Source organism: Caldicellulosiruptor obsidiansis OB47 (genome assembly GCF_000145215.1).
Taxonomy (GTDB): Bacteria; Bacillota; Thermoanaerobacteria; order Caldicellulosiruptorales; family Caldicellulosiruptoraceae; genus Caldicellulosiruptor; species Caldicellulosiruptor obsidiansis.
In genome coordinates, this window is the sequence record NC_014392.1 from 658,185 (window position 1) to 715,855 (window position 57,671).

Annotated in this window: 50 protein-coding genes (2 of these 50 cut by a window edge); 45 read left to right on the plus strand and 5 right to left on the minus strand. The window is 35.8% G+C overall.

Annotated features, from left to right (window positions below):
* The 6 genes from COB47_RS02770 to COB47_RS02795 all read left to right on the plus strand — a co-directional run.
* Positions 1-1,318 carry the 3' end of a glycosyl hydrolase 53 family protein gene (locus COB47_RS02770; protein ID WP_013289884.1) on the plus strand. 1,937 nt of this gene lie to the left of the window's left edge, so 1,318 of the gene's 3,255 nt are visible here — the last part of the coding sequence; the start codon falls outside the window, past its left edge; it ends in the stop codon at positions 1,316-1,318.
* Between the two features lie 92 nt (positions 1,319-1,410).
* Positions 1,411-3,054 (plus strand): S-layer homology domain-containing protein, encoded by a 1,644-nt coding sequence (locus tag COB47_RS02775; RefSeq protein WP_013289885.1) that lies wholly within the window; start codon positions 1,411-1,413, stop codon positions 3,052-3,054.
* 254 nt (positions 3,055-3,308) lie between these two features.
* The gene (gene pulA, locus COB47_RS02780; RefSeq protein ID WP_013289886.1) at positions 3,309-6,719 is read left to right on the plus strand and encodes a type I pullulanase; all 3,411 of its coding nucleotides are present in this window, start codon (positions 3,309-3,311) and stop codon (positions 6,717-6,719) included.
* A gap of 96 nt (positions 6,720-6,815) precedes the next feature.
* Positions 6,816-10,109 (plus strand): S-layer homology domain-containing protein, encoded by a 3,294-nt coding sequence (locus COB47_RS02785; RefSeq protein WP_013289887.1) that lies wholly within the window; start codon positions 6,816-6,818, stop codon positions 10,107-10,109.
* A 131-nt stretch (positions 10,110-10,240) separates the two neighbouring features.
* The gene (locus tag COB47_RS02790) at positions 10,241-12,196 is read left to right on the plus strand and encodes a coiled-coil domain-containing protein (protein WP_013289888.1); all 1,956 of its coding nucleotides are present in this window, start codon (positions 10,241-10,243) and stop codon (positions 12,194-12,196) included.
* Positions 12,197-12,198: 2 nt separating this feature from the next.
* Entirely contained in the window at positions 12,199-14,103 is a 1,905-nt protein-coding gene (locus COB47_RS02795) for a methyl-accepting chemotaxis protein (protein ID WP_013289889.1), read from the plus strand.
* Between the two features lie 48 nt (positions 14,104-14,151).
* Here COB47_RS02795 and COB47_RS02800 read toward each other — a convergent pair whose 3' ends face one another.
* Both COB47_RS02800 and COB47_RS02805 read right to left on the minus strand, forming a co-directional pair.
* Positions 14,152-14,856, minus strand: coding sequence for an endonuclease III domain-containing protein (locus tag COB47_RS02800; RefSeq protein ID WP_013289890.1), 705 nt, complete (start codon positions 14,854-14,856; stop codon positions 14,152-14,154).
* Between the two features lie 9 nt (positions 14,857-14,865).
* Entirely contained in the window at positions 14,866-15,558 is a 693-nt protein-coding gene (locus COB47_RS02805) for a hypothetical protein (RefSeq protein ID WP_013289891.1), read from the minus strand.
* 292 nt (positions 15,559-15,850) lie between these two features.
* Here COB47_RS02805 and COB47_RS02810 point away from each other — a divergent pair, with 292 nt between their 5' ends.
* From COB47_RS02810 to COB47_RS02880, 16 genes are all read left to right on the plus strand, one after another.
* On the plus strand, positions 15,851-17,158 hold the full coding sequence (locus tag COB47_RS02810; protein ID WP_013289892.1) for an extracellular solute-binding protein: 1,308 nt from the start codon (positions 15,851-15,853) through the stop codon (positions 17,156-17,158).
* A gap of 111 nt (positions 17,159-17,269) precedes the next feature.
* Positions 17,270-18,160, plus strand: a complete 891-nt coding sequence (locus tag COB47_RS02815; protein WP_013289893.1) for a carbohydrate ABC transporter permease — start codon at positions 17,270-17,272, stop codon at positions 18,158-18,160.
* Between the two features lie 39 nt (positions 18,161-18,199).
* Complete coding sequence (locus COB47_RS02820; protein WP_013289894.1) at positions 18,200-19,027, plus strand: carbohydrate ABC transporter permease; 828 nt, start codon at positions 18,200-18,202, stop codon at positions 19,025-19,027.
* Positions 19,028-19,121: 94 nt separating this feature from the next.
* Positions 19,122-20,321 carry an ROK family transcriptional regulator gene (locus tag COB47_RS02825; RefSeq protein WP_013289895.1) on the plus strand — a complete coding sequence of 400 codons (1,200 nt, stop codon included), beginning with the start codon at positions 19,122-19,124 and terminating at the stop codon, positions 20,319-20,321.
* Between the two features lie 14 nt (positions 20,322-20,335).
* Complete coding sequence (locus COB47_RS02830; RefSeq protein ID WP_013289896.1) at positions 20,336-22,402, plus strand: endo-1,4-beta-xylanase; 2,067 nt, start codon at positions 20,336-20,338, stop codon at positions 22,400-22,402.
* A 155-nt stretch (positions 22,403-22,557) separates the two neighbouring features.
* The gene (locus tag COB47_RS02835) at positions 22,558-23,622 is read left to right on the plus strand and encodes a bifunctional phosphoglucose/phosphomannose isomerase (protein WP_013289897.1); all 1,065 of its coding nucleotides are present in this window, start codon (positions 22,558-22,560) and stop codon (positions 23,620-23,622) included.
* Positions 23,623-23,667: 45 nt separating this feature from the next.
* Positions 23,668-24,390 carry a phosphatase gene (locus COB47_RS02840; protein WP_013289898.1) on the plus strand — a complete coding sequence of 241 codons (723 nt, stop codon included), beginning with the start codon at positions 23,668-23,670 and terminating at the stop codon, positions 24,388-24,390.
* Positions 24,391-24,418: 28 nt separating this feature from the next.
* Positions 24,419-25,390, plus strand: a complete 972-nt coding sequence (gene fba / locus COB47_RS02845; RefSeq protein WP_013289899.1) for a class II fructose-1,6-bisphosphate aldolase — start codon at positions 24,419-24,421, stop codon at positions 25,388-25,390.
* A gap of 188 nt (positions 25,391-25,578) precedes the next feature.
* The gene (locus COB47_RS02850) at positions 25,579-26,805 is read left to right on the plus strand and encodes an RNA-guided endonuclease InsQ/TnpB family protein (RefSeq protein ID WP_013289900.1); all 1,227 of its coding nucleotides are present in this window, start codon (positions 25,579-25,581) and stop codon (positions 26,803-26,805) included.
* Between the two features lie 132 nt (positions 26,806-26,937).
* Positions 26,938-27,081, plus strand: a complete 144-nt coding sequence (gene scfA, locus COB47_RS11915; RefSeq protein WP_013289901.1) for a six-cysteine ranthipeptide SCIFF — start codon at positions 26,938-26,940, stop codon at positions 27,079-27,081.
* Between the two features lie 103 nt (positions 27,082-27,184).
* Complete coding sequence (scfB, locus tag COB47_RS02855) at positions 27,185-28,546, plus strand: thioether cross-link-forming SCIFF peptide maturase (RefSeq protein WP_013289902.1); 1,362 nt, start codon at positions 27,185-27,187, stop codon at positions 28,544-28,546.
* 1 nt (position 28,547) lies between these two features.
* Positions 28,548-29,063 carry a gamma carbonic anhydrase family protein gene (locus COB47_RS02860; RefSeq protein WP_013289903.1) on the plus strand — a complete coding sequence of 172 codons (516 nt, stop codon included), beginning with the start codon at positions 28,548-28,550 and terminating at the stop codon, positions 29,061-29,063.
* A gap of 125 nt (positions 29,064-29,188) precedes the next feature.
* Positions 29,189-30,436 (plus strand): protein translocase subunit SecD, encoded by a 1,248-nt coding sequence (secD, locus tag COB47_RS02865; RefSeq protein WP_013289904.1) that lies wholly within the window; start codon positions 29,189-29,191, stop codon positions 30,434-30,436.
* Positions 30,437-31,369, plus strand: a complete 933-nt coding sequence (secF, locus tag COB47_RS02870) for a protein translocase subunit SecF (RefSeq protein ID WP_013289905.1) — start codon at positions 30,437-30,439, stop codon at positions 31,367-31,369. It abuts the gene before it with no gap.
* Between the two features lie 119 nt (positions 31,370-31,488).
* Positions 31,489-33,156 (plus strand): ribonuclease J, encoded by a 1,668-nt coding sequence (locus COB47_RS02875; protein WP_013289906.1) that lies wholly within the window; start codon positions 31,489-31,491, stop codon positions 33,154-33,156.
* A gap of 141 nt (positions 33,157-33,297) precedes the next feature.
* Entirely contained in the window at positions 33,298-33,528 is a 231-nt protein-coding gene (locus COB47_RS02880; RefSeq protein ID WP_013289907.1) for a YlmC/YmxH family sporulation protein, read from the plus strand.
* Positions 33,529-33,531: 3 nt separating this feature from the next.
* On the opposite strand, the gene COB47_RS02885 is transcribed toward COB47_RS02880, so the two are convergent.
* Entirely contained in the window at positions 33,532-34,248 is a 717-nt protein-coding gene (locus COB47_RS02885) for a carbon-nitrogen hydrolase family protein (RefSeq protein WP_013289908.1), read from the minus strand.
* Between the two features lie 205 nt (positions 34,249-34,453).
* Between COB47_RS02885 and COB47_RS02890 the strand changes: the two genes are divergently transcribed.
* The 14 genes from COB47_RS02890 (at position 34,454) to glnA (ending at position 51,228) form a co-directional block, all read left to right on the plus strand.
* Entirely contained in the window at positions 34,454-35,713 is a 1,260-nt protein-coding gene (locus COB47_RS02890; protein WP_013289909.1) for a UDP-N-acetylglucosamine 1-carboxyvinyltransferase, read from the plus strand.
* 22 nt (positions 35,714-35,735) lie between these two features.
* Positions 35,736-36,533 (plus strand): MBL fold metallo-hydrolase, encoded by a 798-nt coding sequence (locus tag COB47_RS02895; protein WP_013289910.1) that lies wholly within the window; start codon positions 35,736-35,738, stop codon positions 36,531-36,533.
* A 37-nt stretch (positions 36,534-36,570) separates the two neighbouring features.
* Complete coding sequence (rpiB, locus tag COB47_RS02900) at positions 36,571-37,017, plus strand: ribose 5-phosphate isomerase B (RefSeq protein WP_041742683.1); 447 nt, start codon at positions 36,571-36,573, stop codon at positions 37,015-37,017.
* A 40-nt stretch (positions 37,018-37,057) separates the two neighbouring features.
* Positions 37,058-37,699, plus strand: coding sequence for a uracil phosphoribosyltransferase (gene upp, locus COB47_RS02905; RefSeq protein WP_013289912.1), 642 nt, complete (start codon positions 37,058-37,060; stop codon positions 37,697-37,699).
* A 54-nt stretch (positions 37,700-37,753) separates the two neighbouring features.
* A complete protein-coding gene (locus tag COB47_RS02910) occupies positions 37,754-38,218 on the plus strand; it encodes a deoxycytidylate deaminase (protein ID WP_013289913.1) in 465 nt (154 codons plus the stop codon).
* Positions 38,215-39,609, plus strand: a complete 1,395-nt coding sequence (gene glmU, locus COB47_RS02915) for a bifunctional UDP-N-acetylglucosamine diphosphorylase/glucosamine-1-phosphate N-acetyltransferase GlmU (RefSeq protein ID WP_013289914.1) — start codon at positions 38,215-38,217, stop codon at positions 39,607-39,609. Before COB47_RS02910 ends, glmU begins: the two co-directional genes overlap by 4 nt.
* A gap of 117 nt (positions 39,610-39,726) precedes the next feature.
* On the plus strand, positions 39,727-40,704 hold the full coding sequence (locus COB47_RS02920) for a ribose-phosphate diphosphokinase (protein ID WP_013289915.1): 978 nt from the start codon (positions 39,727-39,729) through the stop codon (positions 40,702-40,704).
* Positions 40,705-40,798: 94 nt separating this feature from the next.
* Positions 40,799-41,368 (plus strand): aminoacyl-tRNA hydrolase, encoded by a 570-nt coding sequence (pth, locus tag COB47_RS02925; protein WP_041742686.1) that lies wholly within the window; start codon positions 40,799-40,801, stop codon positions 41,366-41,368.
* Between the two features lie 3 nt (positions 41,369-41,371).
* Positions 41,372-44,803 (plus strand): transcription-repair coupling factor, encoded by a 3,432-nt coding sequence (gene mfd, locus COB47_RS02930; protein ID WP_013289917.1) that lies wholly within the window; start codon positions 41,372-41,374, stop codon positions 44,801-44,803.
* Between the two features lie 82 nt (positions 44,804-44,885).
* Positions 44,886-45,893, plus strand: a complete 1,008-nt coding sequence (locus tag COB47_RS02935; protein WP_013289918.1) for a peptidylprolyl isomerase — start codon at positions 44,886-44,888, stop codon at positions 45,891-45,893.
* Between the two features lie 38 nt (positions 45,894-45,931).
* Positions 45,932-47,302 (plus strand): tRNA lysidine(34) synthetase TilS, encoded by a 1,371-nt coding sequence (gene tilS, locus COB47_RS02940; RefSeq protein WP_013289919.1) that lies wholly within the window; start codon positions 45,932-45,934, stop codon positions 47,300-47,302.
* Positions 47,299-47,838: a hypoxanthine phosphoribosyltransferase gene (hpt, locus tag COB47_RS02945; protein WP_013289920.1), complete on the plus strand. Its 540-nt coding sequence runs from the start codon at positions 47,299-47,301 to the stop codon at positions 47,836-47,838. The genes tilS and hpt overlap by 4 nt, the downstream gene beginning before the upstream one ends.
* A gap of 46 nt (positions 47,839-47,884) precedes the next feature.
* Positions 47,885-49,735, plus strand: a complete 1,851-nt coding sequence (ftsH, locus tag COB47_RS02950; protein WP_013289921.1) for an ATP-dependent zinc metalloprotease FtsH — start codon at positions 47,885-47,887, stop codon at positions 49,733-49,735.
* Between the two features lie 155 nt (positions 49,736-49,890).
* Entirely contained in the window at positions 49,891-51,228 is a 1,338-nt protein-coding gene (glnA, locus tag COB47_RS02955) for a type I glutamate--ammonia ligase (protein ID WP_013289922.1), read from the plus strand.
* Positions 51,229-51,302: 74 nt separating this feature from the next.
* On the opposite strand, the gene gltA is transcribed toward glnA, so the two are convergent.
* Both gltA and COB47_RS02965 read right to left on the minus strand, forming a co-directional pair.
* Entirely contained in the window at positions 51,303-52,718 is a 1,416-nt protein-coding gene (gene gltA, locus COB47_RS02960) for an NADPH-dependent glutamate synthase (RefSeq protein WP_049770045.1), read from the minus strand.
* On the minus strand, positions 52,694-53,536 hold the full coding sequence (locus COB47_RS02965; protein WP_013289924.1) for a sulfide/dihydroorotate dehydrogenase-like FAD/NAD-binding protein: 843 nt from the start codon (positions 53,534-53,536) through the stop codon (positions 52,694-52,696). Before COB47_RS02965 ends, gltA begins: the two co-directional genes overlap by 25 nt.
* Positions 53,537-53,705: 169 nt before the next feature.
* Here COB47_RS02965 and COB47_RS02970 point away from each other — a divergent pair, with 169 nt between their 5' ends.
* The 9 genes from COB47_RS02970 to COB47_RS03010 form a co-directional block, all read left to right on the plus strand.
* Positions 53,706-53,990 carry a sporulation transcriptional regulator SpoIIID gene (locus COB47_RS02970; RefSeq protein WP_013289925.1) on the plus strand — a complete coding sequence of 95 codons (285 nt, stop codon included), beginning with the start codon at positions 53,706-53,708 and terminating at the stop codon, positions 53,988-53,990.
* Between the two features lie 34 nt (positions 53,991-54,024).
* On the plus strand, positions 54,025-54,795 hold the full coding sequence (gene mazG / locus COB47_RS02975) for a nucleoside triphosphate pyrophosphohydrolase (protein ID WP_013289926.1): 771 nt from the start codon (positions 54,025-54,027) through the stop codon (positions 54,793-54,795).
* Between the two features lie 88 nt (positions 54,796-54,883).
* Positions 54,884-55,159 (plus strand): HU family DNA-binding protein, encoded by a 276-nt coding sequence (locus tag COB47_RS02980; protein WP_011916753.1) that lies wholly within the window; start codon positions 54,884-54,886, stop codon positions 55,157-55,159.
* A 151-nt stretch (positions 55,160-55,310) separates the two neighbouring features.
* Positions 55,311-55,553 carry an RNA-binding S4 domain-containing protein gene (locus tag COB47_RS02985; RefSeq protein WP_013289927.1) on the plus strand — a complete coding sequence of 81 codons (243 nt, stop codon included), beginning with the start codon at positions 55,311-55,313 and terminating at the stop codon, positions 55,551-55,553.
* A gap of 93 nt (positions 55,554-55,646) precedes the next feature.
* Positions 55,647-55,922: a YabP/YqfC family sporulation protein gene (locus COB47_RS02990; protein ID WP_013289928.1), complete on the plus strand. Its 276-nt coding sequence runs from the start codon at positions 55,647-55,649 to the stop codon at positions 55,920-55,922.
* Positions 55,876-56,256, plus strand: coding sequence for a spore cortex biosynthesis protein YabQ (yabQ, locus tag COB47_RS12870; RefSeq protein ID WP_333782396.1), 381 nt, complete (start codon positions 55,876-55,878; stop codon positions 56,254-56,256). The genes COB47_RS02990 and yabQ overlap by 47 nt, the downstream gene beginning before the upstream one ends.
* A 54-nt stretch (positions 56,257-56,310) precedes the next feature.
* Positions 56,311-56,610: an FtsB family cell division protein gene (locus tag COB47_RS03000; RefSeq protein WP_013289930.1), complete on the plus strand. Its 300-nt coding sequence runs from the start codon at positions 56,311-56,313 to the stop codon at positions 56,608-56,610.
* Positions 56,611-56,623: 13 nt separating this feature from the next.
* Complete coding sequence (locus tag COB47_RS03005; RefSeq protein ID WP_013289931.1) at positions 56,624-56,986, plus strand: S1 RNA-binding domain-containing protein; 363 nt, start codon at positions 56,624-56,626, stop codon at positions 56,984-56,986.
* A gap of 84 nt (positions 56,987-57,070) precedes the next feature.
* A protein-coding gene (locus tag COB47_RS03010; RefSeq protein WP_013289932.1) for a redox-sensing transcriptional repressor Rex crosses the window boundary here: on the plus strand, positions 57,071-57,671 show its 5' portion. It continues 53 nt past the right edge of the window; only the first 601 of its 654 coding nucleotides appear in the window; it begins with the start codon at positions 57,071-57,073; its stop codon lies beyond the right edge, outside the window.

A 57,671-nucleotide genomic window follows, 5' to 3' on the forward strand; every position in this document is an offset into this window, starting at 1 on the left:
TTCTGGAAACAAGAAATTAAATATTTGGTATGGATCGCCATACAATCTTGTAATATCTCAAACAATTACAGGCTTAGGGCAAGGCAAGTATACATTTAAAGCATGGTTTGTTAACACTGGTAGTGCTCAAAAACGTGATATTGTAATAAAAGATTATGGTGGGCAGGAAATAAAAATACAAATTCCACAATCAGCTGCATGGGATGCTTGGACACCTGCTGAAATAAATGATATTAATGTGACAACAGGAAAGTGCACAATTTCATTTGAAATTGCTGCTGATTCAGGTTTTTGGTGTGCAATAGACGATGTTCTATTCTATCGCCAGGACCCAGATATCGAAAAGAATATAGTGAGTGTTCAAAGATTAGATATTACAACAGAGGTAGGGCAAAAGCCTCAGCTTCCGCCAACTGTCATGGTGGTTTATGATGATGATACATCCTCTGAGGCAAATGTTACATGGGAAGCTATTGATGAGAGTAAATACTCAGCGATTGGTGAATTTACTGTTACAGGTGTTGTAGAAGGCACAACTCTAAAAGCATATGCCAAAGTAAAGGTTATCAATAGCAAAAATCTTGTAAAAAATTATAGTTTTGAAGAGGGACTAAAGTATTGGATAAGCGAAGGAAATACTAATGCTGTCAAAACTGAAAGTGGAGGGCATTCTGGAGGAACGCAGCTTACTCACTGGAGTGACAAACCTTACAAGGCGGTCACATATCAAACAATCGAAAATATACCAAATGGTATATACATCTTCAGAGCCTTTGCAAATGGAGGCGGCGGCCAGAATGCTAACTACCTGTTTGTAAAAGACTATGGTGGAGAAGAACTGAGAATAAATATGCCGACCAAATGGGTCGCAGAGTGGCACAAAATGGTGATTGCAAACATTAAAGTTACCACTGGACGTGTTACAATAGGGCTTTATTCAGATTCAGAGAATGCAGGAGGTACATGGTGCAACCTTGATGATGTTGAATTTTTCAAAGTTGCTGACAGGGAATTTGAAATTTCAAATGCAAGTCTGCAAAAAGATAAAGGACTTATTGCAAGTGTTACGGTAAAACAATCAGAAGGTATTCAGCATGATGGCAAAGAAGTTGTAGTGTTTGAACTATTAAAAGGGACAACTCCTATTTCAATTGTTGCTGTTGAAAAGGATATAGTAGGAGTTGAAGACTTTAAGGCTTACTTTAATGTAAATGATTATCTGAGCACTGACTACAGGGTAAAAGTATTTGTATTTGACAAATTTGACACAAGCCTTACTACTCCAAATAGTCTTGCTGAGCCTATTGAGCTTCGATGAGGTTATTAACCGCCCGGCAACTGTTTTTTGTGGTTGCCGGGCAGATTTTAAAGGTTTTATAAGGCTATAAACCCAAAAGGAGGATTTTAATAATGAAAAAAGGAACAAGGATAGCTTCAGGTATTTTGCTTGTTTTTGTGTTTTTATTCTCCTTATTATCTGTAGGATTTTCTGCCCAGGAAGTTATTTTAAATTCCATACCTGATAAAAGTCCAGGTGAAGATGTTGTAATTTCTGGGCAAACAGTGTTTGATGAGATTGTTGTCAAAGTATTGAGACCAAATTCTACCATGCTTTATATAAATACAGTGAAGGGGAAAAATTTCAGTGACAAATTTACTTTACCAGCAGACTCGCCAGAGGGTACTTATACGGTTGTGGCTGGTAAAGGTTCTGTTGTGGATATAAAAACTTTCAATGTAGTAAAAAAACAATCATCTTTACCCTCTTCCTCCTCTGAGGTTTTAATACCTAATATCAAAGAAGCTGAAAAGCAGGTAGGTGCGCAATCATCTCAAAAGGAAGATATTAAACAAACTGATAAGACTGCTTTGCCTGAAATTACAATTGATAATAGTGGGATAATTAGACCCAAAATATCTCAGCTATCAGAGGAAAGGTTAGATGTTAAATTAGATGAGTCTTCAGTAACAAAAGCACTGCAGATGCAAGTGTCAAAGAAAAAAATTTTAACGTTAGATTTGAAAATAAGTAAACCTTTAGTGCAGTACAATATTGCGCTTCCATCGAGAGTATTTACAGCTTCTTTTGATATACAGGAAGTTTTAGTTAATACAGATGAATTAAGCTTGAAACTTCCAGCTGACTTATTAAAGGAAAAGAACATAGACAATAACAAGCAAATTGAGATATTGATAAAAAAAGTGGAAAATTCTAATATACCTTCAGAGATTCGCACGGCAGTTGGAAAAAGACCAATATATGAAATTGGGTTTTATCAAGATTTGAAAAAGTTGAATGTTGAAAGACCTACAAATTCTATAAAAATATCTATTGCTTATACTCCTGGAGTAGAAGAGCTGAGCGGTATTGAAAACTTGGTAATGCTGCATATAAATGATGATGGGAAAGCAGAGGTTGTATCAAATAGCAAATATGTTGCTAATTCTAAACGTATGGTTGCGAATGTAAACAGTTTTAGCAAGTTTGCAGTGGGATATATTAGCAAAAAATTTGACGATTTGAAGAATTATTCGTGGGCTGAAAAAGCTGTGTCTTCCCTGGCCACGAGAAATATAATAAGTGGTGCTGACCAAAATAGTTTTAGGCCTCAAGAATATATAAAGCGTGGAGAGTTTGTCAAGTGGCTGGTAAATGCTCTTGGTCTTGATGCTCAGTATTCTTCAAACTTTGAAGATGTTAAAAAAGATAGTATCTACTGGCGTGAAGTTGCAATTGCAAAAGCACTTGGCATTGCAAAGGGTTATGCGAATAAGTTTAAACCAGAAGATTATATAACAAGGGAAGATATGATGGTTCTTGTAGTAAGAGCGTTGGAGGTTGCAAACAAACCAATGGTAAAAACAAAAAGTAGCCTTGCAACTAAATTTTATGATTCATCTGATATATCTTCGTATGCTCAAGATAGTATTTCTGTTTTGGTTGCAAATGATTTAATAAAAGGAAATAGCAAAAATCAAATACTGCCTCGAAAGTTTGCAACTCGTGCGGAAGCAGCTCAGCTTTTGTTCAGGATATTTTTCAAATGGGAATAAAAAAATAAACTTTACAACTTTTCTATACGGCAGTCTTCACAGTGTGTGGAGGCTGCTATTTTTATTTACTTTTCATAAATTCAAGTCTTTAATTTATTCAAATTGCAGCATATTGACAATTTTAATAAAAAGATATATAATCATTACAAAGTTTAAGCAAACCTTTGCATTCACAAAAGACATTTTGGAGTTTCGGGTTTATTATTTGTTGCGTTGTTTCAAAAACTGATTAAATTAGCTAGGAGGTAAGAAAGATGGTGAAAAAATTCGAGAGCAAACGTTTTATAAGTCTTTTGATGGTGGCCCTATTTATTGCTACTCTTATTTTCCCAATTTCTATTCTAGGGGCAGGTGAAAAAACAACTCTCATCATTCACTACTACAGGTACAATGAAGACTATCAAGGTTGGAATTTGTGGATATGGCCTGTTGAGCCAGTTGGTGCAGAAGGCAAAGCTTATGAGTTTACTTCCAAGGATGACTTTGGAGTAAAAGCAGTAGTTGAACTTCCTGGGAAGGTAACAAAAGTAGGTATTATAGTTAGAAAAGGTAACTGGGAAGCAAAAGATGTTGCCGTTGACAGGTTCATCTCAGGAATCAGCGGTTCAAAAGAGGTTTGGCTGATAGAAGGTGAAGAGCAAATCTATACATCTCAGCCTCAGAAAACTCCGAAAATGACAGCATTTGTTGATGGCCTTAATACAATTGTTGTAAAGCTTGCAAAGAAAGCAGACATTCTTTCGAATAATAAAACTCAAGGTTTTAAAGTGACAGCTTTTTATGATGAAGTTCCTATCAAAAATGTTGAACCAGTTTTGCCGAAGATAAACAAAAATTTTAAGCCAGAAGAGGCAGGGTATGAGTTAATTGATGGCGGCACAAAAGTGAGATTTATATTAAAACCTGGTGCAGGTGATTTTAAATTTACAGACACATCTGGCAAGCTTGAGGTATATGTCTCTGGAACTATGAACGACTGGGGCGGAACGGCTTCTTCTGAAGGAAAGTACAAACCACTTCCTGCATGGAAAATGACATGGAATGCACAGAAAGGTTACTATGAACTTGTAAAAGAGCTTGGCAAAGATGGTGTTGTAATTGGTGCTAAGTTCAAGTTCACCTCATGGGATGGAACATCTGCAAAGTGGTATCCAGATGGAATGGGAAATGACAAGGTTATTGAAGAGCTTTACACAGGTAATGAGAAGATCACAAAGGTTGATACGTTTAGAATCACAACTGTGGATGAATTAGAACCCCAGGTTCCTTATCTAATTTCAAAAGAAGGTTTTAAGCCAACGATTGCGCAGCCAAGAAATATATTAGATAATCCAAAGTATTATTATAAAGGCAATGACTTAGGATGCACATATACAAAAGCTTATTCAGCGTTCAGACTTTGGGCTCCAACAGCAATTGGAGTTGTAATGAGACTTTATGATGACTATAAGACTACAAAATACAAAGAGTATGAGATGGAGCAGTCTGTTAATGGAACATGGTATCTTAAGATAAATGGAGATTTGAAAGGTAAATACTATCAGTATGAAGTTTGGCATGCTTCTAACTCTATAACCGACGATACAATCAGAAAATATGTTGTGCCAGACCCGTATTCAAGAGCAACATCTGCAAATTCTGAAAGGACTTTAATCTTTGACCCCAAAGATACAAACCCTGTTGGTTGGGAAAAAGATACTTTTGTGACACTGAAAAACCAAGAAGATGCTATAATTTATGAAACACATGTGAGAGATTTTACAATAGATGATTCGAGCGGAATAAGACCGGAGTACAGGGGGAAATATTTAGGTTTTACTCAAACAGGAACAAAAGGACCAAATAGTGTAAAAACAGGTATTGATCATTTGAAAGAACTTGGTATAACTCATGTTCATTTACTCCCAACATATGATTTTGGTTCAGTGGACGAAACAAATCCAAATAAAACTTATAACTGGGGATATGATCCAGTTTTATATCAAAACGTTGAAGGTTCATATGCAACTAATCCAAATACAATTGCGAGGATTAAAGAGTACAAACAGATGGTTATGGCTCTGCACAAAGCAGGAATAGGTGTTATTCAAGATGTTGTATTTAACCACACATTCCAGATAGGAGATGCTAAGTTTTCAATATTTGACAAGGTAGTCCCTGGGTACTTTTACAGGAAAGACAAAGATGGTAACTACTCAAATGCCTCTGGTTGTGGCAACGAAATTGCAACAGAAAAGCCGATGGTGAGAAAGTTCATAATTGATACATTGACATACCTTACAAAAGAATATCACATAGATGGTTTTAGATTTGACCTGATGGCAGCAATAGATAGAGTTACAATGGCAAAGGTACAAGAAGAAGTGAGGAAGATAAATCCGTCGGCAGTTATCTATGGTGAGGGATGGCTTGCAGGTGCAACACCGCTTGATAGCTCACTTAGAATGGAGATAGGCTCATTTAATCAAGCTGGACTTCATATAGGGTTCTTTAATGACAGAATTAGAGAGGCAATCAGAGGCAATCTTGACAATGAATCTAAAGGATTTATGCAAGGTAACTATTCATATAGGTTAGATGATCTCAAGAGAGGAATTCAGGGTGGACTGGGTGATTTTGCTACAGACCCGGATGAATGCATAAACTATGTTTCGGCACATGACAACTTAACTCTTTGGGATAAACTTCAAAAGAGTGTGCCAAATGAACCAGATTATATCAAGGATAAAATGGGCAGACTGGCAAATGCAATTGTTTTGACAGCACAGGGTGTTCCATTCTTACATGGAGGAGTTGAGTTCAACAGGACAAAGTTTATGAACAGCAACTCATACAATGCAGGTGACAGGATAAACAAGTATGACTGGAACTTGAAAGTAAAGTGGTACAATACTTTCAAGTACTATCAAGGTTTAATTGCACTAAGAAAAGCTCATCCAGCCTTCAGAATGACAACTGCAGAAGACATACAGAAATATCTTACATTTATCCCAACACCGAAAGGAACATTAGGATTTAGACTCACATATCCAAAAGATACATGGAATGATATAATTGTTGTTTATAACTCAACAAAGAAGGTACAAGAGATAACATTACCAGTAGGGAACTGGGTAGTTGTTGCAAATGGAGATGAAGTTGGCACAACACCAATTAAGAAGCTTACAAACTATGTTGCTGGCAAAGCATTGGTTGCACCAATTTCCATGTTTGTTGCATACAAGAGCGATGAATTCCCACAGGGTTTTGTGAAGGTTGTTAGTAAAGACCCAGTTTCACTTGAAACAGCAACAACCATTTTAACACCAAAAGTCTATGGAACAGGTAATGTGGCTGTTACATTTAACGTAAAAGTTCCAGCTGGCACAGATGATGATGTTATATACTTGGCGGGTTCGTTCGGGAAAGCTGGGCTTTCTGACTGGAATCCAGGCGACAAAGATGGTGCAATTGAACTTGTGAAAACACAAGATGGAACATACACTGTTACTCTAAGACTCAATAGTGGTGATACTTTTGAGTACAAGTACACAAGAGGTAGCTGGTCAACGGTTGAAAAAGGTGCAAACAAAGAAGAGATAGAAAACAGGAAATTTACAGTAAAAGATGATGGTAGTGGAAAGATGACTATAAATGATATTGTTCTAAATTGGGCTGATAAATAAAAATTCATGCTTTTTCCACCTTGCACTATTAATCAGAACAAAATTTGTGCAAGGTGGGAATTACATAAATCTAAATAAAATGGAGGTGGAGAAAATATGAAAAAGAATTTAGAAAGGTTTCTTGCTTTGTTGGTAAGTTTTGCATTTGTCTTTTCATTAGTTTTAAACATTCTACCTCAACAGGCAAGAGCAGCAGATACCATAAAGATTGTAGGTAACTGGCCAGATGCAGGTAATTGGAATTTTGATGCATCCACAATTGTTCTGAATGAGACATCAACTCCGGGACTTTATTATGGAGAATATACATTCCTAAATGCAGGAAATTATGAATTTAAGGTTGCAGAGAACGGTGTAAATTGGTTTGCAACAGCAACGACTGTAGGATACAGTGGTGAAAATATAAAATATACAGCTCAAGTTAACGATGTGATAAAATTTTGGTATTTTAAAAATTCTCATCTACTTTTGTTAAGTCCAGATTTTCCAAATGGACCTTCTGACATAGGTGTAACTCATAGTCTAAAAATGTTTGGAGTTAATGATGATTGGAATGATGCCAATGATAACTACATTTTGCAATCGGTAAACGGTGCAACTTATACCTATGTTTTTGATGCAACAAATCAAGATTTGTCATTACCATGGGGTTTCAAAGTTGCTTTTAACAAAATGAATGGAAATTGGTGGAAATGGTCAGCTACAGGTGACAATGGCAAGATTACATTTAGAGACAATGGTGGCGATAATATTAATATAAGTGAACTAAAAGACAACGGTAACCTTTTAAAAACTAAGTACTATGTTGACCTAATAAACGGTTGGCTCTTTACAGAGAAAGACTTGACAAATATTCAACCACGTGACTTTGCAAATAACAGCTCTGTAATAGGTGGAAGTTCCATTCATCTTGCATGGGATCCATATACACCAAATGCAAATCCACTTTCAGCCAAGCTTTACTATAAAATAGTTGATGTGAGCAACAACAGTGAATTGGTTAGCCTCACTGATTACAGCACAAGCAACAGGATAGATATCCCAAGAGAGTGGATAGGGAAGACAATTAAAATTGTTGCAAATACACAAATAGGCGAAATAACAGGACCTAATGTTGAATTTACTTTGAATGTAGTGGATTTACCACAAGATCAAATAGTTGCAGCAGCAAATTATATCACTTATAACTGCATCGATGAAACCTTTTTAAAATTGGCAGAAGGTGATAGTTTCCAGAGTATAACTTCAAATTTCTCAGTTGTTACATCATACGTTTATGAGGTTGCGTATGAAGGAAATAACTATCCTTTGACATTTGCAATTGATTGGGAAAGCAACAATTCGGATATATTAGCAATTAATGGAACTACGGTCACAGTTACAAGGCCCACACTGGGTGATCTTCAGGTTGATTTGAAGGCAAAAGCGAGATTTGGTTCTGTTGTGGCAGATGGGCAAAAAACCTTCACTCTTACGGTAAAGAAATTTTTATTAGGAGTAGACGGTGGTGTACCTGTAACATTCAATGTGACCGTACCTGATTACACTCCGGCTGGAGATAACCTATACATTGCAGGAGATTTCAAAACAAATAAACTACCGTACTGGGACCCGGCAGGAATTAAGCTTATGAAAACTGGGGATAAAACCTATAGTATCACATTATATCTTCCACAAGGAGCTGTGATTGAGTATAAATATACACGAGGAAATTGGTCGAAAGTTGAAAAGAATGCTTACGGCCAAGAAATTCCGAACAGGGTGCTAATTGTCACAGGACCAAGTATGACAAAGAGTGATGTAATTGAAGCATTTGCTGACCTTGGACCGACAAAGCAAGGAGGGCTTCCGTCAATTAATTTAGTTATTAATCTTCCCCAACAGACTGTAATTGATACAGGTGATGGTGGAAAAGTAATAAAAGCGGAAGGCGGTGCTATTTCAGTTGCAAATAGTAAGAATGCTGTTTTGATAGACAGTCGTAGTGTATTAAATGCTATTATAAAAGGTGAAAATTATTCTATAGCCGTGAAAAGTTCTCAACAAGTTTATCCAGTAGTAAATATTGAAAGAGAAGCGGTGGAAACTTTAAAAGAAAAGGGAGTAAAAAGGATAGAGATAAAATATCCTGACACATCAGTTTTTGTTGATATATATAAGTCAGTGACGAGTGACATTCAAGTTCAAGCATTTCAGTCTTCCAAAGAAGAAAATAAAACAGCTGAATCACTGCTCTTAAAAAATGTTGATGATTATACAACTGTAAAAGTCATAGGTATGAAAGAGTTTAAAATAATAAGAGGAGAAGAGCTTGATACTTCGTCAAATACTATCTATGTATTTAAGTTCAATTCTCCTGTGGAAGAAGGAGTTGTACCATGCATAATAAATAATGATAATATAACACCAGTGAAAGATTATTACACAGAAGATAGCTACTTAGTTGTTAAAGCTAAAGGTAGTCAAAAAATCGCTTTTGCAAAGGTAGAGAAAAAATTTGATGATAGTGACTCGCTCAGCCACGAGGTTGCTACACTAGTAAGCCTCGGTCTTGTTACAGGGGACAATACAAACAGGATTAATCTGGACAGACATATTTCTCGAGCTGAGTTAGCAGCACTTATTGGAAAGGCTTTTGACTTGTATCAAAGATACTACAGAAATTACTTTGCAGATGTATCAAAATATGAGTGGTATGCTCCATATGCAGAAGCCCTCAAGGAGAAGGGTATCCTAGATGGATATAACAACAAGTTCAATCCTAAAGGTCTTGTAACAAGAGAACAATTAGCTAAAATTGCTGTAAATATAGCTGAGCAATATATAAGCAAAGAACAACAGCCAAAAACAATTGCAGATTTTGATAAAATTTCTTTATGGGCAAAGGAATATGTCCAAAAAGCATTAGCATATGAAATCATGAGTGTAGATGATCAGGGAAATTTCAGACCACAGGACTATGCTACAAGAGAAGAGGTATTTAATACAATTTATAATCTAATAGTTGTGAAAAACAAAAATCTAAAGGATTATATAACTGCTGATTTAAAACCATATGGTGTTGAGGTAACATTCAAAGTTAAAGTTCCACAAAATACACCGGATGATAACATTCATATTGCTGGAACATTTAGTGCAGTAGGTTATAGTGATTGGAATCCTTCTGATAACAATTTGAAGCTTTCAAAGAATGCAGATGGTACTTATTCAATCACAATGTATATTCCTGAAGGAACAACCATTGAGTACAAATATGTCAGAGGCGAGTGGAGTAAGGTGGAAAAAGGACCAAATGGTGAGGAATTATCAAATAGAAGTGTAACAATCAAAAAAGGAGCAGATAACAAAATGTTCATTGAAGATACTGTTTCTAAGTGGGCAGATAAATAGGGCAATATTTTGTGATTTTGAGGGATAGGATTGAGAGGTACCTCTCAATCCTATCTTGCTATTTAAAAAGTGATTAAACTAATTTCTAAAGACTTCTACACAATATATAAAAGTGAAGGTGTGAATGCCATATGAAGTTTTTCAAAAGTATATCTAAGAGATTAAAAGAGTACATGAAAAACAAATTAAATTTTGCAAAAGTAATAAGTTTCTTGCTTATTGTTTTGTTTGCATGTTTAATAGTATTTTCTACATATTCTGTGGCTAAAAACATAGCTGTTTCAGCGGAATTGAAATCAGCAAAAAACATTGTAGCGTCTGTTAACAAGTATTTGGAGTACAAACTTAACTTAGTTGAAGTTCAGGCTGATTCGTTTGCTAGCAATCCGCAGGTGGTAAAATTAGTAACACAATACGACAGTCTTGATGATTATGAAAAATACGCAATTGATAATGCAATTCAGCAATATCTTAATGCTATTTCAGATACTGCAAAAGTTATTTCATTTATCTTATATATTCCAAAGCATCCTAATATAACTCCCCAATTGAGAGGGCAAAGTCCTTACAATGTGAATTATATAGGGCAAAATAGGAATTTAATAAGTCAATTAAAAGAGGAAGGCTGGGGAAATCTTCCGTCTGATTTAGAAATTAAATTTGGAGCTGATAAAGATACAGTAAATCAATCCATTTGTTATTTTAAGTGGATTGGAGATAAAAACAAAAAAGAGGGAATAGTAATATTTGGAGTTAGCTTTGAATTGCTTAACGAATTGTTGGATGAAGCTTATGGTAGCAGTGCTGATAAATTTTTGCTTGTTTCTAATCAAAAAGTTGTTTATAGCAAGACAAAAATGAGCTTGAATGCGGTAAAGCATATTGGGTTAGATGAATTTATTGTAAAAGATAAGAAGTTAATTTATCGCTATAGAGTGGCAAATTTTCCGTTGGATATATATGTGGTAAAACAAGTTGAATTCAAAGGTTTAACATATATTCCTTTTATAATATTTTTATTTATAGCATTATTGGCATGGAGAATTCTATCTATGATAATGAAAAACATAAAGAAAGAACTAACAGCAATTGAAACATATATGAATACATTGCAACCGACAAACGAAATAAAGTTATTAAATGAGTTTTACAATTCTGCTCAAGAATTGATTGAAACTAAGGAAGAAATTTCAAGGATGAATGTTGACATAACCAAAAAGTTTAGCGTATATTTGGAAAATGCATTAAAAAGTGTTAATATAATGATCGAAGAAATTCATGGTATTGAAGACAATCTGGAAAGTATAAATGGGATATGGTATAAAATGAAAGAATTATTTTTAAGCATCTCAGATAATATAAATAAAATAATGGTAACAGAAGATAAATTTTCTAAACGTTTTATTGAAGATAATCAAAAAATTCAGGAAGAAGCACAGAAATTGAGAGATATTATTAGTGATTATAAACATAAGATAAAGGATATAATAAATAAGAAAAAGGTAGCATTGACTAAGATAGATCAAATTTCCACGCAACTTGAAAAGCTAAAGGAATTAGAGAATTTCAATAGACAGAGTATAAATTCAGTTGAACAATTGGACATAATATCGCTAAATTCTATAATAAAAACAGCGAAAGAAGAATCAAACAGAACATTAAATATGATTAGTCAGCAGTTGATTTATCAAACAAAATTATTAAAGTCGGATTTAGTAAACATTACAAAAATAATTCAAAACATAATAAAAAGTACGCCTTCTATATCAAAATATAACAACATTATGAATAACATGGATTTATACACAAGTTATGACATGCATTTTGATGAAATAAAAAGAGTATTACATGAAATGTCAGAAAATGTTATAGAAGTTAACGATAAGACTAAACAACAGAAAGATGTTTTAAGAAAGATGATAGACAACTATAATATAGCGTTTGATGAGATTACAAACATGAAAGATTATTTTTATGAGCTTACAAGTAGTTTAAGAGCATATAGAACGTCTGTAGATAGTTTGAAAAACCAGTTGCAAGAAATAGTAGAGATAATAACAAAGTTAAAAAAGCATTGGAGTGAATAAGAATGGTAGGCACGTCAAGACTTTTAAGAAGACAAGTATCAGGATTTTTGTTTTTTTTATATACAATTTTGTTGATTGTTTCGATATTAACAAATTATGCTGTTCCCAAAAGGACTTTAGAAAAAGAGCTTAAAAAAAGCTTTGAAGGTGATGCTAAGGCAATATCTGAGCAATTTGAAAGTTATTTCAAGTTTGTGAATGACATGCTTTTGTCGTTTTCATTAAATAGAGAGGTTTCAAGAATTCTTACTTTGTCTCAGGAAGATGCTAAAAGTAAAGATAATATAGCGTCGTATGAAATAATACTTTCAAGCTTAAAAGATGCAGCTCAGCGATTGGGTGGAGACTTGTATCTTCATGTTAAAGACACTTATTTGTTTGCAAATCTTAAAGGAGAAATTGGGAATGCTAAATTTGAAGAACTTGCTATGTTAGAAAAAGTTGCATCTATAGAAGCAGATATTCCACTTACTGTATATTCTGACAAGGATAAATTAGTGTTTGAAATGCCAGTTTTGAATTTTATGACTTTTAATAAGATTGGAGAAATATATCTTGTAGTGAATAAAGCAAGTATATTGCAAAATGTACTCAAAACCTATGAACACTATCAGTTTGTTGTAAAAACAAAAGACGGGGAAGTGTTAATAAGTAAGGGAAAAGCAGGCAGAGAGCAATTTGTATATTCACAAAATGTAGTTGGTGGCAATTTTAACTTGTCTGTAGGTGGTGCTAAAGACTATATATTCAGACAAATAAGCTTTGTTCGTTGGTTATTTTTGATACTAACTTTTATATCAATGATCTTTATTATTGTACTATCATTGTTTATTTCCAACGTTGTAGTTAATCCTTTAAAAGGATTGGAACAATTATTCAAAAAAATAAAGGAGAAAGATTTGAGTGTTGAGAAAAAGATAAGTCAAATAAATGATGAAATAGACAAAATTTATAATTCCTTCTTTAGAATTCTGCAATCCCTAAAAAAGCCGATAATGTATTTTAATGAAATAATAAATAATCCAAATATATCTAAAAGTAAATTTGAAAATGTGATTCAACAGAGTGAAGATATAAACAAAGAGATTAATGAAAAATCAATAAAATTTTTAAATTCATTGGAAAGGCAGAGAGATTGTTTGAAAGTTTTAAGTGAAAGCATGGACATGTATATGCATAACCTGGAAGATATCAAAGTATATTTACTGAATCAAGGTAATAGATTAAAGACATTAGATAGTTTATGCAGTTCATTTAAGTTAGAGGTAAGAAAAGTAGAAAATTATACTGATGAGATCGAAGAAATATTGTCTCACTATAGCAGTATTGTTAGCGATTTAAGCAATAAGATAAAAGAATTAATAAAGTTATCCGACAATTCTGGAAGATTAGCAAGAGGATTAAAAATGGTGCAAATTTCAGTTAAGATAGAGTTGATGAACAACAAAATTGCAAATTTTATAGACGTTTCAGCACTTGAAAAACTAATAAGTGGTATAGAACAACTAATTACAAGATTTTATGATGTGTTAAAGAATATTGATGATACGAATCAAGATGTTATAAGGGAAATTTGGAATCTACACAGTGATTTAAAAAGAGACGAAGATTTACAAGAACAATTTTTGTCGGTACTAAACAAGATGGAAAGCAACATTTTGGGAGTGTACCAAAAAATTAATGATGTGACTAATGAAATTGATATATTGAAGTCAAAGATTCAAGAAGTTAACAATGAGATTGCTATTGACATTGCAAAACTAAATAATACCAAAAATAATGTTCAGCAAGTGCTGACTGATTGTTTTTCAATAAAAGAAAATATAGAACACATGATGAATGAAATTGCAAAGGTTGAACAACTTGCAAAAGAAATAAAAAAATATGCATCTGCTTATAAGCTTTAAAGAGAAAAGAAGGCTGTCCAACTCATTATTGGACAGCCTTCTATTTAATTAATTTTCATCAAAATAATTACAAATTAATCTTAAACAGCATTTGTTACAAATTGGCTTTTTGCTTTTACAAATTTCTTTGCAATGCTTTACAATAAGTGCATGAAACTCATTAAAAAACTTGGTTTGAGGAGTCAGTTTGGCCATAATAATTGCTTGTAAATCACTATATGATATTTTTTCACTTTCTATTAAACCCAGCCTATAAAAAAGTCTTTTTGTATAACTGTCTACCACAAAGATGGGTTTTTCAGCACCGTACAAAATTATGCTATCAGCTGTTTCAAATCCTATACCTTTTTGAGAAAGCAAAATCTTTCTCAAACTTAAGATATCAAGAGCAAACAATTTTTCTAAGTCAGAGTTAAATTCTCTTTTCAAAAAGTTGCAAAATTCTTTTAACCTTTTAGCTTTTTGGTTATAATAACCTGCTGGTTTGATTAATTCAGCCAGCTTCTCATCAGGAGTTTGCAATATTCCTTCAACTGAGAGGATATTTGCTCTTTTCAGATTGCAAATAGCCTTTTCAGCAGAGTTCCAAGAAATATTTTGAGCTAAGATTGCGCCTATGACCATCTCAAATTTAGTTTCAGCAGGCCACCAGTTCTGTGGTCCCCAAAATTCGTAAAGCTTGTTATAAATATTGTAAAGAAATTGCGAAATGTCAGTAGGAAGAGCTAATTTTTTAATATCTTCTTGTTTCATAGCGTTTTTCTAATCCTCTTCTCCTTTCTTTATCACAGTGAATTTATAAACTGACTTTAAAAATACATTGAAAAAGTCATTTGGACTATGGTCTTTTATCACAGATAAGAGCGAATATTCTTCTGGCTTTTTGTTTCTGTCAACAAAGATTGTGATGACAATCATATTACCCTCAATCAGAGAATTTTTGCTACTATCAATCTTTTCTAAAGGATAATACATTACAGCTGCGTTTATGTACTTTGATTTAAGGTCAATCTTTTCAATATATACATCATAAATTCCTTTTTCGAATACACTGGACATCAAAATTTGTGACTTGATAAAAGTTATAACGGGATTGTAATATTTCATTTCAGATTTAGACACCTTATTTTTATAATAAATTTTTTGAGTTGTTTTTCCATCCGAGTTTTTACTACTCACAATATATATTGAGTCTGAAACCTTTTGAGTATAAACAGCGTCTGAAATGGTGACATTTTCAGTTTGCTGCGGATTTTCGTACATCTTAGAGTAAACAGCAGCCGGAAGCTGTGTGTTTTTATCAGAGGTTTTCGGAGCGGTTATATAATATTGACGGTTTGAAGAGGTTTGAACCTCATCCTTCAGTTTAACGTTGTTTACAATGGCAGTTATGATATACATAGGCACAAGCAGAAACGCGAGAATTGTGAAGATTTTTACAATTGACTTATTCATAATATATAATCTCCCCAATTTATAAATTATGATTTACTAACTAAATTATAAAGCATTTCAATTAAAAAATCAGCTGAGAAAAGCTTAAATCAAATTATAGATATTTAACAAAACAAATAGTTAATATTCAGCGAGAACCACAACAAATAATATACTAATAATATTAATTTGGTAAGGTTATTATTATTACAAGATAACTAAAACATTAAAAAATCAAAGAAGGATTTTTAAAAATTATAGCGAAATATATAAATAGTTTGTTTAATAAATAAACTAAAAGGAGTGATGTTGTGTGAAGAGGTTAGTAAAGATTATTGCATGGGTGACAGCGGTTGTTTTTATGCTAAGTTTAGTTTTGGTTTTTTATCCATCTGAAAAGGCTTTCAGCTCAGCAGGTAGCACGAAGAAGATTGTATTTTGGCACATCACCACTGACGATAATGGTAAAAAAATGATTCAGGGGCAAGTAGACCGCTTTGTAAAAGCACACCCGGATTTTAAGGTTGAAGTGGTACCACTTCAAAATGATTCGTTCAAGACAAAATTGAAAATTGCTATGGGTTCAAATCAGGCACCAGACGTATTTGTCACATGGGGCGGCGGTCCATTCTTTGAATATGTACGAGCTGGCAAAGTTAAGGATATTACAGCTTACATGAATGAAAACAATTATAAGAGCAGATTTGTTGAAGCTGCATTTGGACCAATCACTTATAACAATAAGATTTGGGCAGTTCCAGTTGAAGGAGCAGGTGTTGCGCTTGTATGGTACAATAAGGAAATATTTAAGAAATATAATTTAAAGGTTCCAACAACTTATGATGAATTTTTAAACATTGTAAAAACATTAAAAGCTAAAGGAATAATTCCTATTACACTTGCAAATAAAACAAAATGGCCAGGATGTTTCTGGTATTGGAATTTTGTCAATAAATTAGGTGGAGCTTCAGCTTTTGAAAAAGCAGCAGAAAGAACGGGCGGAAGTTTTGCTGATCAACCGTTTATAAAAGCTGGCGAAATGCTTCAAGAGTTAGTTAAAATAGGTGCATTTCCAAAAGGATTTAATGGTCTTGATTGGGATACAGGACAGTCAAGAATGCTTTTATACTCTGGTAAAGCTGCAATGGAATTAATGGGAACATGGCAGATTCCTATTGTTAAGGCTGAAAACAAGAAGTTCTACGACAATAACCTTGACTTCTTCCCATTCCCATCAATTAAAGGTGGGAAAGGCGATCCGACAAGTTTAGTTGGAATGGCATCTTCAAACTATTATGCTGTGACAACTACATGCAAATATCCAAAAGAAGCATTTAATATGATTCAATATTTAATTGACGATCAGGCAGTCAAAGAAAGAATTAATTATGGTCAAATACCTCCAGTAAAGGGCTTAAAGTTCTCAGATCCAATGCTTCAAAAGGTTTATAACATAGTTGCAAAAGCAAAGAGTATTCAGCTTTGGTGGGATCAATATTTACCGCCTCAACTTGCAGAAACTCATAAGGATATTGTTCAATCTCTCTTTGGTTTGACACTTACACCAAAAGCTGCGGCAGAAAAGATGGAGAAAGCGGCAAAAGATTATTTCAAGAAGTAAAAATATTGTGCCTTTCTTAGGAATTGGTATTAGCTGTAGGATAACCTGCAGCTAATACCAATTCACTTTTCTATTTACTAAAAATTTGTTTAAATGGGAGGAAGTTAAAAATTGCAGAGAGATAGAACCTCTAAATTAGCTCAAAACATAGGAATTTTCCTTTTCTTAGCTCCTGCTTTAATTTTAATTGGTATATATATAATTTGGCCAATAATTATGTCATTTAATCTTAGTATGTTTGAGTGGGATGGTGTTTCACCACAAAAGATATATATTGGGTTAAAAAATTGGAAAGATTTGTTACATGATTCTATATTTTGGCATGCATTGGGAAATAATATAAAGTTTATATTTTTATCAATAATTATTGAAATGCCGATTGCGATTTTAATTGCTGTTTTACTTGACAGAGGTGGTAAAAAGTTTGACCTCTTCAAGTCACTATTCTATCTTCCGATGCTTATGTCATCTGTTGCTATAGGTGTATTGTTCAAATATATATACGACCCATCGTTTGGACTTTTAAGTGGGATATTGAGTTTTCTGCATCTTGATTTTTTGAATCAGGATTGGTTAGGTGACCCTAATGTAGCTTTTTACTCTGTTGTAGCTGTTATATGTTGGCAATATATACCATTTTATATGATATTCTTTATAGCAGCTCTTTCAAATATTCCTCATGAATTATATGAGGCTGCAAAGATAGATGGAGCAACGCAAGGTCAGTATTTCTGGAAGATAGAGCTTCCTCTTTTGTCACCATCAATAAAAACAGCTTGTATCCTGTCTTTGATAGGTTCTCTTAAATATTTTGATTTAATTTACGTCATGACAGAAGGTGGACCGTCTAATGCGACTGAACTTATGGCAACTTATATGTATAAAAATGCTTTTGCCTCATTTAAAATGGGATACGGAAGTACAATTGCTTCAGCTATGTTTATAATAATAACAACAGCAGGCGTTTTGGCATATTTTGCAACCAAAAAAAATGAAGGTTAATTTAGTGATTTGACTTTATTGAGGAGGGAAGAAAGAACAATGGGTTCAATAAAAGAAACAAAAAAATGGTATTTTATATTTTTAGCTATATGGACTTTAATTGCTGATATTCCTTTTTTATTTATGTTTTTTACATCTATTAAAACACAAACAGAACTTTTGATGGGTAATACATGGCAGGTACCAAAACAGCCTACAATAGGAAACTATTCGACAGTAATTCAAGGTAGTTTTTTTACTTACCTTAAAAACAGTGTTATTGCTGTTTCGATATCTGTTATCTTAATTTTAATTGTATCTTCAATGGCAGCATATGTATTTGCCAGAATGAAATTTGCTTTAAATAATTTATTGTATTCGATTATAATAGCCGGAATGGCAATACCTATTCATGTTACTCTAATACCTATATATGTACTTACAAACAAGATAAAGTTATATGATACAATATTTGCTTTGATTGGACCATATGTTGCCCTAAGTTTGCCAATGTCAATATTTATTCTTACGGAATTTATGCGAGAAATACCTATTGAGCTTGAAGAAGCAGCCAAAATAGATGGTTGTTCCATGTTTAGACTGTATTCTGACATTCTTCTTCCACTTTCAAGACCTGCTTTAATTACAGTTGGGATATACAATGGGACATATCTTTGGAACGAGTTTGTTTTTGCTTTGGTATTAACAAGTTCACCACAAAAGAGAACTCTTCCACTTGGTATTTGGGATTTTCAAGCAAGATATGGTTCGGATATTCCAGCAATTATGGCATTCTTGACATTATCTCTTTTGCCAATGCTGATTGCATATATTTTGGGACAGGATAAAATCATAAAAGGTATGATGGCAGGTGCTGTAAAAGGATAAAATGATGTTTTTTGCTCCTTAAAAACATTTTCCCACAGCTTTTTTTGTTGTATAATAATTTGCAAAGTCTAAATAAGCAGAGGAAAATGACAGGATGGGAAATCATGCGTTATTAAAACAAATAAATAAGCTTTTAATTTTGAAAACAATTTTAGATAATAAGATGATATCGCGCGCAAAAATTTCAAGGCTTGTAGATTTAAATAAAGCAACAGTGTCAAACCTAACCGATGAGCTTATAAAAGAAGGATATATAGTTGAAAAGGGATATGGCAAGTCAAAAGGTGGAAGAAGGCCTGTGCTTTTACAGGTAAATAAGGATGTAGGTTCAATCATAGGGATTGATTTGGGTGTTGATTACATTCATGTTATTCTTTCAAACTTTATAGGTGAGATTATTTTTGAAGAATATGTCAACATTAAGATGGAAGAGCCAAAAGAAAAACTTTTAAATCTTCTTTTTGACATGATTGAAAAAGCAATAGATAAAGCTCCGCCGACTCCAAAAGGAATTTTAGGTATTGGAATTGGTGTTCCTGGTATTGTGGAAAAAGAATCTGGAATTGTGCTTATTGCTCCAAATTTAAAATGGAAAAACGTTCACTTAAAGTCGATTATTGAGCAAAGGTTCAACCTGCCTGTTTATATTGACAATGAAGCAAATGCAGGCGCACTGGGCGAAAAGTGGTTTGGCGAGTGGGGAAAAGTTAGTGATTTGATTTACTTAAGTGTTGGCATTGGTCTTGGTGCAGGTATTATTATCGACAACAAGCTTTTCAGGGGCGCTGCAGGATTTGCGGGGGAGGTTGGACACACAACTATCAACTTTCAAGACGATGTTTGCAGCTGTGGCAACATTGGCTGTCTTGAGAACTTTGCATCTGAGAGGGCACTTTTGAGTGTTATCAAAAAACTTGTAAAAGAAGGAGCAGAGGATAGGTATATAAGCTGTGAAAATGTAGATGAAATAACTCCTTCTCAGATTATACAAGCAGCGATGGATGGAAGCAGGATTTGCAGAATGGCTGTGCTTGAGGTCGCTGAAAAGATGGCAATAGGAATTGCAAATCTTGTAAATATTTTTAATCCTGAAATAGTAATTGTAGGTAACAAGGCATCGTTTTTTGGTGATTTGTTTTTGGAAAAATTGAGAGAGGTAGTTAATCAAAAGTCTTTTATAGCCCAGTTTTATGATCTTAAGATTGAAGTTTCAAAGCTAAAAGACAGAGCTGTGGTTTTAGGGTGCATAGCAATGGTAATCTCTGATATGCTTTCTTTTCCAGAGTATGTATGAGGAGGAATTGCTGGATGAAAAGTTATGTTTATAAAAAATTGAAAAGGTTTTCAATAATGGCTTTAGCAATTTTATTTTTGGTTGCAACCTTGATTGGCATAGGAAGTACTAAAGTTAGTAAAGTTAGCGGAGCAACAAAAAAGAATTTTGTGGAGTTTAATTTTGAAAATAAATTAGTAGCGCCGTTTAAAGCATCGGGCAAATCTACAACTTTAAAGATTGACAGTACAGCCGCAGCAGAAGGAACCTTTTCACTTTTTATAAGTGGTCGAAAACAAGCAAATGATGGAGTTTTGCTTGATGTAACCAATATCATAGATTATTCAAATGAATATACAATTACTCTATATGTTTATCATAAATCCAGCAAGCCGCAGCGTTTTGTTGTGAGTAGCGAAATTGAGACAAAAAGCGGAAAGGAAAGTAAGCTGCTGTGCGAAAAGGTTATCATGCCAAATAGCTGGAAAAAACTTGATGCAAGTTTAAACTTGACTGAGCTAAAAGGGATTAAAAAAGTTTGGCTAAAGGTATATGTGCCAACCTCAACCACAAATTTTTACGTTGACCTTTTTACACTCAAAGTTTCCGAGAGTTCAAATCTCATAAAATTTGAAAGCTTTGAAGACAAGAGTATAGCAGGATTTATTCCTCAGGATAAAAAATGTAAATTGTCAGTCTCAAAAGAAAAAGCTTATCAAGGTACATATAGCATAAAGTTTCAGCAGACTGCAAAAAAGCAGAATACAGCTGTTAATTTGCCGGTGAAAGGTACATTTGAGAAGGGTAAGAGCTATTCAATATCTTTTTATGTGTATCAGCCCATTTTAAAGAGTTTAAACTTGGCAGTTGGCGTTAGATTTCTGGAAAATGGAAAGAACACGAAAGAGATTGTGCTTGGGAAAGTAACTGTTCCCAAGAATAAGTGGACAGAAGTATTTGCAAGTTATACGCCCTCTTTGGATTCAAAGATAAAAGACTTTGTGATTTTCATAAGACCTCTTTCAGATATTTCTTACTATTATTTTGACAACTTCACAATTTCAGATGATAGCTTGTATTCAGCTGTTCCTGATTTGGATATACCTTCATTGTGTGATAAATACAAAAACTACTTTAAAATTGGTGTTGCTGTACCCTACAAGGCTTTAACAAATCCTATTGATGTTGCACTCATAAAAAGACATTTTAATAGTATTACACCAGAAAATGAGATGAAGCCAGAAGCACTTCAGCCGTATGAAGGAGGTTTTAACTTTTCCATTTCAGATGAATATATGGATTTTTGCAAAAAGAATGGTATAGCTATTCGTGGACATACTCTTGTATGGCATCAGCAAACACCCAGCTGGTTTTTCCAGAACCCTCAGACAGGGGAGAAGCTGACAAACAGTGAAAAAGACAAGAAGATACTTTTAGAGAGGTTGAAAAAGCACATCCAAACAGTTGTCGGAAGGTATAAAGGAAAAGTATATGCATGGGATGTTGTTAACGAAGCTATTGATGAAAATCAACCAGATGGTTTTAGAAGAAGTGACTGGTTTAATATATTGGGACCGGAATATATTGAAAAAGCATTCATTTGGGCGCATGAGGCAGATCCCAAGGCAAAACTATTTTACAATGATTATAATACTGAAGATCCATATAAAAGAGAGTATATTTACAATTTAATCAAAAGCTTGAAAGCAAAAGGCATACCTATTCACGGAGTGGGTGTTCAGTGTCATATTTCTCTTAACTGGCCAGATGTAAATGAAATTGAAGAGACCATAAAATTATTCAGCAAGATACCAGGAATTGAAATACATTTTACGGAAATAGATATAAGCATTTCCAAGAATATGGTTGAAGGTGATGATATGTATAATCGTTCTCTTCTAATTGAACAGGCAAAAAAATTAGAAAAAATTTTTAATGTTTTAAAAAAATATAAAAATGTAGTTAAAAGCGTTACATTTTGGGGATTGAAAGATGACTATTCGTGGCTGCAAGGTGATTTTCCGCTTTTATTTGATAAGGATTATCAACCCAAATTTGCTTTTTGGAGTTTAATAGACCCATCAGTTGTACCAGAACAATAAAAAAGTGCATAAAAGGGGAAGGCACCTTTTAGGGAGGTTTTAAACTTCTTTAGAGTGGTGCTTTCCTTTTATTTTTTATGTGGTTTTGAAGTTGAAAAAACTGAAAAATTGTTATATTATGAAATAGAAAATTTTATAGAAAGGAGTCAGGGAAAATGCTTGATAATTTAGAGACAATTGCACAGAACGACCCAAGTGGTATGTTTGAAGCAGTGTATAATCTTCCTGAACAAATTCAAAAAGCATACGAGATAGGCAAAAATATTAATGTGAATGTAAAAGCAGAAGATATAGATAAGGTTGTGATTACAGGTCTTGGCGGTTCTGCAATAGGTGGGAACCTTTTGAGAGTATTTGTTCTTGACAAGTGCAAAATCCCTGTGATTGTTAACAGAGACTATGTACTTCCTGCGTATGTTGATTCTAAAACTCTTGTCATAGCTTCGAGCTATTCGGGTAACACAGAAGAAACACTTTCTGCCTACCAAGATGCAAAAGCAAAAGGTGCGAAAATAATTGCAATAACTACAGGTGGAAAGTTAAAAGAGTTTGCTGAAAAGGATGGATTTGATGTAATCACAATCCCAAGCGGCCTTCAGCCAAGAGCTGCACTTGGATACTCATTTATTCCACTCTTGATGCTATTTGTCAAACTTGGTCTGATTGAACCTGTTGATGACCAGATAGAAGAGACAGTAAAGGTTTTGAGTGACCTGAGAGAAAGATATAAACCAGAGGTGCCGGAAGAGAAAAACCTTGCAAAGAGACTAACATTAAAACTTTGGAACAAGCTCCCAATCATATATGGCATTAGTGGAACTACAGAGGTTATTGCAGAAAGATGGAAGGGTCAGATTTGTGAAAATTCAAAATCGCCAGCATATTTTAATGTATTCTCAGAGCTCAACCACAACGAGATAGTGGGAACTGAGTCGCCAAAACATATTTTGGGGCTTTTTGAAATTGTAATGCTCCATGACACAGAAGACCACAAGAGAAATGCAATCAGAATGGATATTACAAAGGACCTTGTAAAAGGTGTTGTATCTGGAGTAAATGATATATACTCAATCGGAAATTCGAGGCTTGCAAGAATGTTTTCGCTAATTTACCTGGGAGATTATGTATCACTTTATCTTGCAACACTTTACCAAAATGATCCAACTCCTGTGAAAAAGATTGATATTTTAAAGAACAAACTTGCAGAGATTAAAGACTAAGATTTGAAATTCGTACAAAAATTTTTGATGAGAGCTGAGATGAAGATGTTTTTGGAAGTAGAGACACACTGTCATACAATTGCAAGCGGTCATGCTTACAATACCTTGGAAGAGATGGTGCTTGAGGCACAAAGAAAAGGTTTAAAAGGAATATGTATAACTGACCACGGCCCTGAGATGCCAGGGTCGTGTAGTAGTTTATATTTTTACAATCTGGTGGTTGTACCGAGAAAAATAAATGGTATAATGGTATTTAGAGGGTGCGAGGCGAATATAGTTGACTATGAAGGCAATATAGATATCCCGCAAGCAGCATTGATGAGGCTTGATTTTGTGATTGCAAGCCTACATGATGTTTGTATCCCGAGTGGGACAGTTTCTGACCATACCAGGGCACTCATTGGTGCTATCAAAAATCCTTATATACATTGTATAGGGCATCCGGGGAATCCGCTATATGAAATTGACAAAGAAGAGGTTGTGCTTGCTGCAAAGGAATATAAAAAAGCAATTGAGATAAACAACTCTTCGTTTTATGTTCGTGAAAAGAGCAAAGAAAACTGCATAGAAATTTTAAAACTGTGCAAAAAACATGGTGTGTACATTGCCATGGGCTCAGATGCACACTACAAAGCAGACATTGGCAGATGCGAAATTACACAAAAACTTGTGACTGATTATGAATTTCCCCCTGAGCTTATTGTCAACAAAAGCTTAGAAAGCTTTATAAGCTTTCTAAAGCTTCATGGAAAGGATATTGAGATTTAAAACAAAAACTTTGAGGAGGTAATTTAAAATGCCGTTAGTTACCACAAGAGAAATGTTTAAAAAAGCGGCGGAAGGCAAGTACGCAATAGGTGCATTTAACGTCAACAACATGGAGATTATCCAGGGAATTGTTGAGGCTGCAAAGGAGGAACAGGCACCGCTTATTTTACAGGTTTCAGCAGGTGCAAGAAAGTATGCAAAACATATCTATCTTATCAAGCTTGTTGAAGCAGCTCTTGAAGATTCAGGAGACCTCCCAATTGCTCTTCATCTTGACCATGGAGAGGATTTTGAGATTTGCAAAGCGTGTATTGATGGTGGTTTTACTTCTGTCATGATTGATGGTTCAAGGCTTCCTTTTGAGGAGAATATTGCTCTTACAAAAAAGGTTGTTGAATATGCTCATGAACGCGGGGTTGTGGTGGAGGCAGAACTTGGCAAGCTTGCCGGAATTGAGGACAATGTAAAGGTTGCAGAACATGAAGCAGCTTTTACAGACCCTGACCAGGCGGCAGAGTTTGTTGAAAGAACAGGTGTTGACTCTTTAGCTGTTGCGATTGGAACAAGCCATGGGGCATACAAATTCAAAGGCGACCCAAGACTTGATTTTGAAAGACTTCAGAAGATTGTTGAAAAGCTTCCAAAAGATTTTCCAATTGTTCTTCATGGTGCATCAACAGTCTTGCCTGAATTTGTTGAGATGTGTAACAAGTATGGAGGAAATATTCCAGGTGCAAAAGGTGTACCAGAGGATATGCTCAGAAAAGCGGCAGAGCTTGGTGTGCGAAAGATTAACATTGATACTGATTTGAGACTTGCAATGACCGCAGCTATCAGAAAACACCTTTATGAGCATCCTGACCATTTTGACCCAAGGCAGTATCTCAAAGATGGCAGAGATGCGATAAAAGAGATGGTAAAACACAAGCTTAGAAATGTTCTTGGCTGTGCGGGCAAGGCTCCCGAAATTTTAGAGGAGATAAAGAAAAACAGAGGTTAAAAAATACTGCCAAATAAAGGGCGAGGACAAAACCTTGCCCTTTTTCTTTTGACAAAATTGTATTGTAAAATAGTTTGTGGTAAAATACTATATGTTGTTTATCAAAAATTTAGCAAGAAGACTCCCACCTCTTTAAGGTGGGAGATGAATTGCTAAAAGTATGATACAATATTTTTGGGTGATTTCAGATGTACAAAACACAGAAAAATCATATAAGATGTGACAAACAAACATACAAACTTCTGCGTATGTTATGTCACTTTTCTAAAAACTTGTACAACTATGCTTTGTATCATATAAGGCAACACTATTTTAAAACTCAGGAATATCTGCCATATGAAAGCGTATATCATCTTGTGAAGGAAAACGAAAATTACAGACTTTTGCCTTCTCAGGTTGCCCAGCAAACTCTTATTTCTGTGGACGAAGCTTTTAAATCTTTTTTAAGTCTTTTGAAAGCTAAAAAAGAAGGGAGAATAGATAAAAAAATTTCAATACCGACATACCTGCCAAAGGAAGGGATGTACCAGATTGTTTTTCCTAAAGACCAGTTCAAGGTAGAAGGGAATAAACTGAGACTCAGTCTTGGCAGAAATTTCTACAAGGAATTTGGAGTAAGGTACTTGTATTTTGACCTGCCACAAAACATTAGAGGCAAAAAGATAAAAGAGGTCAGGATAGTGCCAAGGTTTCATGGCAAATGGTTTGAGATTGAGTATGTGTATGAAGAAGAAGAAGAAGAAGAACAGAATTATAATCTTGATAAAAGCAGGTACTTATCAATAGATTTAGGTCTTGACAATTTTGCAGCAGTAGTTGATACCATCGGGACTGCCTTTTTAATAGAAGGCAGGTATATAAAATCAGTCAACCGATGGTATAACAAACAAAAGGCAAGACTCCAGTCGATATATAGCAAGCAAAATATTAAATACGGCAAAAAACTTGCTCGGATTTGTCTTAGAAGACAGCATATAATTGACAACTTTTTGAATCAAGCTGTCAATTATATAATCAAGCATTGTCTGAACAATCAAATAGGTACAGTAGTTATTGGGGAAATGAAAGATATAAAGCAGAAAATAAATCTTGGGGTTGTAAACAATCAAAACTTTGTGAACATACCATATGAAAGGTTCAAGAGAAAGTTAGAAGCGAAGTGTGAATATTATGGTTTAGAGTATGTAGAAGTGGACGAGAGTTACACTTCGCAGAGATGTAACAGGTGTGGGACAGTCAAGAAAAGTAACAGGAAGCACAGAGGGCTATACGTGTGCAAAGATTGTGGGTATGTAGTAAATGCAGATATAAATGGAGCGCTAAATATACTTGCGAAGGTAGCTGGCGAGTCTGCAAAGAAGCAGATAGTCAGTAGTGGGTGTGTGAACCACCCTGTGAGAATAAGGGTAGCTTAGCTGCTACCAAACTTCTCACGAAGCCTCCACCTCTTTAGGTGGATGGTAGTTCACGCGCAGAATTAATATTTTATACGCAGCGTGAATAATTTTTAAAAATTTTCATTTTAAAAAAGGAGGTTTGAGGTTTTTATGAAGCATATAAAGGTTGTTGTAAAAAATGCTCTTTCAAAAACAGTTGTTTCTGGCGGCTGTGGTGAGTGCCAGGCATCTTGCCAGTCAGCTTGCAAGACATCTTGCACTGTTGGAAACCAAATTTGCAAAAACAGAAAATAATCTTCTGTGAGTGGGCTGTCAAAAAATTTTTTTGAGGGCAGCCCTGCGCAAAACTTTTTTAATTTAAAATGTGATAAAGCAGGAGGAAGACAATAAGAAAAAGATGGTTCATACGTTCGAAAAATTCGGACTCAAAATTGTAGTGGATGTGGCATCAGGTTCAATTTTCACAGTTGATAGTGTTGCTTATGAGGTAATAAAGTATTACAAAGAAAATGGAAGTTTTGATGGAGTAGAAGATGCACTTGAGTTTGATAAACAGCAGATAGCTGAGGCAGTTTTTGAAGTAAAAAGCTTGATTGAACAAGGAGTTCTGTTTTCTGAGGACAACTATAAGGATATGAATTTGATTGAAAAGAGAAATCCGGTTATAAAGGCAATGTGCCTTCACGTTGCCCACGACTGTGACCTGAGATGTAGATACTGTTTTGCATCAAGTGGCAGTTTCAAACAGGAAAGAAAACTTATGAGCTTTGATGTGGGCAAAAAGGCAATAGATTTTCTGCTTCAAAATTCTGGTTCAAGACAGAACTTAGAGGTTGATTTTTTTGGTGGAGAGCCACTTTTGAATTTTGATGTGGTAAAAAAGATTGTTGAGTATGCAAGAGAAGAAGAGAAGAAGTATAACAAGAAAATATCTTTTACCCTGACAACAAATGCAACAAACCTTTCAGACGATATAATTGAATATCTAAACCAGAACATAGAAAATGTTGTACTCAGCCATGACGGAAGACCGCAAGTCAATGACTTTATGAGAATTGACAGAAACGGTAATGGCACCTATAGCAAAATCACAAACAACATTTTGAGGTTTATCCAAAAAAGAAATGGGAAAACTTATTATGTGAGAGGAACATTTACAGCAAAGAACTTGGATTTTTCAAAGGACGTTTTACACTTATACAGCCTTGGGATAAAAGAAATTTCGGTTGAACCTGTTGTACTGGACAAAAGCAGTCCCTGGGCGATACGTGAGAGTCACATCGAAAGGATAAAAGAAGAGTATGATATTTTGGCTGAGGAGTATATAAATGCGAAACTTAAAGGAGAAGGCTTTAGCTTCTTCCATTTCAATATAGACCTTACAGGTGGTCCATGTGTTTCAAAAAGACTTTCAGGGTGTGGTGCTGGGTTTGAGTATGTAGCAGTTGACCCGGTAGGGAATATCTTTCCGTGTCACCAGTTTGTTGACAAACCAGACTTTAAGATTGGTGATGTCTTTAAAGGTCTGCAGAGGTTTGATTTGGTTGAGGAGTTTAAGAAAAATACAGTGTATGAAAAAGATGAATGTTCAAAGTGCTGGGCGAGGTTTTACTGCAGTGGCGGGTGCGCTGCTGCAAACTATAATATGAACGGTGATGTGAAGAAATCTTACATTGTTGGATGCGAACTTGAAAGAAAGAGGGTGGAAAATGCAATAGCTATAAAGCTTTATCTTATGGAAAAGGGGATTGAGAGCTAAAATGATAATTTCTTATAAAGGCAAAACACCTAAAATTGCGCCTTCTGCTTTTGTTGCAGAAAATGCGGTTATCATAGGCGATGTCGAAATTGGAGAAAATTCAAGTGTATGGTTTGGTTGTGTTATAAGATGTGAAGAAAATAAAATTGTGATTGGCAAAAACACCAATATCCAGGACCTTACAACAATTCACACGGACCACTGCTGTTCTGTTATAATAGGCGACAATGTTACAGTTGGTCACAATGTAGTTCTTCATGGTTGTGAGATAGGCAACAACGTTTTAATTGGAATGGGGACTATCATTATGAACGGCAGCAAAATAGGTGATAATAGTTTAATTGGAGCAGGAAGTCTTATAACTCAAAACATGGTTATCCCGCCAAATACCCTTGTTTTTGGTAGACCTGCTAAAGTGATAAGAGAGCTCACGTCAGAGGAAATTGAAAAGATTGCAATTTCTGCGAAGGAGTATATAGAGCTTAGCAATGAGTATAAAAAGATAAAAGATTATTAAATTTTGTTTGTTGACTTTTTATCAAGTAGAAGATTATAATTTTACTGAATAAGTATTTGTCTGAGTATATATTAAATTTTCTACATGTTTTTTCTTAACCTTCTAAAAAGAAAGGAGAAAGGGTTATGCAAAATAAAAGCTTAGCAAAGTTTCTGATAGGATGCTTAGTAATAGCCTTTGCATTTTACATAGTGTTTTTTGGGCTGGAAATTGGAACTGCAAGCATCCCGTCAGTCCAAAAAGTTATAAGGTATGGGCTTGATTTGAAAGGCGGCGTTTACATTGTATATGAGGCAGCAAAAGAGAATCCAACAAGAAGAGAAATGGAGTCAGCATTGCAGCTCATCAGAACAAGGCTTGACATGAGAAACTTTTATGATGCAACGGCGACAATTCAGGGCTCAAAGAGAATAAGGGTAGAAATTCCAGGTGTCAAAGACCCTGATGAAGCAATACAGTATATAGGAAGAACAGCTTTGATTGAGTTCAAGGGACCTTCTGGAGATTTGATTGTTTCAGGTAGAAACGTTGTTGATGCATATGCACAGCAGACAGCATCAGGATACGTTGTTGCACTAAAGTTTGACAAAGAGGGAACAAAAAAGTTTGCAGAAGGGACAAAAAAATATTTAGGTCAAAACATAGGAATTTATCTTGATGGGAAGCTTATATCAAATCCTGTTGTTCGGTCAGAGATTGACAATGGCGAGGCTGTAATTGAAGGTATGAAAGATTTGGAAGAGGCTAAAACACTTGCTCAGCAGATAAAAGCTGGTGCTCTTCCATTTGCTTTGAATGTGATAGAAAGCAAGGCAATAGGACCTTCGCTTGGAAACGAGGCTTTCAAATCAACCTTAAAGGCTGGAATTATTGGAATCTTGCTTGTGTTCCTGTTCATGATAATTTTCTATAGACTGCCAGGGCTTGTTGCAGATATAGCTTTAGTTGCTTATATAGTTATTCTGGTTGCAATTGTGGGGTATGCAAAGATAACTTTGACCCTCCCTGGTATAGCAGGTATAATCCTGTCTGCCGGCATGGCAGTTGACGCGAATATCTTAATCTTTGCAAGGTTGAAAGAGGAATTAAGAAGTGGAAAAACTTTAAGGGCTGCTATGGATGCAGGTTTTAGGCGGGCACTAAATGCTGTTATTGACTCTAACGTGACAACAATAATAGCAGGAATTGTTCTTTTGTTCTTGGGAACAGGTCCTATTAAAGGTTTTGCGTGGACGCTCACCATAGGTATTGTGGTATCGTTCTTCACAGCAATCACCGTTACAAGATTTTTACTTACTTCAATTATAAATACAGGACTCTTCAAAGATATCAGGTGGTATGGCGGTAAGAAAACCAGGGAGGAGGATGTTTAAATGACCAAGATTGATTTCATGGGGAAAAGAAAGTACTTTTATATAGTTTCAATTTTAATTATGGTAATTGGGTTGATTTCGTATTTTGTCCAAGGTTTTAACTATGACATAGACTTTACTGGTGGTACAGTTTTGGAGATAAACCTTCATAAAGTTCCAAGCGCTGCTGAGATTGCTGATTTGGAGAAGTTGACAAAACAGATTACAGGAACACAGACACCTATTGTGAGAAAAGTTGAAGATGGTAAAAAGATAATGATAAACGCACATGAGGTTCACGGCAAAAACAAGACAGAGCTTTCAAAGGAGACAAGAGACAAGCTCTTTGAGGAGATTGCTAAAAGATATAATCTGAAAAAAGAGGATTTAATATCTTATCAGAATGTAGGAGCTACTATTTCATCTGAATTAAAATCTCAGGCTATTTGGGCGGTTGTGATTGCATCAATTTTGATGCTCATTTATATTGCTATCAGATTTGAGTTCAGGTTTGGTACAACTGCTGTAGCAGCACTGATTCATGACCTGCTGATTGTGTTGACTGTATATACTCTCTTTAAGATTCCACTTAATTCCACTTTTATAGCGGCAATTCTTACTGTCCTTGGTTATTCTATAAACGATACCATTGTTGTGTTTGACAGAATAAGAGAGAACAGAAGAATCGCTGGAAAGATGGAACTCAAAGATCTTGTAAACCTTAGCATGAACCAAACGATAGGAAGGTCAATTGCAACAGCAATGAGTGTCATTATAGTTCTTGTCGTTCTGTATATCATGGGTGTTCAGTCAATAAAGGAATTTACGTTCCCTCTTTTGATTGGTGTTATATCAGGTACTTATTCGTCCATATTTATAGCAACTGCGCTGTGGTTTGACTGGGAGCTCAGCACAAGAAAGAAAAAACTTCAAGCAAAGCCGAAAAGAGCATAAAAGAATGCTAATTTTTATGACTTATTTTTAAATTCTTCAAAAAAAGCTCTTGCGAAAGCCATTTTCGTAAGGGCTTTTTTAAAATGTCTTTTTATTTTGATTTTTTGGAGGAATTCTTTATGAAGAAAAAGCAAGAGCATCGAATTAGAATCATACCACTTGGTGGGCTTAACGAAATTGGAAAGAACATGCTTGTTATTGAAGTAAACGACGAGATAGTTGTCATTGACTGTGGTCTTGCATTCCCAGAAGATGAGATGCTTGGTATTGACCTTGTAATACCGGACATATCATATCTTATCAAGAATAAGGAAAAGGTAAGAGCTTTGATTCTCACACACGGTCATGAAGACCATATTGGAGCTATACCGTATGTACTGCGCGATTTAAATATTCCAATTTATGGCACAAAACTTACACTTGGGCTTGTTGAGATAAAGCTTATCGAATTTGGTATAGATTTGAACTCTGTAAAGCTGTTCACTGTCAGGGCAGGGGATGTAATTAGTTTTAACAATATGCGCATTGAGTTTATCAGAACAACACATTCAATAGCTGACTCTGTTGCTGTTGCTATACACACACCGCTTGGTCCCATTGTCCACACAGGCGATTTCAAAGTAGACTTTACCCCTATTGAAGGTGAGCCGATTGACCTTATAAGGTTTGCAGAGCTTGGCAAACAGGGTGTCCTTGCGCTTTTATGTGATTCAACGAATGCAGAAAGACCTGGTTTTACATTGTCTGAAAAGACTGTTGGTGCGACATTTGACAGGATATTTTCCCAGGCTCAGGGGAGAGTAATTGTTGCAACATTTTCTTCGCACATTCACAGAGTACAGCAGGTTATAAACTCGGCAGAAAAGCAAGGAAGAAAGATTTGCGTTTTGGGAAGAAGCATGGTGAATGTTGTGAACAAAGCACTTGAACTTGGGTATCTGAAGATGCCAGATGGGATGCTGATTGATGTTGATGAACTTGATAACTACCCTTTGAACAAGATTGTCCTTATTACCACAGGAAGCCAAGGCGAGCCTATGTCTGCACTTTCACGAATGGCTTCTGCCGAGCACAAAAAGGTAGGGATTATACCCGGTGATGTTGTTATAATCTCAGCCACGCCCATTCCTGGAAATGAAAAGTTTGTAAATAGAGTAATAAACGATTTATTTAGGCAAGGTGCACAGGTGATATATGAAGACATTGATGACATTCATGTGTCAGGTCATGCCTGCCAGGAAGAGATAAAGCTCATACACAATCTTACCAAGCCCAAATACAGTATTCCGGTGCATGGCGAATTTAAACATTTGATACACCATGCAAAGCTCGCAATGGAGCTTGGAGAAAAAAACGTATTTGTATTAGAAAATGGGAAGGTTTTGGAGATTACAAAAGACGGTGCAAAGGTTGTTGGAATGGTGCAAGCAGGGAATGTGCTTGTTGATGGACTTGGAGTTGGAGATGTAGGAAATGTTGTTTTGCGCGACAGACGTCATCTTGCCCAGGACGGGCTTTTCATTGTTGTGCTCACAATTGATTCGTCAACAAGAGATGTCCTTTCTGGACCGGATATTATCACAAGAGGCTTTATATATATAAAAGAATCTGAGCCCCTGATTGAAGAGGCGAAAAGAGTGATAAAGGATGTTCTTTACTTTTGCTACAAAAACGATATTACTGAGCCTAACGCAATAAAGGTAATTTTAAAAGATAATCTGAGGAATTTCTTGTTTGAAAAGACACGCAGAAACCCAATGATAATTCCAATTATAACCGAGATTTGAATGTACTTACTCATGCTAATAAAGCCGCAGGCAAATATAGAATGTACCTGCGGCTTTTTTGTTCTGAGGAATTTTCACATGAAAAAAACTTTTGCATATAATAATAAAAGACAACAATGCTTGAAAAGTGGTAAAAAGAAGATGTATAAGTCTTCGGATTTGAGAGAAAAGGATGTAATAAACATCTCTGATGGTAAAAAGCTTGGCAAGGTTTGTGATTTAGAGGTTGATGTCAAAACTGGAAAAGTAGATGCAATAGTTGTCCCGGCACCATTTTCTGTGGGCAACATCTTCTCCAAAGAAAAAGACTATGTGATTCCGTGGGATAAGATAAAAAAGATTGGGGAAGATGTTATTTTGGTTGAAATATAGAGTTCAGATTTCTGCTGTTAAGAGAACTTCTTCTGTTTCGTTTGCCTCACATACAATACATCCGTTTCTATCTACAATCAGACTATGACCAAGGCTTATCATGTTAAGATGAGCACCTGTTGCGTTTGCCAAAAACACATAATATTCATTTTCAACAGCTCTTGTAATTGGAATACTTCTATTTTTATCAATTTTCCATCTGGCTTCCTTAGGATTATAATAATGTGCTGCTAATACAAAAACTCCATCACAGGCATTGTCCTTATATTCTTTGAATATATTATAGAAATTTTGGTCTCTACAAATGGCTATGCCAAAACGCTTTTGTTTATACTCAAAAACAAGAGTATCTTTTCCTTCAGAAAATATTTTCATTTCAAGCTCGGTCGGATGCAACTTGTCATATTTTTTGTATCTACCATCGGGGAATATTACTGATGCACGGTTTTTTAATTTTTCACCTTCGAAAAATGGATGACCAATTATACAGCAAATTGAATATTTACTTGCAAGTTGAGAAATTTTATCAATAGCAGATAAAATTAAATCATTCAAAACTCTTGATTTTAGAAGCTGGATATTATAGCCAGTCAGTGCCATCTCAGGAAAGCAGATCAAATCTACCTCTTCGACCTTTGCTTGTTCTAAAAAATTTGTAATTTTGATAAGGTTATTTTCGATACTATTTGATATCTTCATTTGAACAACACCGACTTTCACCTTCTATATCCCCTTCAGCTGTAATTTTTTGACTAATTATTATTATATCATTTTTTAGAAAATTACACTACTTTTTCATTTTCACTGTAACTTATAATTGGCTTGATGAAAAGAATATTCTTCTTTTCAGATTTCGCAAGAAAGAATATAATATAAAAGAATGGGAAAATGGATAAGAGTTTTTTTAAAAGAGAGGGTGCAGAAATTGAAAGAGACTTATGAAAAAATTGTGATAGAAGGTGGCTATCCTTTAGAAGGTGAGGTTGTAATAAACGGTGCAAAGAATGCTGCAGTTGCTGTAATTCCTGCAGCTTTAATGTCTGAGGGAGAAAGTGTTATAGAAAACCTTCCTTTAATTGAAGATGTGTTTGCAATGGATGATATTTTGCTCAAGCTTGGAGCAAAGATAGAATATGACAATCATTCTCTTAAAATAGATGCGAGGAACTTGCACAGCTACATAGCGCCATATGAAAGTGTCAAGAAGATAAGAGCTTCATATTACCTTATTGGAGCACTTCTTACCCGGTTTGGCAAGGCAGAAGTTGCTATGCCAGGCGGTTGTAATTTTGGTTCAAGGCCTATTGACCAGCATATCAAAGGGTTTAGAGCACTTGGTGCAGATGTTAGAATAGAAAACGGTATGATAAAGGCGTATGCAGATAGGCTTGTTGGTACAAAGATATATTTGGATGTTGTATCTGTTGGTGCAACAATCAATCTTATGCTTGCTGCTGTCAAGGCAAAAGGTATAACAATAATAGAAAATGCGGCAAAAGAACCGCATGTTGTTGACACTGCAAATTTCCTAAACAGCATGGGTGCAAAAATTAAGGGTGCAGGTACAGATGTTATCCGAATTGAGGGTGTAGACAGGCTTTATCCAACAAAGTATGCTATTATTCCTGACCAGATAGAAGCAGGGACATATATGATAGCTGCATGCGCAACAAAAGGACATATAGTTGTAAAAAATGTGATTCCTAAGCATTTAGAGTCGCTCACAGCAAAGCTTGTTGAGATGGGTGCAGAGGTTATAACTTATGAAGACAGCATCGAGGTCATTTGCAAGCAAAAGCTAAGAAGTTCAAGCATAAAGACAATGCCATACCCAGGTTTTCCTACAGACCTTCAGCCTCAGATGACAGTGCTATTAAGTCTTTGTAGCGGTACGAGTATTGTGACAGAGGGTGTGTGGGAAAATAGATACCAGTATGTTGATGAGCTCAAAAAAATGGGAGCAAACATTAAGGTTGAGGGAAGAGTTGCTGTTGTTGAAGGTGTAGAAAGTCTTCAGGGGGCTGAGGTTGTTGCTGTGGACCTTCGGGCAGGTGCTGCTTTGATTGTTGCAGGGCTTGCGGCTAAAGGAAAAACTGTAATTTACAATGCAAAAAATGTTGATAGAGGGTATGAAAACATAGATTTAAAGCTTTCAAAGCTTGGTGCAAAGATTTCAAGGAGATAAAATTAAAGGGGTAGAATAATAAATGTCAGATAAACTTATTTTCTGTCCGCTGTACAGTGGAAGCAGTGGCAACAGTATTTTGATTTCATACAAAGATACTACAATTATAGTTGATGCTGGTGTAAGTTTTAAAAAACTTGTCCAGGCACTCGAAAAAATTGGGTTTAATAAAAAAATTGATGCAATTTTACTTTCTCATGACCACTCTGACCATGTTAAATGTGCAGGTATTTACTTTAGAAAACTTAATGTTCCCATTATAACAAATCACAAGACATGGGAAAGTATAAAGAGATTTCTTGGTAAAGTGGACGAAAGTTATGTAAAGCTAATTGAGACAGGGACAAGCTTTTCGGTAGGTAGTATTGGAGTTGATACATTTTCAATACCTCACGATGCATCTGACCCTATGGGGTTTTGCTTTTATGTCAAAAACAAAAAAGTTTCGATTTGTACAGATGTTGGACATGTAAATGATAGCGTTGCAACAATGATAGATTTTTCAGATATTATTTTGCTTGAGTCAAACCATGATGTTGAGATGCTGATGTTTGGTCCTTACCCCTACCATCTTAAGCAGAGAATAAAAAGTGACAAAGGTCATCTTTCAAATGAACAGGCAGCCCAGATGATTTTAAAGTTGAATCTTGAAAGGACAAAGAGGATTTACTTGGGACATTTGAGTGAGGAGAACAATCACCCTGATGTTGCGTTGATGACTGTAAAATCCATCTTAAAAGAAAAAGGCGTGTTTGACAGTTTTGATTTTGGCTTAGAGGTGGCGCAAAGATATGAGCCTTCTTTGTGCTCTTTGTTATAAATGTATTTATAAAGTTTTTGAAAGGGGAGAGATAAAATTGAAATTAGCAATAGGTTCTGACCATGCAGGCTTTAATCTCAAAGAGGCTGTAAAGAAACATCTTGACAAAAAAGGGATTGAATACAAAGACTTTGGCACATATTCAGAAGAGTCTTGTGACTATCCAGATATTGCAAAAGATGTAGCGCTGGCAGTAAAAAACGGGCAATATGATTTTGGTATACTCATCTGTGGAACTGGAATTGGAATCTCTATTGCTGCGAACAAAGTTAGGGGAATTAGAGCTGCGCTTTGTCATGACACATTTTCTGCCAAGGCTGCACGAGCTCATAACAATGCAAACATTCTTGCGATGGGTGCAAGGGTTATCGGTGAAGGGCTTGCATGTGAGATTGTAGATGCCTTTTTATCTTCAGCTTTTGAAGGTGGAAGGCATCAGAGAAGAGTTGATAAGATACATCTGATAGAGGATGAGCAGCAGTAATCATTCAAGCTTCATAAATTTTTAGAAAGGAGAAAGGATTATGGTAGAGTACAAGAAGAATGTGTATGTATTTGACCATCCTTTGATTCAGCACAAGCTGACTTTAATTCGTGACAAAAACACAGGGGTTAAAGAGTTCAGGGAGCTTGTTGAAGAGATAGCAATGCTCATGGCGTATGAGGTTACAAGAAATCTGCCTTTAAAAGAAGTTGAAATTGAAACACCTGTTGGGGTTGCAAAGTGCAAAGTGATCTCTGGAAGAAAACTTGCCATTGTGCCTATTCTGCGCGCCGGGCTTGGTATGGTGGATGGACTTTTAAAGTTAATTCCTGCTGCAAAGGTGGGGCATATTGGTCTTTACAGAGACCCTGAGACTTTAAAGCCTGTTGAGTATTACTGCAAACTTCCACAGGATGTCCACGAAAGAGACATAATTGTGCTTGACCCAATGCTTGCAACAGGGGGGTCTGCATCTGCTGCGTTTGACTATATAAAAAGATACAATCCTCAAAGTTTGAGACTTATGTGTCTCATTGCAGCACCAGAAGGGATTGAAAGGTTGACTCAAGATCATCCAGAGGTTGAGATTTACTGCGCAGCGGTTGATGAAAAACTAAATGACCACGGCTACATTGTTCCCGGGCTTGGTGATGCCGGTGACAGACTGTTTGGCACAAAGTAGCATTGGATAAGGTATAAATACAATTTCAAGAAAAGTTGTATGGAGGATTTTGAGATGAGACCCACATGGGATGAATACTTTATGCAGATTGTAGATATAGTAAAAGAGCGCTCCACTTGCCTCAGAAGGAAGGTTGGAGCTTTGATAGTAAAAGACAAAAGGATTCTTGCAACAGGGTACAATGGAGCTCCAATGGGTCTTCCTCATTGTGAAGAGGTTGGATGTGTTAGGGAAAAGTTGAATATTCCTTCAGGGCAGCGACATGAGCTTTGCAGAGGACTCCATGCGGAACAAAACGCCATAATCCAGGCAGCAAAAATGGGTGTTGTGATAGATGGAAGTATAATTTATACAACAACATATCCTTGCGTGATATGCGCAAAGATGATAGTAAACGCAGGAATAAAAAAGGTCATATACAAAGGTTCGTATCCAGATGAGATGAGCCAGAAGATCTTTGATGAAGCGGGAATAGAAGTTGTGAAGTTTGAAGAAATTGGTGAAGGTGATTTGAAATGAAAAGGCAAACGTTTATTGTACTTGCTGCTGGTGAAGGCAAAAGAATGAAGTCAAAGTATTCTAAGGTTGTTCAGAAGATAATGGGAAAGCCAATGATACTTTATTTGATAGATGAAATACAGAAAAACTTTGAAGGTAGTCAGATAATAGTTGTTGTGGGTAATAAAAAAGAGGATGTCTACAGAGTATTAGATGGGAGAAACATAGAGTTTGCTCACCAGAAAAAACAGCTTGGGACTGCCCACGCAGTGATGTGCGCAATGGACGTAGTATCAAAAGAGGCAGAAGATGTATTTGTTCTTTATGGAGATGCACCTTTTATTAAAGCAGATACACTAAAAAGAATTTCTGAAAAAAGAAAGAAGGAAAACGCATCGCTCTGCCTTTTGACTGCCATCTTCGAAAATCCGTATGGTTATGGGAGAATAATTTCAGATGAGAATGGCAATGTTTTAAAGATTGTCGAGGAGAAGGACGCAACAGATGAGCAAAAACAAATAAAAGAGATAAATCCTGGATTTTATTGCTTTGCAAAAGATGCGCTTGAAGATGTTTTGGCAAAGATAGACAATAACAACAGCCAGCACGAGTATTATCTTACAGACAGCATAGAAATACTGAATAAAGAAGGCAAGAAGGTAGTAAAGATTGCATGTGATGATAATTTTGAAGTCATGGGGATCAACTCAAGGTACGAACTTTTTTTGGCTGAGCAGGAGCTGAAAATAAGAATAAATAAAAAGCACCTTGCAGAAGGTGTTCAAATGATAGATATGTATTCTGTCTACATTCATCCAGATGTGCAGATAGGTAAAGATACAGTGATATATCCTGGTACATTCATACTTGGCAATACTACCATAGGAGAAGAGTGTGTAATTGGTCCAAACTCATATATTGTAAATTCCAAAATAGGCAATAAGTGTCACGTGTGGTTTTCGGTGATTGAGGATTCTGAGATAAAAGACAATGTAAAGGTTGGGCCTTATGCGCACTTGCGACCAAACAGCATCTTAGAAGAAGGAGTCAAGATTGGCAACTTTGTTGAGGTGAAAAACTCAAAGGTGGGCAGAAACACAAAGTCAGCTCATCTTACATACATTGGAGATGCTGACATAGGAGAAAATGTGAATTTGGGCTGCGGGACCATATTTGTAAACTACGATGGGTATAAAAAGCACAGAACGGTTGTTGAAGATAATGCGTTTATTGGCTGCAACTCGAATCTTATAGCGCCTGTTAGAATTGGGAAGAACGCTTACATTGCTGCAGGTTCTACGATTACAGATGATGTGCCTGCAGATGCTCTTGCCATTGCCCGTGAAAGGCAGACTGTAAAGGAAGGTTGGGCTTTAAGGAGAAAACAAATGTATGAAGGTAATAATAAATAATAAAATGAATAGATTTTTTAGAGATTTTAAGATAATTTTATTGAACAATTTATGCTATAATATAGTTTGCGTGAAGGAAGGGTAAAAAAATTAACTTTTGTGCTGGGGGTAAAAAAAGTGATAACACATGGAAAAGAGATAAAAATATTTACTGGTAATTCAAACAAGGAGCTTGCAGAAGAGATAGCCAGTCACCTTGGTAAAAAACTTGGTGATGCAGAGATTGGCAGGTTTTCAGACGGTGAGATATCAGTTAGAATAAACGAGACTGTGCGCGGTGCAGATGTTTTTGTAGTCCAGTCAACTTGCCATCCTGTTAATGAAAACCTGATGGAACTTTTAATCATGATTGACGCTTTCAAAAGAGCTTCGGCAGGAAGAATTACAGCTGTGATACCATACTATGGATATGCAAGACAGGACAGAAAAGCCCGGGCACGCGACCCAATTACAGCAAAGCTTGTTGCAAATTTGATAACATCTGCAGGGGCAGATAGGGTCCTGACAATGGACCTTCATGCACCTCAGATTCAAGGGTTTTTTGATATACCGCTTGACCATCTAATTGGTGTTCCAATTTTAGCAAAATATTTTATGGAAAATGTAAACTTAGAGAATGCTGTTGTTGTATCGCCAGACCTTGGAAGTGTGACACGTGCACGCAACTTTGCAACAAAGCTTGACCTGCCGCTTGCCATAGTTGACAAAAGAAGACCCAAAGCAAATGTTGCCGAGATTATGAACATAATTGGTGATGTGAAAGACAAGACATGTTTGATGGTTGATGATATGATAGATACAGCAGGTACTATTGTTGCTGCAGCTCAGGCTCTTATGGATTATGGTGCAAAGGAAGTTTATGCATGCTGTACGCACCCGGTTTTATCCGGACCTGCTATTGAAAGGATACAACAGTCGCCTATTAAAGAGCTTGTTGTGCTGAACACCATTCCACTTCCGCCTGAAAAGAGGATAGATAAGATAAAGGTGTTGTCTGTTGCAAGCCTTTTTGCTGAAGCAATAACAAGAATATACGAGGATGTGGCTATTTCTACACTTTTTGATGAATATATTAGCACAAAAGGGGACAGATAAGAATTGCTCTCAAAGGAGATAAATAAAGGCTGTCTTTTTGATGTATTTTAAAAGGCAGCCTGTTTTTGTAGGATTAAAAAGGAGTGAGAATAGATTGGACTATATAATTGCTGGGCTTGGAAATCCGGGAGACAGGTATACCTTCACAAGACACAATGTAGGTTTTTTAACCATTGACTATTTGGCACAGTTTTTTAACACTAAGGTTGATAAAATAAAATTCAAAGGGTTGGTTGGCAGCTTTGAATATGCCGGTAAAAAGGTTTTGCTTTTAAAGCCAATGACGTATATGAACGCAAGCGGAGAAAGTATCATAGAGGCAGTAAACTTTTATAAGATAAAGCCTGAAAAGCTTATTGTGATTTACGATGACATAGCCTTTGATGTTGGAGTTGTGAAGATGAGGAAAAAAGGGTCTGATGGAGGGCACAACGGCGTAAAATCAATAATACAGCGCCTTGGTACAGAGGAATTTCCAAGAATCAGAATAGGCATTGGTGTTCCAAAATATGATATGGTAAAATATGTTTTGTCTGAATTTGAAGATGGTGAAAAAGAAAAGATATTCAGAGCAATTGAAAAAGCATCAAACGGTATAAAAATCTTGCTTGAAAGTGATATAGATAGGGCAATGAATTATATAAACGGGGATGTGGTGGTGTAGACTTTGTTAAAGGTTTTAGAAAAACTTGAAAGTTTCAAAAGGCTTGAAGAAGATGTAGTAAAAAAGAGCCTTCCTCTTGTTGTTACAGGCGTTGGTGAGATGGGGAAGGCGCTTGTGGTTAAATCTCTATGTGAAAAGTTTAACAAAAAGGCGTTGTTTATTACAACTCAAAGAGCAAAGCTTGAATGGGAAAGAAGGTTTATGAGCCTTTTTAATAGTGTGGTGAGTCTACAAGAGAGAGAAAATCCTTTTGTGGTATCTTTTGCAAAGAGCAGAGATTCTGAAATTAACAGAATGGAGCAATTTGTTAAGATTTTTGAGGATGGTTTTGATGTTCTCATATTAAGTAGCCAGAACCTTTTTGAAAAGTACACAAATTTAAAGTTTGGTTATATCCATCTCACAGAAGGTCTTGACATTCAGCTTGAAATCCTTATAGAAAAGCTTTTAAAATTCGGATATGAAAGAGTGAAAACTGTCGAAAAGAAAGGACAGTTTTCGCAAAAGGGTGGCATAGTTGATATATATCCTGTAGCAAGTAGGTACCCTGTGAGGGTTGAGTTTTTTGGAGATACGATAGACACAATTAGATTTTTTGATGTTGAAACTCAGAAGTCTTTTGAAAGAATAGATAGTGTGAAGATTTACAAGGCAATTGAGTGGGATTTGGAAGAGGACTTTTCAGAAGGTTTCAAACGCGTCAAGGAAGACTACAAAAAAATGAAATTGAAATTGAAGGAAGATGGCAGAAAAAATTTAGAGGAGAGTTTCAGAGAGGTTGTAGAAGAACTTCAACTAAATGTTGAAAGACTGTATCCATATTACTACCAACAATTTTTCTCAGTTGTTGATATTTTTGATGAATGTCTTGTCTTTGTTGACGAGTACAACCAAGTCTATAGCAGCTTGAAAGCTTCCGAACAAGAGATACAAGAGATGTTTTCAGACCTTTTAGAAAAAGGATTTGTGCTTCCAAAAATGGCAGAGTGTTATTTTACCATGAGCGAAGTTTTAGAAAAGCTTTCGAGTTCGATAATTCTTCAAACATTTGTCTCAGTTGTAAAAGAGCTTGAACTCAAAGATATCATTTCTTTCAATTTTCTTAGAGAGATTCCTTCTTATAATGGGCAAAAAGAAATTTTAATAGACGATTTGAAATATTACATGTCTAAAGGCTATACCATAAACATCTTTGCAGGAAGTCGGACATCACTTGAGGACTTGGCAGATGCACTTTTAAGAGAAGATATACAGTTTTCTGAGGCTGAAGAACCAGAAGTAGAAAGAACGGGAGTGTATCTAATAGCCCGGTCTATTGAAAAGGGCATTGAAGTGCAAGATCTCAAATGGGTTTATCTTTCGTTTTTCCACCTTGAAAAGAAGAAGGAAAGTGAGACAAAAAAGAGGGTAAAATCTAAAAAGGATGCCTTTTATACTATTGAAGATTTAAAACCTGGCGATTTTGTTGTGCACAGGACATATGGTATTGGCAAATTCTTGGGGTTTGAAAAGATTACAGTTGAGGGTACAACAAAAGAGTATGTGAAGCTTGAATATGCCAACTCTTCTTATTTGTATGTTCCAACGACAAACTTGGACATGATTGAGAAGTATATTGGAACAGACGATGTACAGCCAAAACTGTCAAGGCTTGGGTCACAAGAGTGGCAGAAACAGAAACAAAAGGTAAGAAAATCTCTTGAGATTGTGGCAAAAGACTTGGTTGAGCTTTATGCAAAAAGACAGCTTGGGCAAGGTTTTAAATTTTCGAAAGATACTGTGTGGCAAAAAGAGTTTGAAGAGAAGTTCCCATATACAGAGACAGAGGGTCAGCTTCAGGCCATAGAAGAGATTAAAAGGGATATGGAAAGTGAAAAGCCGATGGATAGGATACTTTGCGGCGATGTTGGGTATGGCAAGACAGAAGTTGCAATGAGAGCAGCCTTCAAAGCAGTGATGGATTCAAAACAGGTGGCAGTACTTGTTCCCACAACCATTCTTGCGCAGCAGCATTACATGACATTTTCTGCACGAATGAAAGATTTTCCAGTAACAATTGAGGTTCTCTCACGTTTAAAAAGTGAGACGCAGCAAAAGAAAATAATAAAGGGTTTGAGGAAAGGCACAATTGACATTGTAATTGGAACGCACAGGCTATTGTCAAGCGATGTTAAGTTTAAAGACCTTGGTCTTTTGATTATTGATGAAGAGCACAAGTTTGGCGTAGAAGCAAAAGAGAAGATTAAAAAGCTAAAAACAAATGTTGATGTTCTAACCCTCACCGCAACGCCTATACCAAGGACACTTAACATGGCACTTTTAGGAATTAGGGATTTGAGCGTGATTGAAGACCCACCGGAAGACAGGTTTCCAGTGCAGACATTTGTGCTTGAGTACAATGAAAGGATAATAAAGGAGGCTATTTTGAAAGAAATTTCAAGAGGAGGTCAGGTATTTTATCTTTACAACAGGGTAAAAGACATACAAGAAGTGGCAGCTAAACTTCAAAACCTTGTGGGCGATAGTGTGAAAATTGCGTGTGCTCATGGTCAGATGGAAGAAGAGGAGCTTGAAGAGGTCTTGATTGATTTTATTGAGGGTAGGTACGATGTGCTTGTGTGTACAACAATTATAGAGTCTGGGGTTGACATGCCCAACGTCAATACACTTATTGTGGAAGACAGCGATAGACTTGGTCTTGCTCAGCTTTATCAGCTAAGAGGAAGAGTAGGCAGGTCTTCGAGGCTTGCATATGCATATTTTACGTTTAGAAAAGACAAGGTGCTGTCTGAACAGGCACAAAAAAGACTTGCTGCAATAAAGGAGTTTACAGAACTTGGGTCTGGGTTTAAAATTGCTATGAGGGATCTTGAGATAAGGGGTGCTGGGTCTATTGTTGGAAAACTTCAGCATGGGCATATAAACAGTGTTGGATATGACATGTATATAAGACTTCTTTCAGAAGAGATAAGGCGCCTTAAGGGTGAAAATGTACAGCCAGAGATTGAACCTCAGATAGATATAAAGGTCAGTGCGTTTATTAGTAGCAGTTACATTGATGATGAAAAAGAGAGAATTAATATGTACAAAAAGATTTCGTCAATCGAGTCAAAAAATGATGTAAATGACATTTATGATGAACTAATAGACAGGTTTGGGGATGTGCCAAAGGAGGTTGATAATCTGATAAAGGTTGCATATTTGAAATGTTTGTGCAAAAAAGCAGGGATAATAAGTGTTTTGCAGCTTCAAGAAGGTCTTTTTAAACTTCAGTTTTTGAACCGTGAAATGCTTGAAGCTGCAAAGGAGAGGTTTTTACAGAAAGGACTTTCATGTTCACAAAACAAAGATGATACGTTGCAGGTCTTGGTTGCAAATAACTGGCTTGATACCTTGGTAGCTCTTTTAGAGGATTTGGAGCAAAAAAGTTTTTAACCCCGGGGTGCTTTAAATTAGTCGTTTATTGTTTTATAATATTAATATTATCAAAATACTTTTAACAAAGGAGAAGAGATGTATGGATAAAAGAACTAAAATTGCAATTTTTTTTATTACAGCAATTGTGCTTCTAATAATTGTTATTGCTGTAACACCTGAAATGGTAAAGTACGTGGATGAGAATAGAGCAGTTGCCATAGTAAATGGCGAGAAAATAACAAAAAAGGAGTTTGCCATCAATTACAGGTCGCAGATAAACTACTACGGACTTGACAAAGCATTTTTATCCCAAAAGGTTGGAGACAAGACATACGAGCAGCAGATAAAGGAGAACGTTTTAGATGGTCTTATAGTAAGGCAGATTGAACTTCAGCAGGCAAGAAAGAGAAATATTACTTTGACTTCGACAGAAAAGAAGGCAATAGACCAGCAAATTGAGCAATACAAGTCAGACTCTCAATCAGGCGCTGAGTTCAAGCAGTATCTTCAGACAATTGGCGCAACCGAGAATGAATATAAGGACCAGGTGATAAAATCCCAGATCGTTTCAAAGCTGTATGATGAGGTAACTAAAAGCCAGAAGGCGTCAGATGCTGAGATAGAAAGCTATTATAATTCACATAAATCAGACTTTGTTGAGGTAAAGGCAAGCCATATTTTGTTTAAAGTAAATGATTCGAAAGAGGAAGCTGCAAAAAAGAGAAAGGCTGAAGAAGTTTTACAGATGATAAAAAGCGGTCAGAGCTTTGAAAAGCTTGCACAAAAGTATTCTGAAGATGAGACCACAAAACAAAAAAGTGGCGATCTTGGGTATTTTAGAAAAGGACAGATGGTCAAAGAATTTGAAGATGCTGCCTTTTCTCTCAATATTGGTGAAATAAGCAGCGTTGTCAAAACAAGTTATGGATTTCATATTATAAAGGTGACAGATAGAAAACAGCTTTCTCTCAACGAGGTCAAGGATGAGATAAAGTCAACAATTGAGAGTCAGAAGAAGGATGAGTATTACCAGAGTCTTGTTGAAAAGTGGAAAAAGGAAGCGAAGATAAAGAAGTTTGAAGATGTTTTGAAAAGCGTGTCAATATAACAATTTTTCAGCTTTAAATCTTGAGGTGTGAATTTAAAGTGAGTCTTATGGAGAAGGTAAAGAGCAACATAGAGAAATATGGAATGCTAAAAAAAGGTTTTAAGGTATTGATAGGATGTTCTGGCGGCGTTGACTCAATGGTGCTGCTTGATTGTATGTACAGACTAAAAGATGAGTACAGCTTGGATATAACTGTTGCACACCTTAATCATATGCTAAGGCCAGAGGCAGATGATGATGAGAAATTTGTAATTGAAATGTGCAAGAGGTATAATATTAAATGTATTACACGAAAAGTTGATGTTGCAAAATTAAAAAAAGAAAAAGGCCTTTCTGAAGAGGAAGCAGGAAGAAGCGCAAGATATAGTTTTTTCTATGAGATAGCCAAAGAGATAAGTATTGACAGAATATTTCTGGGGCACAACAAAAATGATGTAGTTGAAACCTTCTTTTTAAATTTGTTTAGAGGAAGTAGCTTGGAAGGTCTTGCGTCTATTCCGCCTGTGCGTGATATTATTGCAAGACCTCTTATAAATATTTCAAGGGAAGAGATTGAAGAGTTTGCAAGAGTTAACAATATCCCCTTTGTTGTTGATAAAACAAATTACAGTCTTAAATATAAAAGGAATATAGTAAGAAATGAGATTTTGCCACTTATAAAAGAAAGATTTGGCGAAAGCGTGGTTAGCACCATTTTTCGCACCATTGAGATAATAAGAGAAGAGAATGACCAGATAGAAGAACTTGCGCACAATTTTTTTCAAGAGTGTGTTCAAAAAGAAGATTTCTACTATATTTTAAATATTGAAAAAACAAAAAATCTTCCAGTTTTTTTGCAGAGAAGAATTATAAAAATGATACTTGAATGTTTTAACTCCTCAATTTCGTATGATATGATGAAAGAAATCGAAGAGTTATTTTCTCTTTCGTCTGGCAAGAAAAAGGTATATAAAAATCTGGTTGTTGAGAAGCAAAATGATTCGCTGGTATTTTATAAAAAGCAGGTAGAGAATTTTTTTTGTTTTGAAATAACCTTAGATAAAGAACATCAAATACTTTACAGAAATTTTAAGTTTAATATTAGAACTACTTACCAAATAGAGAATCAAGATAGCATCTATATTGATGCTCAGCAGATTGCAGAAAATAAGATCTTTCTCAGAACAAGAAGAGATGGTGATTTTATTTGTCTTAAAGCGGGTAAGAAAAAATTAAAAGAATGGTTCATCGACAAAAAAGTTCCCAGACGATGGCGCGACTCCGTTTTACTTCTTGCAAAAGACAGCGAAGTGATTGCCATATTTGATATTTATTCAAATATAGTTACCATAAATCAGAAGTACAAAATAAAACCAGATACAAAGACTTTCTTGGAAATTCAATTTACAAAAATGGAAGGAGACGGATGACAGTGAAAGACATATCGCTCAAAGTAAAAGAGATTTTAATAACTGAAGAACAGATAAGACAAAAGGTCAAAGAGCTTGGACAAAAAATTTCTGAAGATTATAAAGATAGTGACGATTTTTTGATGGTGTGTATTTTAAAAGGTGGGGTCATTTTCATGGCAGACCTTTTAAGACAGATAACAATTCCTGTTAAGATAGAGTTCATGGCAGTGTCAAGCTATGGAAACTCAACATCTTCATCGGGAATTGTAAGAATTCTTAAAGACCTTGACACAAGCATAGAAGGCAAGGATGTTTTGCTTGTTGAGGACATTGTTGACACAGGTCTGACTTTGAGGTATATAACCGAGTACTTGAGAGGAAGAAAACCAAGGAGTTTAAAAATTTGTACAATGCTTGACAAGCCCAGTAGACGAAAGGTGGATGTAGAGATACATTACAAAGGGTTTGAGATACCAGACAAGTTTGTAATTGGTTATGGGCTTGATTATGCAGGGCTTTACAGGAACCTGCCTTATATAGGCGTTTTGGAATAGAATAAAATTTAATCTTAGAATATTTGAAGGGAGTGCCTATTTACAATTGAGGAACCTATTTAAAACTGCAACAATTTATATTCTGATAGCCCTTGTGATCTTGCTACTTGTAGATATTTTAAGTGGAGGGCTTTCGTACAATCAGCTCTTTTCAAATTTGAGCGAAAGAAGAGAGGTCATTTATTCAGAGCTCATAAACGACATAAACGACGGCAAAGTGTCAAGGATTGTTCTGAGCTATAATAATGTGTCTGGACAGTATGCAGACGGCACCAAGTTTGACAATGTGTTTGTACCTTCTCCAGACAAGTTTTTGGACCAGATACAACCAGCCATCCAGGCAAAGAAGATTCAAATAGTGACAAAAGAACCGCCACAAGTACCATGGTGGCTTTCGACCTTTTTGCCAATGCTTATCTTTGCAGGGCTGATGATTTTTGTATGGATATTCATGCTGCAGCAAACACAGGGTGGCGGCAGCAAAATAATGTCGTTTACAAAATCGCGTGCAAAGACAATCCAGGATCTTAAAAAGAAGGTCACGTTTGCAGACGTTGCAGGTGCAGATGAAGAAAAAGAAGAACTCAAAGAGGTTATTGATTTTCTTAAGAATCCAAGAAAGTATATCGAACTTGGTGCAAGAATCCCGAAAGGGATTTTGCTTGTTGGACCACCTGGAACAGGTAAAACGCTTTTAGCAAAAGCAGTTGCAGGTGAAGCAGGAGTTCCGTTTTTTAGCATTTCTGGTTCTGACTTTGTTGAGATGTTTGTTGGCGTTGGTGCAGCAAGAGTAAGGGACCTTTTTGACCAGGCAAAGAGAAATTCTCCGTGTGTTGTGTTCATAGATGAGATAGATGCAGTTGGCAGACACAGGGGAGCAGGTCTTGGTGGTGGTCATGACGAAAGAGAGCAGACACTCAATCAGCTTCTTGTTGAGATGGACGGGTTTGGAACAAACGAAGGGATAATTGTAATGGCAGCAACCAACAGACCTGACATATTGGACCCTGCACTTTTGCGACCAGGTAGATTTGACAGGCAGATTGTTGTAAATGTTCCTGATGCAAAGGCAAGAGAGGAGATTTTAAAAGTTCATGCACGAAACAAGCCTCTTGGTGAAGATGTTGACCTATCTCAAATAGCAAAGATTACAGCTGGGTTTACTGGTGCTGACCTTGAAAATCTTTTAAATGAGGCTGCCCTTTTGGCAGCAAGGAAGGGTAAAAGACAGATTAACATGGAAGAGGTTCAGGAAGCCGTGGCAAAGGTGTTGATGGGACCTGAAAAAAGAAGCAGAGTTTACACTGAAAAAGAAAAGAAACTTACAGCATACCATGAAGCAGGTCATGCAATTGTTCGTACCATGATTCCAGATTCTGAACCTGTCCATGAGGTTTCCATTATACCAAGAGGGTATGCCGGTGGATACACTATGTATCTTCCAAAAGAAGACAAGTTTTATGCGTCAAAATCTGATATGATGAGAGAAATTGTGACACTTCTTGGTGGAAGGGTTGCAGAAAAGCTTGTTTTGGAAGATGTATCAACAGGTGCAGCATCTGATATAAAAAGAGCAACTAAAATTGCAAGGGACATGGTAACAAAATATGGAATGTCTGATAAGCTTGGCCCAATGACCTTTGGAACAGAGCAAGAAGAGGTGTTTTTGGGAAGGGACCTTGCACTTGCAAGGAACTACTCTGAAGAAGTTGCTGCTGAAATAGACAGGGAGATCAAGAGTATTATTGAAGAAGCCTATAAAAAGGCTGAAGAGATACTAAAACAGAACATTGATAAGCTTCACAAGGTGGCAAACGCACTTTTAGAAAAAGAAAAGCTCACGGGCGAAGAGTTCAGAAAACTTGTTTTTGAAGATGCTCAGCCACAGTTAGCTTAAAAAGGTGTGAAAGATTAAAAAAATGTAGTTGCATTTTTTCGAAAAATATAATATAATTAAATCGAAAGGACAAAGGCGTCCTGGAGTTTAAAATGGGCGTCTTTGTCCTTTTTTGTTTATATATCAAAAATCTTAAAATGGAGGGGAATTTGGTAATGAAGAATTACACCAAGGAAGACATCATTCGCATATGCAAGGAGCAGGATGTAAAATTTATTAGGCTTCAGTTTGTGGACATTTTTGGTATCTTGAAAAATGTTGCAATCACAGTTGATCAATTAGAGGCAGCGTTGAATAACGAAATTATGTTTGATGGCTCGTCAATTGAAGGATTTGTTAGAATTGAAGAGTCAGACATGTATCTGAGACCAGATTTTAACACATTCACAATTTTTCCATGGAGACCATCACCTAACAGAGTAGCAAGACTTATTTGTGATGTTTATCTTCCAGATGGAACACCTTTCCCTGGTTGTCCAAGGGGTGTTTTGAAAAAAACTCTCCAAAAGGCTGAGGAAATGGGATTTAAGTTCTTTGTAGGTCCAGAGTTAGAATTTTTCTTGTTCTTGACAGATGAGAATGGTAATCCAACTTTACAAACACACGACAATGCTGGATATTTTGACTTAGGACCAGTTGATTTAGGTGAGGATGCAAGAAGAGACATGGTATTGACATTAGAAGAGATGGGGTTTGAGATAGAAGCATCTCACCATGAGGTTGCACCTGGCCAGCATGAGATTGACTTTAAATATGACGATGCACTCTATACAGCTGACAATGTTGTGACATTCAAGCTTGTTGTAAAGACAATTGCACAAAGACATGGGCTTCATGCAACATTCATGCCAAAGCCGATATTTGGCATTAACGGTTCTGGAATGCATACAAATATGTCTCTTGCGAGAGTATCTGATGGCAAGAATGCATTTTTGGATCCAAACGATAAGCTTCAGCTTTCAAAAGAGGCATATTACTTCATTGGAGGTCTTATGAAGCATGCAAGGGAGTTTGCGCTTGTTACAAATCCTCTTGTAAATTCATATAAAAGACTTGTACCAGGGTATGAAGCGCCAGTTTATATTGCATGGTCACCAAAGAATAGAAGCCCGCTCATAAGAGTTCCAGCTAAAAGAGGTCAGGCGACAAGAATTGAATTGAGAAATCCTGACCCAGCAGCAAATCCATACCTTGCATTTGCAGCAGTTTTGGCAGCTGGGCTTGATGGCATTAAGAACAAGATTGAGCCGCCAGAACCAGTTGAAGAAAATATATTTGAAATGAGCGAAGAAGAAAGAGCAAAACGCGGAATTGGAAGCTTACCAGGAAGCTTAGAAGAGGCAATCAAAGAGTTTGAAAATAGTACTCTTATGAGAGAAACGCTTGGAGATCATATCTTTGAAAAGTACTTAGAAGCAAAGAAGCTTGAATGGGACGATTACAGAACAAAAGTACATCAATGGGAGATTGACGCATATCTTACAAAGTACTAATTTAATAGTAAAGGCTGCCTTCTCAAAAGAGAGAAGGCAGCCTTCATTGTATTTTGCTGTAAGTTTAAAAATTTTTATACCTTTTTAGCATTTAGATACCTATCAATGCTCTGGGCTGCTTTTTTTCCCATACCCATTGCAAGAATGACAGTAGCTGCGCCTGTTACAATGTCACCTCCTGCAAAAACACCTTCAATGTTTGTCATGAGGTTTTCGTCAACTTTGATAGAACCATTAGGGTTTAGTTCAAGGTCAGGTATAGCTTTTTTGACAAGTGGATTTGGGCTTTGTCCAATTGCAACAATGAAATTGTCTGCTTCAAATACAAAGTTTGAGCCATCAATTGGCTTTACGCTTCTTCTGCCTGAAGAATCTGGCTGAGAAAGCTGCATTTTAACAAGTTCTAAAGCTTTGACATGTCCTGTTTCATCACCTATAAACTTTACGGGGCTTACAAGCTCGATTATTTTTATCCCCTCTTCTTTTGCATGCAGAATTTCTTCTTTTCTTGCAGGCATCTCAGCCTCAGTTCTTCGGTAGAGGATATAAACCTCACTTCCAAGCCTTCTTGCCACTCTTGCTGCGTCCATTGCCACGTTCCCGCCACCAATTACACCGACCTTCTTGCCAAGTTTGATTGGTGTGTCATATTCAGGGAACTTGTATGCCTTCATGAGGTTTATCCTTGTCAAGAATTCATTTGCTGAATATATTCCGTTTAAAAGCTCACCTTCAATGTTCAGAAAATTAGGAAGTCCAGCGCCAGAGCTTATAAATACAGCATCAAACCCTTCCTGCTTTAAATCTTCCAAGTCAAATGTCTTGCCAAATATCATGTTTGTTCTAAACTCAACGCCCATCTTCTTTAGATTTTCAATCTCCCACTCAACAACCTCCTTTGGAAGTCTGAATTCAGGTATTCCATAGTACAAAACTCCACCAAGTTTATGAAACGCCTCAAATATTGTTACATTATAACCCATCTTTGCCAGGGATGAGGCACATGAAAGTCCCGCAGGTCCAGAACCAATTATTGCGACTTTTCTTTTGTTTGGCTGGGGTTTTGAAAATTCAAATTCACAGTTTTGTCTGAACCAATCAGCGACAAACCTCTCGAGTTTGCCAATAGCAATTGGTTCACCTTTTATTCCACGAACACAGTTCTGTTCGCATTGAGTTTCCTGGGGACATACTCTTCCACAAATCGCAGGAAGTAGATTTGTTTCAAGTATTTTCAGATAACTTTCTTTGAACTTTTTTTCTTTTATTAGCTTTATGAATTCTGGTATTTTAACTTCAACCGGACAACCTTTTACACACGGTGCATTTTTACATTCAAGGCATCTTTGCGCCTCCCTAACAGCTTCATCAGGTGTGTATCCAAAGCACACTTCATCAAAGTTGTGTATCCTCTCAATAGGTTCCTGTTCCTTAATAGGAACTCTTTTCAAGACATCCAATTTCTCTACTCCCCCAATCCAATTTTGCATTTGTGTTCTCTATACGAAATATTTTCGAGGTCTTGATAATATGAATTTCTTTTCATAAGTCCATCAAAGTCAACTTCAAATCCATCAAAGATTGGACCGTCAACACATGCAAATTTCACTTCGTTTCCAATCTTTACTCTGCACCCCCCACACATACCTGTTCCATCAACCATGATTGGATTTAGACTTACTAATGTTTTTATTTGGTACTTTTTAGTTATATCAACAACAGCTTTCATCATTGGGACTGGTCCTACAGCGAATATTTCATCATACCTTTTGCCACTTTCCAAAAGCTCATTCAAGATATCCGTCACAAATCCTTTTTTTCCATAAGAACCGTCGTTTGTGGAGATGTATAGATTATTACAATATTTCTTCAATTCATCTTCAAAAAAGATATTTTCTTTTGATCTTCCACCAATGATGATATCTATATTTTTTCCCTGACTGTGAAGCATCTTTACTTTTGAAAATATTGCTGGGATTCCAAGTCCACCGGCTACAAAAAGGTAATTTTTATCTTCCGGATTGTGTTCATATGGCATACCAAGTGGACCAACAAAATCAATTATCCTATCACCTATATTTAGCTGGGACAAAAGAGAAGTTGTCTTGCCAACAACTTGAAATATGATATATACAACTCCTTTTTCTCTGTCAAAATCTGCGATTGTAAGAGGAATCCTTTCACCATTTTCTGCAACTCTCAATATAACAAACTGACCAGGATTTGATTTTTTTGCAACCTGCGGGGAGTATATGCCCATTAGCCACACGTTTGGTGCTAAGTTTTGTTTTATAACAATCTCATTCATTTTTTTATCACCCGTATTAACACAGATTTTAATATATAGTATCAAAAAAGCTATGAAAATTCAAACATAAAGTTTGACAAAAACTTGACTATTATTCTTTTGTAGGGAAAGCTTCTTTAGAATGTAGCATATAATCCTAAGTAAGAGAAATGTTCTGGAGGACAAGAGGTTGAAGGAGGATATTGAAAAAAGAACTCTTCTTGCAGCAGAAATTATGATTAAGTACAATGCAACTGTGAGGAAAGTTGCAAGGATTTTAGGTGTTTCAAAATCTACAATTCACAACGACCTTGCAGAAAGGCTTTTGTATATCAACAAGGAACTTTACAAGCAGGTAAGAGCAATATTGGAGAAGAATAAGCAAGAGAGGCACATAAGAGGAGGACTTGCAACCAAGAGAAAGTATCTCATAAAAAAATCACAGCTCATTTCTAAAAATAGTGGTATAATATAGGTTATAAAAATTGCCGTGCAGGAGAGGTCAAAAGATGAGAGAAAGCTTTGAGGAACTTGTGAAAATAATGGACATACTCAGAAACAAATGTCCGTGGGATAAACAGCAAACACATGAAAGTCTTAAAAAATACCTGATCGAAGAGACATATGAGGTTATTGAAGCCATAGACGAAGGAGACTTTGCAAAACTCAAGGAAGAACTTGGTGATCTGCTTTTGCAGGTTGTATTTCATGCCAAAATTGCTCAGGAAAACGGTAAATTTGATATCTACGAGGTTATTTATGATATCTGTCAGAAGATGAAGAGAAGGCATACACATGTATTCGGTAGCGATAACTTTTCAACCGCTGAAGAGGTGCTTCAGAACTGGGATAAAATTAAAAACAATGAAAAAGAAATTGAAACCATTACAGATAGTATGAAAAGAATTCCGAAACATCTTCCAGCTCTTATGAGAAGTTATAAGGTTCAAGAAAAAGCAGCTAAAGTAGGTTTTGATTGGGAAAGTTTCGAAGGTGCTCTAAATAAGGTATATGAAGAGCTTGAAGAACTGAAAGAATGTTTGTCGAAGAATGATAAAAAAGAGAAGATTGAAGAAGAAATTGGCGATATTCTTTTTGCAGTTGTGAATATAGCCAGATTTTTTGAAGTTGACCCTGAAGAAGCCTTGCATAACACCGTCGAGAAGTTCATAACCAGATTTTCATATGTAGAGGAAAGCGCCTCCAAACAAGGTAAGAAATTGAATGAAATGACCCTTGAAGATATGGACAAATTTTGGGAAGAGGCAAAAAAAGTTTAGAAAAGGCTTGAAAAAAGAAGGATTTTTGATATAAATATAGAATAGAAATATTTAGAATATCACAAAATACGCGAGGAGGTAAGAAAGAATGAACAAAACAGATTTGATTTCGGCAATGGCAGAGAAGAGTGGTCTTACAAAGAAGGATGCTGAAAAGGCACTCAATGCGTTTGTAGATGCGGTAACAGAGGCACTTTCTAAGGGGGAAAAGGTTCAGCTTGTTGGTTTTGGTTCATTTGAGGTAAGAGAAAGAGCTGAAAGAGTTGGTAGAAATCCTCAAACTCAAGAAGAGATAAAGATTCCAGCAACAAAAGTTCCTGTATTTAAAGCGGGCAAGATGCTGAAAGATGCTGTTGCAAAATAGTTTTTTTGACGAATATAGAAATTTATAAAAAGAGGGGCAAAACTTTGCTTCAGTAGGAATCCGGCTGCAGCCAGTTTATAGCTGCAGCCATAAATTTTTCACCACTTTTATGGTTTCTCAGAAGGCTCAAAGAAGGTGGGGACTTTAAAAGATGCGAATAGACAAGTATCTAAAAGTGTCGAGAATTATCAAAAGAAGAACATTGGCACAGGAAGCGTGCGAAGCGGGAAGAGTATTTGTGAACGGAAAAGTTGCAAAACCGTCAACAGATATCAAAGTTGGAGATGTCATTGAGGTACACTTTGGTGACAGGGTTTTTAAATGTAAAGTGGCAAGCGTTGATGAGAAGGTTCAAAAAAATTTATCAAGTTCCATGTATGAAGTGATTGAGTAAAGCTTTCAGGTGATATTTTGACATAATTTTAGGTCAAAGGGAATATAGTTATTATGTAACATTGAAAGTATTTTTGAAGGATGCCACATGGTAATGGATGAAAGAAAAAATCTAAAATCTAAAATTCACAGTGTACTTATCGAGAACAGGGAAAAGATAACAATAAATGGTGTTGATGATGTTGAGAGCTTTGATGAGAACAATATCATATTGGTTATAAACGATGAATTGCTTATGATAAAAGGATTTGACCTTAGAATAAATAAAATAAACACAGAGACAGGTGAGGTATTCATAGAAGGGCAGATTTATTCGCTTGAGTATGGTGAAAGTCCTAAAAAAGGTTTGCTATCACGACTTTTTAAATGAGAGGCGAAAAGGATTGCCAGCAAGCATATTTGTTCAGATTTCGGATTTTACAAGCTGTTTTTTCCTTGGGTTTGTAGTAGGAGTTGTATTCGATTCATTCTTTTTCAAAAGAATATTAAAGCGCCGCACAAAAGAACTTTTATTTTTTTCATCTTCAATTTTATCCACGGCGGTATTGATAGCGGGTCTTATGTTTATAAATTTTTATACACTCAAATGGTACACTTTTTTGGCAATAGCTAGCGGTATTTATGTTTATGAAAATACCATTTCGCCACTCTATAAAGGATTTTTAAAAAAGGTGAACAAAGTTTTATCTTTTAATAAAAGATGAAGTGTGATAGAATATAACTACACTTTTGAGGGTTTCCAAAAAGGAAGACAAGCCATGAAAAAATTATTTAAAGTTCTTAAAAGAATTTTTGTGCTTATATTTGTAATATCCTTTTTAGTATATTCTGCTACTACAGTTTTTAAGCAGCAGATGATTTTAAGACAGGTAAAGGCTCAGCAGAGGGAAATCATTGTCCAGATAGAAAGAATCAAAAAAGAAAATGAATATCTAAAAAGGCTTGCGCAGTATGTTGGTACAAAAGACTACATTCAGCAGGTGGCGAGGGAAAAGCTTGGACTTGTTGGCAAGGATGAAATTGTGTTTATAGATAAAAACAAAAAGAAAAAAGAATAGAGGAGGCTATTTTGTGTTAATCAAAAGAGGTCAAATATTGGAAGGTGTTGTAAAGGGCATAACACAGTTTGGAGCGTTTGTTGAGCTTCCAAACGGTAGTGTTGGGCTTGTTCACATCTCAGAAGTGGCAGAAGAGTATGTTGAGGATATAAAAAAGTATTTAAAAGAAAATCAAACTGTTAAAGTAAAGGTTATTAATGTAAAAGAAGATGGTAAAATTAGCCTATCAATAAAGAGAGCAAAGGAAACAATGAAAAGAGAAAATAAAACCAAAAGAGCTAATGATGATTTTGAAGCAAAACTTTCAAAGTTTTTAAAAGACAGCAATCAAAAGCTTAGTGAGTACAACAAACGATTTGACGGGAAAAGAAGATAACAGCCTGTTTTAAAATTGAAACAGGCTTTTAATTTAGAAGAAGTATGTCAAAAAAATATCAAAAGAAGATAAGGGGGAGGAAAATTGTTCAAAAAAAAGAACATTTCACTTGCGGTTATAAGAAGACTGCCGAGGTATCTTCGGTATGTTGAAGATCTCTTAAACCATGATGTAATGAGGATATCATCGTCAGAGCTGAGTCAGAGAATGGGTTATACAGCTTCACAGGTAAGACAAGACTTTAACAATTTTGGCGGGTTTGGTCAGCAAGGATATGGTTACAGCACACAGGTTCTTTATGAGAATCTTGTAAAAATTTTGGGACTTGACAGGAATTTTAAAATGGTCATTGTGGGAGTAGGTAACCTTGGGCAAGCACTGGCAAACTATGCCAACTTCTATAAAAAGGGGTTTAGACTCATTGGACTTTTTGACATTGACCCTCAAAAGGTAGGAAAAGCTATCCGCGATATAAAGATTGAGCATGTTGACAAACTTAAAGATTTTATAAGAAAGAACGATGTTGACATAGGTGTTCTGTGCGTACCGGCAAATGTTGCACAAGAGGTTGCAGATATAATGGTTGAAGGTGGAATAAAGGGTATTTGGAATTTTACTGCAAAGGAGATTGAAGTAAAAGGTGATGTTGTTGTTGAGAATGTGCATCTGATTGATAGTCTCATGG

Coding starts and splice junctions, on each gene's coding strand:
- COB47_RS02990 (WP_013289928.1), top strand. CDS start 55,647: ATGGATGAAAGAAAAAATCTAAAATCTAAAATTCACAGTGTACTTATC.
- COB47_RS02840 (WP_013289898.1), top strand. CDS start 23,668: ATGTTTTTGGAAGTAGAGACACACTGTCATACAATTGCAAGCGGTCAT.
- COB47_RS03000 (WP_013289930.1), top strand. CDS start 56,311: ATGAAAAAATTATTTAAAGTTCTTAAAAGAATTTTTGTGCTTATATTT.
- COB47_RS02830 (WP_013289896.1), top strand. CDS start 20,336: ATGAAAAGTTATGTTTATAAAAAATTGAAAAGGTTTTCAATAATGGCT.
- mazG (WP_013289926.1), top strand. CDS start 54,025: ATGAGAGAAAGCTTTGAGGAACTTGTGAAAATAATGGACATACTCAGA.
- COB47_RS02860 (WP_013289903.1), top strand. CDS start 28,548: ATGATAATTTCTTATAAAGGCAAAACACCTAAAATTGCGCCTTCTGCT.
- scfA (WP_013289901.1), top strand. CDS start 26,938: ATGAAGCATATAAAGGTTGTTGTAAAAAATGCTCTTTCAAAAACAGTT.
- COB47_RS02935 (WP_013289918.1), top strand. CDS start 44,886: ATGGATAAAAGAACTAAAATTGCAATTTTTTTTATTACAGCAATTGTG.
- COB47_RS02805 (WP_013289891.1), bottom strand. CDS start 15,558: ATGAATAAGTCAATTGTAAAAATCTTCACAATTCTCGCGTTTCTGCTT.
- COB47_RS02985 (WP_013289927.1), top strand. CDS start 55,311: ATGCGAATAGACAAGTATCTAAAAGTGTCGAGAATTATCAAAAGAAGA.
- COB47_RS02790 (WP_013289888.1), top strand. CDS start 10,241: ATGAAGTTTTTCAAAAGTATATCTAAGAGATTAAAAGAGTACATGAAA.
- yabQ (WP_333782396.1), top strand. CDS start 55,876: ATGGTGAAAGTCCTAAAAAAGGTTTGCTATCACGACTTTTTAAATGAG.
- fba (WP_013289899.1), top strand. CDS start 24,419: ATGCCGTTAGTTACCACAAGAGAAATGTTTAAAAAAGCGGCGGAAGGC.
- COB47_RS02785 (WP_013289887.1), top strand. CDS start 6,816: ATGAAAAAGAATTTAGAAAGGTTTCTTGCTTTGTTGGTAAGTTTTGCA.
- COB47_RS02800 (WP_013289890.1), bottom strand. CDS start 14,856: ATGAAACAAGAAGATATTAAAAAATTAGCTCTTCCTACTGACATTTCG.
- COB47_RS02880 (WP_013289907.1), top strand. CDS start 33,298: ATGTATAAGTCTTCGGATTTGAGAGAAAAGGATGTAATAAACATCTCT.
- COB47_RS02775 (WP_013289885.1), top strand. CDS start 1,411: ATGAAAAAAGGAACAAGGATAGCTTCAGGTATTTTGCTTGTTTTTGTG.
- COB47_RS02835 (WP_013289897.1), top strand. CDS start 22,558: ATGCTTGATAATTTAGAGACAATTGCACAGAACGACCCAAGTGGTATG.
- glnA (WP_013289922.1), top strand. CDS start 49,891: ATGAAGAATTACACCAAGGAAGACATCATTCGCATATGCAAGGAGCAG.
- COB47_RS02820 (WP_013289894.1), top strand. CDS start 18,200: ATGGGTTCAATAAAAGAAACAAAAAAATGGTATTTTATATTTTTAGCT.
- hpt (WP_013289920.1), top strand. CDS start 47,299: ATGACAGTGAAAGACATATCGCTCAAAGTAAAAGAGATTTTAATAACT.
- pulA (WP_013289886.1), top strand. CDS start 3,309: ATGGTGAAAAAATTCGAGAGCAAACGTTTTATAAGTCTTTTGATGGTG.
- secF (WP_013289905.1), top strand. CDS start 30,437: ATGACCAAGATTGATTTCATGGGGAAAAGAAAGTACTTTTATATAGTT.
- scfB (WP_013289902.1), top strand. CDS start 27,185: ATGGTTCATACGTTCGAAAAATTCGGACTCAAAATTGTAGTGGATGTG.
- COB47_RS02850 (WP_013289900.1), top strand. CDS start 25,579: ATGTACAAAACACAGAAAAATCATATAAGATGTGACAAACAAACATAC.
- COB47_RS02895 (WP_013289910.1), top strand. CDS start 35,736: ATGTCAGATAAACTTATTTTCTGTCCGCTGTACAGTGGAAGCAGTGGC.
- secD (WP_013289904.1), top strand. CDS start 29,189: ATGCAAAATAAAAGCTTAGCAAAGTTTCTGATAGGATGCTTAGTAATA.
- COB47_RS02965 (WP_013289924.1), bottom strand. CDS start 53,536: ATGAATGAGATTGTTATAAAACAAAACTTAGCACCAAACGTGTGGCTA.
- COB47_RS02980 (WP_011916753.1), top strand. CDS start 54,884: ATGAACAAAACAGATTTGATTTCGGCAATGGCAGAGAAGAGTGGTCTT.
- COB47_RS02910 (WP_013289913.1), top strand. CDS start 37,754: ATGAGACCCACATGGGATGAATACTTTATGCAGATTGTAGATATAGTA.
- gltA (WP_049770045.1), bottom strand. CDS start 52,718: ATGCAAAATTGGATTGGGGGAGTAGAGAAATTGGATGTCTTGAAAAGA.
- COB47_RS02795 (WP_013289889.1), top strand. CDS start 12,199: ATGGTAGGCACGTCAAGACTTTTAAGAAGACAAGTATCAGGATTTTTG.
- COB47_RS02875 (WP_013289906.1), top strand. CDS start 31,489: ATGAAGAAAAAGCAAGAGCATCGAATTAGAATCATACCACTTGGTGGG.
- upp (WP_013289912.1), top strand. CDS start 37,058: ATGGTAGAGTACAAGAAGAATGTGTATGTATTTGACCATCCTTTGATT.
- glmU (WP_013289914.1), top strand. CDS start 38,215: ATGAAAAGGCAAACGTTTATTGTACTTGCTGCTGGTGAAGGCAAAAGA.
- COB47_RS02825 (WP_013289895.1), top strand. CDS start 19,122: ATGGGAAATCATGCGTTATTAAAACAAATAAATAAGCTTTTAATTTTG.